This window comes from Chitinophagales bacterium (assembly GCA_013816805.1).
Taxonomy (GTDB): domain Bacteria; phylum Bacteroidota; class Bacteroidia; order Chitinophagales; family UBA10324; genus MGR-bin340.
This window is the reverse complement of sequence record JACDDS010000008.1, coordinates 57,672-115,342: the sequence shown is the minus strand read 5'-3', so window position 1 is coordinate 115,342 and position 57,671 is coordinate 57,672. Positions and strand designations below refer to the sequence as shown.

The window sequence follows — 57,671 nt, the reverse complement described above, 5'->3', positions numbered from 1 at the left end:
CGCTATATACAAATGCCGGTTGTGGCTTTATGATTATTGTTTTATTATCATCACTAAGCTGTGCCATCCAGGAGTGTTCGCCGCTTAAGGAACCGGTAATAGTTAGCAGCTTTTTACCATCAAGGCTTTTATCATCAATAAGGTCTCCATTTTTTAAAATAATATTCGTTTCAGGAAAATGATGACGGGATGAAGGTTCAGGGCTGATATAAGCAAATTGAGCGATTGCTGTTGGGGATAATAGCCATATTGATAAAAAAATGCTAGAAACTTTCATCATTGTTTTCAGGTTGATTGTGTAATGACTGCACTAAAATATACATTATCAGAAATCTTATATCTCTTAATCTATTGTTATTACATGGCTATAGATACTGATCCAAAAAAGATTACCAAAACTTTAATTCCGGGCGAATTATTATAGCTGCTGTTATTGCTGTAAGGATCGTAAACTACCTAACTGTCCCCTTCTCTTTTGTAACTTTGCTGCATAATTAAGCGGTAAAATTAACCGCATTCCAACTAAAACCAGGGGCAACAAGTTTTTGCTGCTCAACTGTTATACCGATTAATTAATGTGAATGAAAGATTATCCTGAATATAAATCATTAAATCTTCCGGCTATAGACCGGGAAATCCTTCAATTCTGGAAAGACAATAAGATTTTCGAAAAAAGTGTTTCCGGCAGCGAAGAAAAAATACCATTTGTATTTTATGAAGGGCCTCCTTCGGCGAATGGAAAACCGGGAATTCATCATGTTTTATCCAGAACAATTAAGGACCTTTTTTGCCGCTTCAAGACTATGAAAGGATTCCAGGTACAACGTAAAAGCGGTTGGGATACCCATGGATTGCCGGTAGAGCTAAGCGTGGAAAAATTATTAGGGATTCGAAAAGATGATATTGGTAAAACCATATCAGTAGAAGAGTACAACCGAACCTGCCGGGAAGAGGTGATGAAATATAAAGACATATGGGAGGATTTAACATTAAAAATGGGTTATTGGGTTGACCTTCAGCACCCTTATGTCACGTTTGAAACTAATTATATAGAAACATTATGGTGGTTATTGAAGAAATTTTACGATAAAGGATATGTGTACCATGGCTATACCATTCAACCCTATTCGCCTGCAGCCGGCACCGGTATAAGCTCACATGAGTTAAACCAGCCCGGAACGTATCGGCCAATAAAGGATACTTCTATAGTGGCTCAGTTCAAAATAATTCCCGCAGAAAAATCCAAATTTCTCTTTAAGGATTCGGGTGATGATCTCTTTTTTCTTGCCTGGACCACTACACCATGGACACTCCCCGGAAATTGCGCATTAGCCGTTGGAGAAAACATTACTTATTCAGGTATTAAAACTTTTAATCCCTACACTTTCAAGCCGGTTACCGTAATTCTTGCTAAAGATTTAAGAGGTAAATACTTTCCCGAAAAAAACACTAACCTGCCATTTGAACAATACAAGGAAGGCGATAAAGACATTCCATTCACAATTCTTTTTGATGTGGCAGGAAAGCAACTTGAAGGAGTTAAGTATGAGCAGTTAATGCCTTATGTGAAACCTTCAGGTAAAGTCTTTGAAGTAGTGCTGGGTGATTTTGTATCTACCGAGGAAGGTACTGGCATTGTTCACACAGCTTCGCTATTTGGTGCGGATGACTTTCGGGTATGTAAAGCCAATAATATTGCTTCTATCCTGGTAAAGGATGAGATGGGTAATGATGCCCCCGTGGTTGATAATAGAGGCCGGTTTGTAAAAGAGATAGTTGATTTCGCAGGTGAATTTGTCAAGGAACAGTACTTAACTGATGAAGAGAAGAAAATAGAAAAACAAAAACAGGGCGGTGACCGGTATTTGTCTGTAGATGAAAGGATTGCCATCAAATTAAAAAAAGAAAATAAAGCTTTTAAGATTGAAAGGTTTGAACACTCATACCCGCATTGCTGGCGTACAGATAAGCCTCTTCTATATTACCCTCTTAATTCGTGGTTCATTAAAACTACAGCCTCAAAAGAAAGGCTTATTGAATTAAATAAAACGATCAATTGGAAACCGGAAGCTACAGGCACCGGGCGTTTCGGCAATTGGCTTGAAAATCTTCAGGATTGGAACCTCTCAAGGTCCAGGTTTTGGGGAACGCCTTTGCCTATTTGGAAAACGGAAGATGGCAAAGAAGAAATCTGCATCGGTTCTTTGGAAGAGCTTGCAAAGGAAATTGAGAAATCAGTGGCTTCAGGACTGATGAAGGAAAATCCAATACGCGATCCGGAAACAGGATTATTAAAAACTGTTGATCTCCATAAGCCTTTCGTTGATGACATAATACTTCTCTCACCCCAGGCAAAACCAATGTATCGTGTTCCGGATCTTGCAGATGTTTGGTTTGATTCAGGTGCTATGCCCTATGCTCAATGGCATTATCCCTTCGAAAATGAACAAACGTTTAAAGAAAATTTCCCGGCAGATTTTATTGCAGAAGGAGTTGACCAAACCCGCGGATGGTTTTTTACGCTTCACGTAATTGCAGTGATGCTCTTTGATAGTGTTGCCTTTAAAAATATAGTAGCAAATGGGTTGGTGCTTGATAAGTACGGTAATAAAATGTCGAAAAGGATCGGAAATGTGGTAGAACCATTTGAAACCCTGGACAATTATGGCGCTGATTCAACCAGGTGGTATTTAATCACGAACTCGCAACCCTGGGACAATCTGAAATTCGACATGGAAGGGATTGATGAAGTTCGCAGGAAGCTCTTTGGAACACTTTATAATACTTACGCCTTTTTTTCTCTTTATGCTAACATCGATGGGTTTATATATCAGGAAAAGGTAGTACCAGTGCATGAAAGACCTGAAATTGACAGATGGATTATTTCTTTGCTTAATACCCTGATTAAGGACGTTAATGGCTACCTCGAAGATTATGAACCCACAAAAGCAACACGTGCCATTCAGGAATTTGTAGATGAAAATTTGAGTAACTGGTACGTACGGCTTTGCCGCCGGAGATTTTGGAAAGGTGAATATTTCGAAGACAAGGTATCCGCGTATCAGACTTTATATACTTGTTTAGAAACCCTTGCTCAGTTGATGGCGCCTGTTTCTCCCTTCTTTTCAGAATGGCTTTTTCAAAACCTAAACGAAGTTACCAAACAGAAAACTGAGCTTTCAGTACATCTTACTCAATATCCGGTACTTGATTCTTCACTGATTGATAAGCAGTTGGAAGAAAGGATGAAATGGGCACAGGATATTTCTTCTTTGGTACTATCGTTGCGAAAAAAGGTAAATATTAAAGTGAGGCAGCCATTGAGCCGCATTATGATACCTTATTCTGATGAAAGTTTTCGTGACCAGGTAATGAAAGTGCGGGACCTGATTCTTGCTGAAGTTAATGCAAAGGAACTTGACTTTGTAACGGATACTTCAGGACTGGTTACGAAGAAAGTAAAACCTAATTTTAAATTGCTCGGCTCCAGGCTCGGAAAAGGAATGAAAATCGTTAATGAGCAACTTACCAGCCTTCGTACGGAACAAATACAAAACCTGGAGTTGTTTGGCTCTATAGATCTTGATGCCGGGGAAGACAGGATAACGGTTAACATTAATGAGGTAGAAATAATTTCGGAAGATATTCCCGGCTGGCAGGTCGCTTCTTTTGGGAATGTGACAGTGGCTTTGGATACAAGCATTACAGATTCTTTAAAAGAGGAAGGGAACGCCCGTGAACTGATAAGCCAGCTTCAAAAACTTCGAAAAGAACGTGATTATGAAGTAACGGATCGCATTGAAGTATCCATTGAAAAGCAGGAAGAAATAAATGCAAGTGTAATAAATTTTAAAAACTATATTTGCAGCGAAATTTTAGCCGATAAGTTGGAATTGGTTGATAATGTGGAAGATGGAACGCCGGTTAAAGTGAACGATTTGCCGGTAAAAGTAATTATTAAACACAAAATATATCCTGATGAAAGCGAGTAGTAAAAGTGTACCCGCCAGGCCGGTAAAAAAAGCTGCTGCCGCCAGATCAGCAAAACCAGTTGAAAAAAAACAAAAGCCTAATGTTCAGAATAGCTTAAAAACCAATAAACGAACAGGAAAAAAAATTACACTCCCATCTGCTGCTAAAACGAAAAGGCCCGCATCTAAAAAGAATGGAGTCATAAAGAAATTAGTTTCCAGGGCAGTAGAAAAGCTTAAGCATGTGATCCGGCCAAATGAAAAGGCAGAAATTAAGGGAAAACTAAAAGCTACGCAGAGTTCCCCCAAGCTTTTGACTAGCGGAAGAATGGAAGATGTTAGAACCCGCTACAGCGATACAGAGCTTGTTGAATTTAAACAGCTTATTAAGGAAAAGCTGGAAGCTTCAAGAAAAGAACTCAAGTATTTACAAGACCAGATTAACCGTACCGGCGATAATGGAACGGATGATACAGAAAACAAATTCGCCTCCAGCGATGATGGATCGAGCAGCATGGAACGGGAGTATTTAAACCAGATGGCAGCGCGTCAGATACTGTATATAGATCATCTGGATAAGGCATTAATCCGTATTCAGAATAAAACATACGGTATTTGCCGAGTAACTGGTAAGCTCATAGAAAAAGACCGGTTAAAGGCAGTTCCCCATGCCACTCTCAGTATGGAAGCTAAAATGATGAAGTCGCACACTTGAAGAAATACCTGCTTCCTTTCTCGATTGTTATTTCCGTGCTTGCCCTTGATCAGGGTATTAAATTTTGGGTAAAGCTGCATTTCCTCTACACTCAAAGTCTGCAAATTTTCAGCTGGTTTTATATTTATTTTATTGAAAATGAAGGAATGGCTTTTGGGCTTAGCTGGGGGGGCGAGTATGGAAAATTATTGCTCACCTTGTTTCGAATACTCGCCGTAGTGGCTATTGGATACTATTTATTAAAATTGATAAAGCAAAAAGCTCATCCCGGATTTGTTAGCGCAATATCCCTTATTATGGCGGGTGCCATAGGCAATATACTCGACTCTGTTTTTTACGGGAAAATCTTTTCATTAAGTACCCCTTCTCAGTTAGCTTCATTATTACCTTCGGAAGGGGGTTATGCTAACTGGCTTCATGGAAGGGTAGTCGACATGCTTTATTTCCCAATTTATGAAGGGTATCTTCCTCATTGGCTTCCAATATGGGGAGGTCAGTATTTAATTTTTTTCAGACCCATCTTTAATGTAGCTGACGCCTCTATCTCTATTGGTGTTATACTGATCATGCTTTTTCAGAGAAAATTTTTTAAGGATCATAAGACTATTCAAGCTGCGCCGCTTCCGGCTGTTGAGTCTGTAGAAGTTGAGGGCAATCAATAATTAATAACAGGCTGCCGGTAGATTGTGATATTGGAGAAGAACACCTTAGAAACTATTTCTAAAGATTTTTTCCGCACAAGCGCTTAGAATAATTCTTTGCTGCATCATTCCTAAATCCTGGTTTCTTTGGGAATTTACATTTAACAGCGGATGGATATCAATATCCTCAAAACCTGCCTCTTTCAACAATTTTTTTAACGACCCTTTGAATACAAATTTTCTGAATAAAACTGATCGGCTATCACGCCTTTATCAGTATGATTGATAATTTCCCGGGAAATAATTTTTTTTCCGGTTGATGATAAGCAACGTTCGCGGCAAACAAAATATTTATTACCAATCCATTCCCATGAGCGCGGTTGAAATGAATGCTTGAGAAAATTCCATCCGCCACATCTATCAGTATTTTGCCGCCTGGTCTTAATATCCGCCATACAGATTGTAAAACTTTCAGATCATCATTACAAGACTCGAAGTAACCGAACTATTACCAAGCAACATTACGGCATCAAAGGAGTCGTCATTAAAAAAAGGTTCTCTTGCATCCCCTTCCCTGAACCTGATTGAAAAATCATTTTCCTTACTTATTTTCCTCGCCTTTGAAATTAAGTAATGGGATCTGTCAAGCCCTTCTACATTTCTATATCCATTTTCATACATCTTAAAAGTGTGCCTTCCCTGACCACAGCATAAATCGAGAATCCTTGCTTTTTTATCAATGTTTAATATGTGAAGAAATCTCTCTGTTTCATAGCTGGTTATCTGGTCATCTTCTACTACATCTCAATCGGTCATTAAATACAGGGAATTAAAAATAAACCGCCACCATTCCGGATGCTCATGAGATTCAAGATCTGATACGGGTCCCAAAGATTTTGAATAATGATTTTCTGGTCTCGAAGAAGTTTTAACGAGCTTCATAGATAAGGATTTTACTACAACATCGAATTGTAACTTTATTAAAAATATGAAACCGGCAATAAACTCACTGGTTTGTACAAATCATACTAACAATCATGTTGCCAAATACTTAGAATATTTTTTGGCTGGAGTTTTACACTACAAAGTACCGTGTTCCCCTTTTTTCTTATTGACAGATAGCCTGAATTTTCTTGCCAATACCTTTTTCCGCAATTCGTCCTGATCAGGCTTTTCTTTTTTTACAGATATATTTTTGTCTTTTATATACTGGCGTTGATATTCAGCAATTCTTTTTTTTGATGATTGCATGGTAAACAATTTTGTTCGAGTCAACTTAAACTAAAAAGGATTTAACTGTTAAGCTGAATTCTATGAGGCAGACAGGAAGCATTTTTCAAATAAAAGCGGCAAGCATAAATAAAAAACGCTCCTGGATTGGAGCGTTGTAAAAATCAATTGGGGATTAATAACTATAATGTTCTCTTCACTTCAGTCTCCTCATATCCCTCAATTATGTCTCCTGCTTTTATATCATTAAAGTTCTTAATAGCAATACCGCATTCCTGCCCGCTCGCTACTTCTTTTACATCGTCTTTAAAGCGTTTCAGAGAAGTTAATTCGCCGGAATATATAACAATACCATCGCGAACCAGGCGCACCCTGGTATTACGGGTAATCTTTCCTTCTGTCATAAAGCAACCGGCCACGGTACCCACTTTGGTAACTTTAAACACTTCCCGAACCTCTGCATTTCCCACTATTTTTTCTTCAATCTTGGGTTCAAGCATACCCTCCATGGCACTCTTTAATTCATCAATCGCATCATAGATGATTGAATAGAGCCGTATCTCAATGTTTTCTTTTTCAGCAATTCTTCGTGCACTTTGCGAAGGACGAACCTGGAATCCAATAATAATGGCATCCGAGGCAGAAGCAAGCAATACATCGGATTCTGTAATCTGACCTACTGCTTTGTGAACCACATTTACCTGAATTTCAGGAGTAGAAAGCTTCAGGAGTGAATCGGTTAAGGCCTCCACCGATCCATCAAAGTCTGCCTTTACAATAACATTCAGCTCTTTAAAGTTACCAAGTGCAAGGCGCCTGCCTATTTCATCAAGTGTAATATGCTTTTTCGTTCGGATGCCCTGTTCCCGTAGAATTTGCTGGCGCTTATAAGCAACCTGTTTTGCTTCCTGCTCTTCATCAAATTCTTTAAATTTTTCACCAGCCTGAGGTGCACCATCAAGTCCCAATACTAAAACGGGTGTTGACGGACCTGCAGAAAGAAGCTTTCCGCCTCTTTCATTAAACATGGCTTTTATTTTTCCAAAATGACTTCCTGCTACAATTACGTCTCCCTGTTCTAAGGTTCCTTCCTGTACCAATAAAGTAGCTACATAGCCACGCCCTTTATCAAGTGTTGCTTCAATAACAGTTCCTGATGAAACCTTGCGGGCATTTGCTTTTACATCCAGTAATTCAGCTTCAAGAAGAATTTTTTCAAGTAGTGAATCCACTCCGGTACCCTGCTTGGCAGAAATTTCCTGGGATTGGTATTTTCCTCCCCATTCTTCTACCAGTAAATTCATGCTTGCGAGCTGCTGCCTTATATTATCTGCATTTGCCCCTGGCCTATCCATTTTATTAAATGAAAATATCATCGGTACACCGGCGGCCTGGGCATGGCTAATCGCCTCTTTCGTTTGAGGCATTACGCTGTCATCAGCAGAAATTACAATTACTGCAATGTCCGTAAGCTTTGCTCCGCGGGCGCGCATGGCAGTAAAGGCTTCATGCCCCGGCGTATCAAGGAAAGTAATCCTTTTTTTATTTCCGACTTCTACTTCGTAGGCACCAATATGCTGCGTGATGCCACCCTTTTCGCCCGCTACTACATTTGACTGCCGTATGTAATCCAGTAAGGAAGTCTTACCATGATCCACATGACCCATAATGGTAACTATGGGTGCTCTGTGTTCCAGATCTTCAGGCTTATCTTCCTCCGCTTCCTCTTCAAATTCATCCTGTTCCTCTACAGAAATAAATTCAACATCGGCTCCGAATTCATGTGCAACCAGTTCTATAATTTCAGCGTCAAGCCTCTGGTTTATAGAAACAATAATACCCAGGTTGAGGCAATTCTTAATAACGTCAGTAACCGAAACATTCAATAAACTTGCTAATTCTGCTACAGATATAAATTCAGTAACCTGTATTACTGTCTTTCCTTCATCCATTGTTTGCTCTCCGGCCGCTTCTTCTCTTTTTATACGGCGGTACTTTGCTTTTGAGCTTTTTCCTTTTGTAGTGCCACTAAGCCGAGCCATAGTCTCCCTGATTTTCTCCTGAATTTCTTTTTGAGAGACTTCAGGAGCTACATCACGGTCAGGACGTTTTTTAAGATCACGGTTTTCCCTGATATCCCGTTGAAACGGTGGCCTGCGATCATCACGCTGTAGAGGCGGACGTTGATTTTTTTCTCTTTCCAGCTTCTGTTCAGGAGTCTCCGGACGGTCAATGGTGTAGATGCGCTTGCGTTTTCTTTTTTGATCTTTTCCGGCTTTAATAATGTCAGAATAATCAGCGCGCTTGCTTTTAATATTGGCAAGATCCAGCTTGCCTATTACCTTAGGACCATCCAACCTTTCATACGCTGTCTTCTTTACTTCTACTGCCGGAGTTTCGGATTTTTTATCAGCATCAGTTTCTTCTGTTATTTCAACTGCGGGCTCAACATTAGCAGCTGATTCTGCTGATACCGGAATTTCTGCCTCGGTCTGTTCCGGTACATTTGATTCTGAAGGTATTACTTCAGGTTCTTTTGCTTTTTCAACAGGCTCCTGTGCTACCGGCTTTTTCTTATCAGGCCGTGTTTTTGTTTCAAGCTTTTCAAGATCAATTACGCCTACTACTTTCGGTCCTTCTAGTATATCCGCTTTTGCCTCTTTCACCTCCGGCTCTTTAATGACAGGTTCTTTTACCGGTTCTTTTTCAAGTGGTGGTTCTTTAATTTCCGGAACAGGGGGTTTCTTTTCAATTACACGGGCTGGTGGAGGGGAGGGCGCAAGATTTTTTACAAAAATTTCATTCTCAGCTTCTATTTTCTTTTTGGGGGCAATAATTTCTTTTTCCTCACTTTTAAAGAGCTTGGAACCCAGGCTTATTTTATCAGCTTGTATTTTATCAGTTTTGTCCTGCTGAAATTCTTTAAGCAGGGCCTCATACATGTCCGGCGTAATCTTGGTAGTAGGCCGGTTATCGACCTTAAAACCTTTATGCTGCAAGTGTTCCACAAGGTGAGCAACCCCTACATTCAGTTCTTTAGCAACTGCAGCAATTCTTTTTTCTGTTAGTACTTCTGCCATCAATTTTTTCTTCGCTCGCTTCGAAGATTTTCATTGCAAAGATCGGATTAAAAAACCACTTTGCGGGTTTAACTACTGTATAAAAGCTTTAAATATTAAAATCCATTACTCATTAAATTATCTAATTATTTTCCTTCATTAAACTCTGATCTCAGAATTCTTAGTACTTCATTTATCGTTTCTTCTTCAAGATCGGTACGGCGCACCAGCTCTTCCTTACTAAGCTCCAGCACACTCTTTGCCGTATCGCAGCCTATTCCTTTAAGCGTATCTATGATCCAGTCGTCTATTTCATCGGTAAATTCATCCAGATCAATATCGTATTCCTCATTTGCCACATCGCGGAAAACATCGATATTATATCCTGTAATCCTGCTGGCAAGCTTAATATTTAATCCTCCTTTACCGATAGCCAGTGAAACCTGATCGGGTTTTAAAAACACGGATACCTTTTTTTCTGCTTCATCAATTTCCATTGAAGAAATTTTAGAAGGCGTAAGAGCGCGGGTAATAAAAAGCTGGTTATTGTTTGTGTAATTGATAATATCTATATTCTCGTTCCGAAGTTCGCGGACAATACCATGTATCCTTGATCCCTTCATACCCACGCATGCACCTACCGGGTCAATACGATCATCATATGATTCTACAGCCACTTTCGCACGCTCGCCCGGCTCACGGGCCATACGCTTAATGGTGATAAGGCCATCAAAAATTTCAGGCACTTCCTGTTCGAGGAGCTTCGCCAGAAATGAATTATCGGCCCGTGAAAGAAGCACCACAGGGCTGTTGTTTCTCATATCAACAGATTTTACTACGGCCCTTACATTATCTCCTTTTTTAAAAAAATCAGAAGGTATTTGTTCATTTTTTGAAAGGATCAACTCGTTACCTTCATCATCGAGCAACAGTGTTTCTTTCTTCCATACCTGGTAGACTTCCCCTGTAACAATTTCTCCTATACGATCCTGGTATTTTTTAAAGAGCTCATCTTTTTCTAATTCTGAAACCCTTGATGCCAGGGTTTGCTTTGCAGTAAGAATGGCCCTTCTGCCAAATGATTCAAAGGTAATTTCCTCAATAGCCTCTTCCCCAACACTAAAGTCGGGTTCTATGCGCTGCGCTTCAGAGAGGGCCACTTGCGTATTCGCATCTTCCACCGCGCCATCCTCAACAATGGTACGGCGGCGCCAGATTTCCAAATCTCCCTTTTCTGTATTTACAATAATATCGAAATTATCATCGGAACCATATTTTCTCCTAAGCAAGGTGCGAAATACATCTTCAAGCACCTTCATCATGGTAGGACGATCAATATTTTTGAAGTCTTTAAATTCGGAAAAGGAATCTACTAATCCCTGGCTGTTCATGAGGTTAGTTTTTAAAAGGTGATCACTAAACTGGTTGATTTAATACTCAAAAAAGGAATTTCAATCTGCTGAGGTTTACTATTTTTTATCTTTGACAGGTTTGTTTCTTCCAGTATAATTTTTTCTTCATCGGCATGTATAAGTATGCCCAATTTTTTTTCGCCAGAAACAAGAATGACGTCTACCTTTCTGCCAATGCTCTTTTTATATTGTCGGATTACTTTTAAAGGCTGATCTAATCCAGGTGATGATACTTCAAGTGCGTATTCCTCAGAAAATGCGAATTCTTTGTTTAGCTCTTTTTCCAAAGTCCTGCTGACATAAGCGCAATCAGCAATTGTGATATTGGGATCCCGGTCAATAAATACCTGAACTTCCTGAGCATATAATTTCAAATCTACCAGGTAACCATCTTTTTCTTCAAGAAGTGCCTTTACTAATTCTTTAATCCGTAGTTCCAAATTCATTTTTAACACATGAAAATAAAAGAGGGGACTGTTTGTCCCCTCTTAAATCAATCGCAATCAAAGGTACGTAAAGGAATCCGGAGAAACAAAAACCGGATAAGAGATCCAATTCAATTCTTCTTGCAGTTAATTTAAATTATAGATTTTCAATAATCATTGAAGACATACTGCCTAAAGTTTTTTCAATTCTATTATTACCCATCTACACTATTTTTCTCCATTTAGAAATTTGAATTATTTTTGCTAACAAATGTTAGTTAGTAATGCCAAAAGACCGTACAATTAAAAGGAAAGACCAGATAACTCAAATTGCGCAAAACAAATTCAGGGAGAAAGGATATCGTGCAGTTTCTATGCGGGAGTTAGCAGACCATGTGGGGATAGAAGCTGCGAGCTTTTACAACCATTTCGATTCCAAGGAAAGCATTCTGAAAGAAATATGTTTCCGGATGGCCGATGAATTTTTTAATGGAATTGAAGAAGCTATTAATAAAGAAAAGTTCCAGGATAAGCAGCTTATCAGGGCAATTACTTCACACATAAAGGTTATTACCTCCAACACAGATGCATCAGCGGTTTTTTTTCATGATTGGCGTTATCTGAGTGAACCCTTCCTTTCGGAATTTAAAGAGATGAGACGCAAATATGAAGCAATCTTCCGGAAGATTATCAGGGAAGGCATGAATAAGAATATCTTCGATAAGCAGGATGAAACATTTACCGTTCTTACGATCTTTTCATCCTTGAACTGGGTCTATGAATGGTACGATCCTAATGGCAAATTTACTCCCACGCAAATTGCTGAAAATCTTTCCAAACTAATTTTAAACGGAATGAAAAATACCCTTCAAACCAGTTAACCAATCGTAAATTCAAACCTATAATTATGTACGGCGGCGGTTACATTTTTTCAGATCCTACACAAAAAGAAATAGATGATCACAATGATGATCCTTTATTACTTGAAGCGTTCGAAGCAAAAATAAATGAAGGCGAAAAGGTTGAGCCACAGGATTGGATGCCTTATGAGTACAGGCGCCAGTTAATCCGGTTAATTGAACAACATGCCAACAGTGAAATAATGGGCGCATTGCCAGAGGGAGCATGGATTACACGTGCACCGGGTTTTAAAAGAAAATTAGCCTTAATAGCCAAAGTACAGGACGAAGTAGGTCATGCTCAGCTATTATATAATGCAGCTGAAACTTTGGGTAAATCACGGGAAGAAATGATTACAGATTTGTTAAACAGCAAGTCAAAATACTCAAATGTTTTCAACTATCCTGCAAAGACATGGGCGGATGTAACGGTAATAGGATTTTTAATTGATGCAGCCGCTATCATTAATCAGGTGGCAAATTCAAAAGGCTCTTATGGTCCCTATTGCCGCGCTTTGGAAAGAATTTGTTATGAAGAATCTTTCCATATAAAGCAGGGTTACGATGCTTTTGTAGCATTGGCACTTGGATCCTTTTCACAACAGGAGATGTTGCAGGAAGCTTTAAATCGCTGGTGGCAGCCAATTATGCACTTTTTCGGACCTTCCGACACGCTCTCTGTTCACGGGGAAAAACTGATGAAATGGAAAGTGAAAATGGCAAGTAATGACCATATGCGGCAGCAATTTTTAGATTCATATGTCCCTAAAATATGGGAGGTAGGTTTAACATTGCCGGATCCTTTACTCAAGAAAAATCTGGAAACCGGGATATGGGAATATACGGAACCAGACTGGGAAGAATTTTATAAAGTAATAAACGGTGACGGGCCCTGTAATGCAGAACGCATAGCAACCAGAAAGTTTGCAGAAGAGCATGGCAGCTGGGTGCGCCAGGCTCTGATGAATCCACGTCAGCAATTCTCAATTCCTTTAGCATAATAAGGCAACATTGCTTAATTGTTAAACAGATGAAAACCAAAACTCCGATAATCGATCCCCGCATTAAACGGCTTGATATCGAGCGATCGCTTTCTTATAACCACGTAAATCAAATGGAAGAGTGGGGCACTTACGAAGTTTTTCATCAAAAAAAGCGGGGAGAACAACATGTACATGCCGGAGTAGTGCATGCGCCTGATCCTGAAATGGCGCTTGTGTTTGCAAAAGAACAGTTCGGACGGCGATTGAAATGTGCAAATATCTGGGTGGTTAGAACTTCTGATGTCTATTCCCTTGGCTATGAAAATGAGGATATGTTTGAAACTACTTCGGAAAAAATGTATCGGGAAGCGGGAGGCTATAAATTAAGGGATAAAATAAATCAGTTTAAAAAAGACCATAAGCTTCAGAATGCAGGCTCTTAGAAACTTACTTTTAAAAACTGCTGACGATGCGTTAATTCTTGGTCATCGGAATAGTGAATGGACGGGATTGGGCCCGATACTGGAGGAAGATATTGCTTTTTCTTCTATGGCGCAGGATAAGATCGGTCATGCGCTTGCCCTGTATACCATCTTACATGATCAGCTTGGCGAACCGGAACCCGACCACCTTGCCTTCAGGAGACCTGAAAAAGAATTTTATTGCTGCCATATGGTGGAATTGCCAATAGGGGAATATGATTTCACAACCATCCGGCATTTTCTCTTCGACCATGCTGAGCTGCTTCGATATGATTTATTCAGCAATTCTGCATACGGGCCCCTGTCCGCATTGGCCCGGAAAATTAAAGGTGAGTTGAAATACCATGTACTGCACGCTGACTCATGGGTAATGCGGCTAAGCCGGGGAACAGATGAAAGTTACAATAGATTGCAGTCCGCCTTAAACAATACTTATTCCTTAGCGCTTGGCATGTTTGAAATCCCGGATAATGAGCAGGAACTGATTAACGATAAAATTTTTTCTGGAGAAAATAAATTAAAGTCTTTGTGGGAAGAAAAAGTTGGTGATCTGGCAAAAAAAGCAGGATTAGAAATTCCTGTTGTAGAAAATAAAATGGCTGGCTTTGGAGGCAGAAAGGGACATCATACTGAATTCCTCCATGGTATTCTGGAAGAAATGACACAAGTTTTTAAGCTGGAGGAAAAGGTGGAGTGGTAGTTGAAATGATTATATAAATTGTATCAGATGAATGATTTAATTGAAAAAGCTGCAGATATTAAAGAAGTCTGGAATGCACTGGCATCTGTAATGGATCCCGAAATTCCGGTTTTATCGGTTGTTGACCTTGGAATTATCAGCAAGATTGAAATAGAAAACCATTCGATCACCATAAAAATAACTCCTACGTTTGTTGCTTGCCCGGCAATAAAAATGATGCAACAGCAAATAAAAGAGACCGCTCATCAGGTAGGTTTTGAATCTGTAAATGTGATAGTCGATAATACAGTTTCCTGGAATTCAGACCGGATAACGGAGGAAGGAAAGGAGAAATTAGTACAATTCGGATTGGGAACTCCGCTTCTTCATAAGGGTGAGTTTTCTCTCGATGAAATTAACAAGTCGGTTTGCCCTTTTTGTGGAAGCAATGATACCACCATGAATTCTCTGTTTGGTTCTACATTATGCAGAAGCATGCATTTTTGTTTTGAGTGCAAGCAGTCTTTTGAGCGGTTTAAGCCTCTTTAGTACAAGTACAAACTATTCGGGTAATCGTGGATAGTTAATGAACCATTATTTTTGTCAGTTAATTTTACTGATGACGGGTCTTTTTTTCGGTTCCTTCAATCCAATACATACAGGGCATCTCATTATTGCAAATTACCTGCTTGAATATGCAGATCTTGAGGAGGTATGGTTTATTGTATCACCGCAAAATCCTTTAAAGCAGAGGAGTCAACTGGCAGATCCGGAGGCGCGGTTTAAAATGGCGCAGTTAGCTATAGAAGGAAATAAAAAATTTAAAGTCAGCAGGGTGGAATTCAATCTTCCCTTGCCTTCCTATACAATTAATACCCTTCAATACTTAAGAAAAAAATATCCCGTGAAAAATTTTTCTATAATCATGGGATCAGATAGCCTTCAATCTATTCGCAAATGGAAAGATTACCAGGAGATCCTGGAGAATTTTACATTGTTTATTTATAAGCGTTCTGCAATACCGGAAAAGAAATGGAGCGGTTATAAAAATATCAAATGGTTTGATGTTCCGCTTGTAAAGATTTCTTCCACCGCAATCAGGGAAATGATCACTTCTAAAAGGTCTGTTCGCTATTTGGTGCCGGATAAGGTGCTATCATACATTAATCAGCATCGGATGTATACAAAAACATAATTTTCAGCAATTTTTTCGGTAGGTTAAATCAAAAGGTTATCAATGGTGTGCTTTGGCGGAACGGCTTAATGGTAAAGAAAAATTAGCTTCTTGGTCGTTGCTTCGTTTCCTTTATATAAGGTATAATAATATTCATTTCCAGGAAGATGGTATTCTGCAGAGTTTAAAGAAAAATTATGAGTACCTGCTGAAAGATATTTCTCTGAAAAGAGACTAGCAACCTTCTTCCCAAATAAATCATAAAGCACCAGTGAATAGTTACCCGACTGTTTTATTTTCATCTTAATATTGGTAGCTGATGAAAACGGATTTGGATAATTTTGAAACAGCATGAATTGCCCGGTGCTTAATGAGGGCGCGGATCCTGCGAGCGTTGAAAAATCAATTTCAGCGGTCATTACAGAACTTATCGCATTATCCTGCCTCGTCCAAATGGGTGCAATCTTTCCATCATAAGCACTGAGGTTATTATAGTCGCCAAGAAAGACAGAATTGTCCGGGTAAAAAGGCAAGTCACTTATTTTATCGTTTACAAAAGTATTTCCTCCATCCGTGGAATAGGCCAGGTATACATCGGTGGACCAATCGCCGTAGTTACGCCGGTCATAAAAAATGATGTACACGTAACCTGTTTTCCGATCCACATCCAACCAGCTTAAAAACTGGTGGCGGTCGCTTACATCATCGTTTACCTTTTTTGGTGCAGACCACGTGTTTCCTCCGTCTGTGGAAGCAGCAAGCCACACATCCGTATTGTCTTCTCCATTTCTTTGATCGCTCCAGTTTACGTAAATGGTTCCGTGATTGGGGGAAGCGCTTAAATCACATCTTGTAACCGGCATGCCATTACAACGATAGTAACCCGGAATAGAATAGTCCCATCCGCCAGGCTGGGCGGCCACTACTATATTTTCGCTTAGCCAGGTGGCGCCGTCATCGGTTGAGCGGTTGAAGAGGAGCGAATCACTCTTAGACCACACCACGAAAATTTCTCCGTTACTGCCTATGCAGGGAACTGCACCTTCCGCGGTATTGTCACTATCGAGGCAATCACCTGCTTTCCGATTTATCCGGAGCGGCACTGACCAGGTAATACCTTCATCCTGTGTTTTAGAGAAAAGTATATTGGAGCTGTCGGTAGGATCTGCGCTGCCGTATTTATCGAATTGAGTCCAGGTTACATAAATCTCATTTGTTTTCGGATTCACACAAGACCACGCTTTATCCTGTGCTTTTGTTCCGTTCAACCCTGTAAAGGATTTGTTTGACCAGATGTTTCCGCCGTCCTCTGACCGCTCACAAATAATGCGGTCTATCCAATTGCCGTTTGCAAGAGGATTAGAAAGGTGGAAAAAATAAAACCGGCCTGCTGTATCCGTTATGATGCATGGATCACCCCATACGCCCCAATCGGAATATAGTTCTTGCTTCACCCAGGTTCTGCCAGCGTCAAATGAATTATAGGCAAAATTGATATTCGCACCCGCTACACGGTTATCCGTATTTTTTGGATTTATGAAGATGCTCGGTTCTTCCGGATTTCCTGAGTCATCAATTTTAATATTGGGAAATTGTGAGAAAACAGCGGACCAGGATATCTGGAACAATAAAATAAAGCATATTTTTTTCATACCGGAAAATTTACAAAAGCCTTACTATTTCTTTACTAAGTTAACAACCGTACTACAAATACCTTTCTTTAATTACATCAGCATGGTGCATCATATGCCCTGGAATCATCCAGGCGATAGCACGAACAGTTGAAGAATTTTTGTTTGCAATACCTGAATTCATAAATGTTTCTTCCTTAAGACTGGAAAAAAAATCGATGGTTGACTGCCGGACATGCTGTAATTCATTAAGCAGATCAGCAGGCTCTCTTTCGGAAGCATTACTATTTTCAGCATAATCATTTTCTTCAAAGCCCGGCAATGGCTGCTGTTCCCTGCGTGCAAAGCACAGCGCCCGGAATGCCATGATTCTTTCCGCATCAATTAAATGACCAACAATTTCTTTAATGCTCCACTTTCCCGGCCCATACCGAAAATTCCATTTTTCTTCGGAGAGAGACCGGAGCAGCTCCTGCAATACTTTCACGCTTTCACGGTGTGCTTCAAAGAGATCGTTCCAATTGGCTTTTGCAATGTAATTTCCAACATATTCAGGGTGCTCATGCGGTTGTGGCTTATTGATTTGTATAGAATGCATTTAGAATGTCTTTCATTTATGTTAGCCAAAAGTAGCGATCCTGGAAAATAGAAACGCAGCAGTTTCGACCTGCTGCGTTTTTCAGAGGATGAAAAATATTATTGGATTATCAATTTTTGAATGGAACGGTTTCCATTATTTTCTACATTCATAAAGTAAAGTCCCTTACTCAGATTGCTCAGGTTGATGGTACGCTGCCATAATTGTGATTTGTCTCTGTAAGTAGTTTTTAAAACCACCTTTCCTAAGGCATCAGTTATTTCCAGGTTGACAGGCTTATAGTTATCTGCATCAAAAGAAACATAAAATAATCCATTGCCCGGGTTTGGGTATGCTGTTAGTTTAAAGGCATCCGTATTAATATTATTGATCCCTGTAGCTACGAAGCTGCCGGCATATTTATAAATACCTCCTGAACTATCGCTTTGACTAATTCCTCCTGTATAACCTGTTACATTATCATAAAAAGAAACGGAATTGTATAAGATACCCTGATCAATAGTTATCCAGGTTAACCCTCCATCCATACTGTAGCTACTACCCGAAATTCCGGTATTAATATCAAAACCACACGATACTAAAGTAGATGTGGTTTTAGGAACATAAGCCATTCCCCCAAAGTAATTATAGATACCTGTATAATTTACCAGGTTCCAGGTAGTACCCCCATCATCGGTAGAAAGGAAACCAATAGTTGGTTGTATACCTCCTATATATACTTCAGTCCACCCATGCTTGTCGTCGGAGAAAACAACGTAATCCACCTGAAAACTGGGATACCCGGTATCCAGTATTGTCCAGGTATATCCACGATCTGCAGAATGAAGAATCCGGCCATTATTAGTTGTACACCATACGTTATTACCCAATACATAGATACCGCGGGTCAATCCATATTCGCCTCCAACGGCATCAGGAATATTTGCATCCGGCACTTTATTCCATGTGGCTCCACCGTCCGTGGAAGTATAAATTTCAAATACATTAGCAATAGGGTCTCCTAAAGCGAACCCGGAATCTGAACTCCAAAAATGAACCACATCAGGAAAGGAAGCGGAATTAGTGAAAATAATTCCCTGCCCCTGCTGCGCCCATGTAGCGCCACCATCCGTTGTTTTCCAGATACCTCCGCCGCCGCTGCTGTTATATAACATAGCCCATGCAGTGTTCGCATCAACAGCAGACAGACAAGACCAATTGTAAGAGGAGGATGCAGGCACTTGTCCTGTAACCCATGTTCGACCTGAGTCAATGGTTCGTGTATAACTCTGAACAGGTGTGGTGTTACTCGTAGTATCTTCTCCAGTGGCCCATGCATTGCTTCTGCTGGTGGTAACAATTTGATCGACAATTAATGTGTTCCTTAACCCGGAAGCTTGGGGAATCCACTGTGCTTTGCTGCTTAAAAAACCAAGCAGTAATAAAAAAGAAAAGAGTATTGTTTTTTTCATGGTTGTGAGTTTAGAATTAAAATCTAAAAAATTATTATTATAGAGTGGAAAGGTATTAAAATCAAAATAACGTTATGATTTTTATTGGTCAAAATAAATAAAGTATGTTATAAATAGAAACGCAGCAGACTTTGCGCAAGAAAACCAGAAGGCTGGGGTATCCACTGTGCCTTGCTGCTTAAAAAACCAAGCAGTAATAAAAAAGAAATTAGTAATAATTTTTTCATGTTTATGGGGTTAAGTTTTAGAAATAGGGAGTTAAGTTACAAAAATGAAGAAGATAAAAATATTGAAGAAAAAATATTCTAAAGTCAGTTATGATGGCAGACGTTTCCGCTTAAGAAATTGTGGCATTTTAAATTAATTTTGATCAATGAATTTTCCTTCTAGACTCATTGAAAATGCTGTTACAGAATTTGAAAAGCTGCCAGGCATAGGAAAGAAAACAGCTTTAAGGCTGGTGTTATTTTTACTCAGGCAGGATATTGAAAAAGCAGAACAGTTTGGGGAAGCAATTATCAGGATGCGTAAAGAAATTAAATTCTGCCTGATCTGCGGCAATATTTCCGACACAGAAATTTGCAGTATCTGTATTAATCCTAAGCGTAACCATTCCCTGATTTGCGTAGTGGAAAATATACGCGATGTATTAGCAATTGAAGCCACAAATCAATACAATGGCTTGTACCATGTGCTGGGTGGTGTTATCAGCCCTATGGAAGGAATTGGTCCTGAAGAATTAAACATAAAATCTTTGATGGATCGCTGTAATAAAGAAGAAACAAAAGAAGTAATAATGGCATTAAATCCCACTATTGAAGGCGATACCACTATTTTTTATATCTCGAAAAAACTTCAGGGAACGCCACTCAAAATTACCAGCATTGCACGCGGCATTGCTTTCGGAGGGGAGCTTGAATATGTAGATGATATTACGCTTGCCCGGTCTATAGCGACACGAATGCCTTATGAAAGTTACCTTGTCCGGAACGCCGATAGAGAACAATAGAGGAATAATAGATACCGCTAATAATGTTATAAAAAGTAAAACGTTAATTCCGGATACCGGGCCAAAGACTAATTGATTGCCAGCATTAATCCGTCTTTCTGTTATTATAGTAAACTATAATGTCAAGTTCTTCCTTGAGCAGGCTTTGCTATCTGTTAAAAAAGCGGCGAAAGATATTTCGTCTGAAATTTTAGTGGTAGATAACAGTTCTGTAGATGGATCGGTTGAAATGGTGCGTAAAAAATTTCCCGAAGTCTTTTTAATTGAGAATAAAGAAAATGCCGGCTTTGCCAAAGCCAATAACCAGGCCATTGAAAGGTCAAAAGGTGAATTTATCTTATTGCTGAACCCTGATACGGTGGTGGAAGAAGACACGTTCTTAAAGTGCCTCCATTTTATGGATGAGCACTCCGCCACGGGCGCGCTTGGTGTGAAGATGCTCGATGGAAAAGGAAATTTTTTACGTGAATCCAAACGATCTTTTCCTACACCCGAGGTCGCATTTTATAAAGCTTTTGGACTATCGGTGCTGTTTCCACGATCAAAACTATTTGCCCGTTATCATCTGGGTCATCTGCCGGAAAATAAAACCAGCGAGGTGGAAGTGCTTTCAGGAGCTTTCATGTTCATTCGCAAAGCTGCGCTTAATAAGGCAGGCCTGCTGGATGAAGATTTTTTTATGTATGGAGAAGATATTGACTTATCCTATCGTATAGTAAAAGCGGGCTACAAAAATTTTTATGTTGCAGATACCCGAATCATTCATTATAAAGGAGAAAGTACCCGGAAAGGTACTATGAATTATGTAAGGTTATTTTACCAGGCGATGATCATATTCGCACAAAAACACTTTTCTAGGCAGAAAGCTGGCGTATATATTTTCCTGCTGAAAGTTGCAATTTATCTCCGGGCGGTCATCTCGCTGATGTCTGGGTTGCTTAAGCAGCTGCTATTGCCTGCAATGGATATTGCTGTGATTTATTCAGGAATGATATTTTTAAAAGATTACTGGCAAAACAACATTAAGGCATCAGAGGGTGTAAAATATCCGCAGGAGTATATTTTCCTGGTAGTGCCGGCGTACATCGCTGTATGGTTAACATCCGTATACTTTAGTGGTGGCTACGAAAAAAATGCGAAGCCTGCCCGCATTATCCGGGGGTTATTTTTTGGTACTGTAATAATTGCCGCCATCTACGCCTTCCTGCCTGAAACATTGCGTTTTTCCCGTGCAATGATTTTACTTGGTTTCGTACTTGCTGTGTTCTCCATGATTCTTATCCGGCTGTTCCTTCATTTTTTTATATATCGCAATTTCCGGCTAGGTGAGGTAAGGGAGAAAAAAATGATAATTGTTGGAAGTGAAAAGGAATCACACCGTGTAATAACACTCCTGAACCAGGCAAAAGTAAAAAATGACCTTATTGGTTATGTATCTGACGGATCTGTTACAGACTATTCCGATAATTACCTGGGAACCATTTACCAATTACAGGAAATAGTAACGATCTATAAGATCGATGAAATCATCTTCTGCTCACGCGATGTTTCTTCCCGTCAAATTATAGAATGGATGACCTTGCTGGGTTCTGAAAAGGAATATAAAATTGTTCCTGAAGATTCCATGAGCATTATAGGGAGTAATTCAAAAGATGATCCGGGCGAGCTTTACACGATAGATGTTAAGCTTGCCATTTCTTCCTCTTTTAATAAAAGGAGCAAACGGCTGTTCGATATTGCCGGTACTTTTTTTTTACTGCTTACATTACCTGTTAGCATTTTTATAATAAAAAACACTTTTGGTCTTTTACTAAATATGCTATTGGTTCTTTCAGGAAGAAGGAGCTGGGTAGGATATGCGGATAACGAAATGCAGCATGAAAAACTGCCGCGAATAAAAAAGGGAATTATAACTCCAATAGATGAATTGAAGACTGCTGCTTTGAATGGTGCTTCTCTATCAAGAATTAATCTTCTGTATGCAAAAGATTACTCCCTTTGGAATGATGCCGAACTGTTTATTAAGTGTTATAAAAAGCTTGGAAGAGAGCTTTAATACTTAAAATGTGGTTGAGATAAGCGATAAACAACTAAATTAATTTTATAAATTCAGTTCTTCAAACATGCCTGTTGTTTTGTTCTTATGGACATTATTCCAGTCAAAGTTTCTTCCATTCATTGCAACATATACACCCGACTTAAGGGTTTGAACAAAAGCAATAGCGCTTCCTAAATTAAAAAACCCGTCAGAGCTTCCAAATTTATAAGGAATCATAGCACCTGTAAGCACAATGGTTTTGGGAATATTTGCCTCACCTAAAATTTTTGCGGTTACCTCCATCGTATCTGTGCCATGTGTGATTACAATATTGGTTTCTTCACATTTTTGACAATAGCGAACAATAATTTCACGGTCGGAATCAGTCATTTCAAGGCTATCAATCATCATCACGGTAATTATTTCCACATCCACCGAGCACCGCCCCAGGCGTATCATTTCATTAAGGTGTGTTTCCTTAAAATAAAGATTGCCATGAATCTCATCATACTCCTTATCAAAAGTGCCTCCGGTAACCAGAATGCGTATAGTCATATTTTTTATTAAAACAATTCAGACTTCAAAATACAATTCTACTGATTGATTGCTTTATAAGATATATAAAATTAAATCTGCATTATTAAGCAAATTCATGTCTGCAGTAAAATTTTATTTACAATTTCCATGATTTCAGCCGGCTTTTGTACAATCATAAAATGTTGCCCTCCCTCGATTAAATGATCCGGTTTTACGAAGCGTACAGGAAAAATATGGTCCTTATTTCCGTGAATCAAAACAGTATTTGGAATAGTATCCTGCTGCTCCCAGTTTAACACAGCTTTAACTCCCCACTTCAAAAAATTGGCAGTGCTTGAACGCAGCATCTGCTGATACAGCAATCGATCCTCTTTTGTCTTAGTTCCGAAAAGCGGACTTAATATAGCACATAGCCATTTAAAAAGAGAATCGGGTATAACACGGTAGAATGGAAATATTTTTGCAATCAGGTAATACCAGGGTTTTCCGTTCGATGATTTAATGCTGGAGATGAGAATGATTTTTTTTACATCAATTAATTTAGAAAGTTCCTGGGCTATAATTCCGCCAAGGGAAACTCCTATGAGCACTATTTCTTTATTACCGGAAATTTCATGAACTATTCTTTTGCAATATGCTGTAAGACTTTCGTTCTTTAAGGGTTCTGTGAATTCCAGCACTGTATAGTTGCAATTTTTAAACTGAAGGTTTTTAAACAGCCGCCTGTCCCCACCCAAGCCCGGAATTAATACCACCTCCATATAAATCATTATTTTTTGCGACAGTGCGAAGATAATTGCTCTATTGTGTATAAGGCAAATTAGCCAGCAGACATAAATTTAAGGGGCTGATTTCTTTACCTGCAACTTCAGGCGGCTATACCTATTTTTGCCCTTAATGTTAAAGCCCTTTGCATTTTTGCTATGTTCTGTAGCCATTATTTTTATTACGTCCTGCGCCAACCAGGTATCACCCACAGGAGGTGAAAAAGATGAGAGGCCGCCGCACGTTGTAAAATCTAACCCACGAAATCTAACCGTTAATTTTTCATCAGACAGGATCAACCTCACGTTCGACGAATACACTCAATTAGCGGACCCGGCTGCACAAATATTTTTTTCTCCTGCACTGGACGGCAAACCACAGTATCGCTTACATGGAAAAACATTTTCGATAACGCACTTAGGTATTCTCAACCCAAACACCACCTATTCCGTTTCCTTCGGTAATGCAATAAAAGACCTTACTGAAGGAAATATAATGCTCAATTACCAATATGTTTTTTCTACAGGGTCATATATAGACTCATTCAAAATCAAGGGCAACGTAAAGGATGTAAACGGCAAATCGAGCGAAAATTTACTTGTAATGCTGTACAGCGATCTCAGCGATTCTGCCGTAGCAAAGCATCGGCCCAACTATAATGCCCGTACCGATAAGGATGGAAATTTTGCCGTTGATCATGTAAAAACAGGAATTTACAAACTGGTTGCGCTTAATGATCTCAATTTTAATCTGCTTTATGATGGAGCAGGCGAAGCCATTGCTTTTTTTGATTCTTCAATTACAATCAGTGATACAACCGGTTTTTATAAGCTGACGATGTTTAAGCCTTACGGTGAAAAACAAAAAGTGATAAGCGCGGAATCTCATCAGCCAGGTAGAATACTATTCTCCTTTTTTCAGCCAACACAGGATATCCACGTAAGTAATATGTCAGATAAAAATGCAACAGGTTTTCTGGAATATAGCTTCGCAAGGGATACCGTTACTTACTGGTTAAACGACTTAATATCCGACAGCATCATGCTCGCAGTAAGTGATAAAAATTTCTCCGATACGGTAATGGTAAGAATGAAAAAGGCAAATACAAGCCTTCACGTTTCATTGCCTTTATTCTCAGTAAAAACAATCATAAACAACTTTCAACAGGTAGCCAGTCAACCCATCGTAATTCAGTTTTCTTCACCAATAGCGGCAATAAATGAAAATAAGAAAATTGAATTATTAAAAGATTCCTTAAAACAGACTGTAAACCGGCTTGAGATGGTAACCGATACTATTTCCAACAAAAGGTTTATAGCAATGCATGCCATAATGGAAGAGAAAAAAAAGTATACCTTAATTATTCCCGATTCTTTGTTCAGCGATGTGTACGGCCGTTTTAATGACAGTTCGCTTGTAAGCTTTTCTACTTTGGAAAAGTCGGAGCTGGGAAACCTGAATTTGAAAATAGCTGTAGCCGATTCTTCTAATTTATATTTTTATGAGTTTAGGAATAAAGCAGGGGATCTGTTAGGAAAGCATACATTAAAAACAGGAACAAATAACCTTGTCTTTACTTCTATGGCACCTGGCAATTATTATTTACGGGTTATTCAGGATGCCAACAGGAATAACCATTGGGATACCGGCGACTACTGGAAGCATTTGCAGCCCGAAGAAATAATAAATTACAACGGTGATATTTCGCTTCGTGCCAATTGGGATATAGATATACAAATGAATATTTCAGGGTTAAAATAATATCTGTCTTTTCTATTCAATTCTTCATATAGCGAAGTACTTCTTCAAAATTTTCTGACCATCCTTTCCAGGGTCCATCCTTACCGATAAGATCATTATGTGCAAGAAAAATGAAATAGCCGTTCACTTTCTTTACCTCTTCAATAATTTGCTTTGTTTGCTGCAGGGCTTGCTCCGGCGAAAGTCTGAGATAGTAATGCAGCGTTGCATCCATCACAGCAAAAGGATAAACGACAAGGGCGGTACTGGTTTCATGCGCTAAATCATAAAAATTAAAAGGTGAAGCAATCCCTGCGCGAAAACCAACCTGTGAAGGATATCCCATGGTGTAGTCTTCACGGATTCCATAATGGAGCAGGCGGCGATATGTTTCTGGCATGCTTAGCTTCAAAAAATGCTGCCTGTTGCGGAGAATTTTTTTTTCGGAAATCATTTCAAGACGGTGCATTTCCTCAGCCATCAGTTTTTCATTTTCATTGGAAGCATAGCTGAAATGAATTCCTATTTGATATTTTTCAGAAATGGTACGTATCAGAGTCCGAAAGCGTTTATTTTTCCAGGATAAATTGATATCGTATGGATTGCGATTACCAAGAAGAAAAAAATAAATCGGTTGTAATGAAAATTGAATTGAAAGGTTATCCTGGTAATCAAATGTATCAAATGCATCCTTTTTTTTACCTGTGAGAACCTGCGCCCGATAAGTAATATGATGAATATCGAATCGCATTAATGACCTTATAATTCCGGCTGCATTTCGAACGAATCCTTTTTGCTGAAATTCAAATGCCATATCAATATCATAAGTAAGCAGGCACTGGTATTCTTTCTCAGGAAAATTAAAATCAGGATAATGGCTTTGAATAAGTGCATGTAAAATTTCAGCATAATAATTTACTACCGGCACACTCAGGGAATTTACTCTGTACAAAATGCTTGCTTCTGCCGGAAAACGGTTATGCTTGTCGGCGTTGAACGGAAGGTATTCTTCATACCGGGATACCAGGAAAAAGGCGGCGCAAAAAGGATCAAACGAAAGATCGGAGGAATGACCATGACTAAAAAGAGTTTTGATTTCATTATAAGTTCCTACCGTTATGTTTTGAGTTTTAATATCTGTTTCAAAAAGTAATTTTTCACAGTAAATAAAAATTTCATCACCAACACGGCATAGACTATAATTTATTTTCATTCCCTTGTAGCTATTAAAATAATTCCTATCGCTGGTAATCCCGTAGTGAACCCCAAGGAGTTGCACGAAAATGAGATCAAAGATGTAGCGGAGGCGTGAAGAATTATGGATAGAATAAACAAGAATCATTTCCCGGAAAATAAAGGTTGGAATCCAAAATCAATAAAATGATTCTTTTCGGAAATATCTGGTCTTTAACAAGGGGCAGATCTTATACCGCTCATCATGGGTATCGTTCCAAATGGCCTCAAGAGTCTCGTAAACCTGCTTTATACCAATCCGGTCACACCATTCAAATGGGCCAAAAGGATAATTGGTGCCAAGCTTCATCGCTTTATCGATATCTTCCTTGGAAGCAGTTCCTTCCTGAAGGGTAAAGCAAGCCTCATTGATAATCATCATGATTACCCGGGGAGTTACCATACCAACCCGGTCTTCTACCCGCAGATAGCTCCATTTTAATTTCTCAGCTAATAAGGATAACACTTTTTCATCATCAGGATTTAAAAAAGAAACTTCCATTTTTGTTCGGTTCAAAAAGGTAGGAATGCTGTTTATACCGATTAAAGTAAATGGTATCTGGCTGCCATAATAATAACTTAATTGTGACAGGGAAATTTTAACTGCACTTGCAATCAGTATTTTTTTGTAATAGGAAAAATAGGTTTTTAACCGTTTAAGGTTCTCATCCGCATTTAAATCAAAAACGACATCATAATAATTCCAGTCAACATCAGTAAGCTTATTTTCATCGGGTGTATGCACAACTGCCTGACCATTGATTTTTTGCTTTAATTCCTCAAGCCTGTTCACTTCACCAATGGCTAGAATGTTCACGGACTATAAATTACTTTATTCAAATGTAACGGTTGCAGCCATTTTATCTTAACCGGCGGCTTATTTCTGGTTTAATAAAGAAACAAGTTATATTACCATTTCAACAATTAACGATGAAAAAACAGCTCATAAACACACCAGATGCTCCCCAGCCTATTGGTCCATATAGCCAGGCAATTATAACAGGTGATTTGATTTTTATTTCAGGGCAGATCGCCATTGATCCCACTGGTGAAAAAGAAATAATGACCGGAATTAAGGAGGAGGCAAAACAGGTTATGGAAAATTTAAAATCAATACTTTCTTCTGCGGGAGTTGATTTCAGCCATGTGGTAAAAACAACAATCTATCTTACCGATATGAACCATTTTGCTATAGTAAACGAAATTTACGGATCTTATTTTACCAGCGATTTTCCAGCCCGTGAAACCGTTGAGGTAGCGCGGTTACCTAAAGATTATAATGTAGAAATTTCAATGATAGCTCAGCTTTAAAATAATCAGTCAAAGTCTAAGATTTGTCACACAATTGAAAAACTAACCAAAATGGCAAGAATAGAAACGTAAAAGATGTTAATATTTTGACGGTTGGCATATACTTTGAAAATTAATAGAAAAAAGACAATATGAAAAAATTGGTAAATCTGTTTATAACCTTGTGCCTTATTTTTATTGCAACCGGTTTATTTGCCCAAACCTCAGGTAGCAGTAATTCCCAAATCAGCACTAATAATATTCCGCTTTCCACAATACCTTCCTGGACTGTATCACCAGTGGTTGATAATACCTGGGAAAGTGGTTCGGCAAATACTCAGTCAATTCAAAAATTTGAAGAGAGCCATCCGCGTTTTGAAAATTTAGCAGACAAGCATCCGCAATTTGCAGGTTATATGTATGATAATAAGGATAAAATAATGGATAAAGGTGTAAGTGGAAAGGATATCTGGCAACACCGTGACCAGGTGAAAGCCAGAGCTCAGAAAAAAGTTCACAGCCACGGGAAATAAGTGTAAGTAAAAGTGAGGTTAGAAAAAGTTGCTTTGATAAAGAAGCAACTTTTTTTTATTTTAGTTCTTCCAAAAACATTAACCTCCATTAAAATTTAGTATTTTTAATATGCACTCAACTAAATCGAATGTTTAAAAAGGTTATTCATGTAATTCTGTTTTCCATTCCTGTTTTATGTCTGATACAAAATGCGAATGGAACAAGCCTATTTGCTGCTGATAAGGCAGCCGTTAATTTTCCTTTATCCCAAGAAAATCTGAATATAAATTACACTGAACTTACCGAGAAACCGGTTATCGTTACTAAAATTCCAAAGTCAAAAAAATCAAGGCAGCATTTGCAAAAAAATAAGAAACAGGAAAAGCAAAATATTAGAAAAGAAATTGCTCCGCAGAATGATATGCAGCGGTAGTGTGGTAAAATAAATCTACCGGGACAGGGAAATTAAGTGTTCTGCTGAATTAAAAAATTTGTCAGACAGTCCTCCATAATTTATACGTTTTATTTTCTCTTCTTTTTTGAAAGTCCTGATTTCTTATTGCTTCGTGAATTCAGTTCCAGGAAAGGATCCCAGAATAGTTTCCTGAAATGTGTAACCTGGTTATTTTCAACTGATATTCCCTCTGCTTCCAGCAATTCCATCATCAGTGTAGGTGTTGAAAAATGGTGCTTGCCTGTAAGCAGCCCGTTACGGTTTACCACCCGGTGGGCAGGAACCTTAGGCAAAATGGCCTGGCCGCCATGCATTGCCCATCCAACCATCCGTGCACTCATGCCCGTGCCGATATAATCTGCGATAGCCCCGTAATTGGTAACACGACCTCTCGGGATCTTTCTTACCACCGCATAAACCCGTTCATAGAAATTATCTTCTTTCATACTATTTAAAGCTGAATCTGATGTATTTTATTGTTTTACCTTTAGAAATATGCTTTTGTTCATAGAAAGTTTGTATGGACAGCATTTTATCAGTTTCATATAGTGGAAGGATGTTGTCCGAGCAAAAAATAATACGACAATCATTTTTTTCGAGTGTTTCCAGTGTGAACGTATACAACATCATATCATCGGTTTTTAAATGAATGATTCCACCTGGTTTAAGTATTTTACGGTACCTGTCAAGAAAACGTGCCGCGGTAAGCCTCTTTCGTGCATTACGGTTTTCAGGATAAGGATCAGGAAAAGGAATCCAGATTTCATGTACTTCTTCGCTGGTAAAATATTCAGTAAGATGATCAATATAAGCACGAAGAAAAACAACATTTATTCTGTTTTCTTCCAGCGCTGTTTTCGCGCCGCGCCATATACGGCTGCCTTTTATATCTATGCCAATAAAATTCCGGGTAATAAACTGACGTGCAAGTGATATAGAATATTCTCCTTTACCACACCCCAGTTCCAGGGTAATGTTGTTATTGTTTTTAAAAACTGATTCCTGCCACATACCCTTTAAATCTTTCCGATGCTGGAATACATTGGAGAAGTGCGCCAGCTCTGAAAGATGTAATAATTTTTTCTTAGCCACTGCGAAGTAACTTTATTTACCAGATAAGATTATTGATGAATCTTTATTACTGTTCAACGTATAAATAGAAGGATTGGCAGAGCCCTTACCCATATGTGCAGAAAATACATACTTTCTGCTTAAACTTAGCTACATTTATAAATGTAATCCTTCACTGTTAATTTTTTTCTAATGAGACAAATTTATTTTACCATACTATTTGCTATTGTAAATATTTCTGTAAAGGCCGGTTCTATAGATTTATTTGCTTCACCCTTTTCATTTTCGGGTTTCGTAGAAAACCAGGGTCAAATCCGCGATCAGTATGGTATTACTAATAGTGATGTAAAATATTTATATTCTAACGGCTTGTTTAATCTTCAACTGAGAAGTAATGGTTTTAGTTATGAAATTTTTAAAGAAGATCGAATAGCAATGCCTCATCCCGAAGCAGGCATCTCTGATAAAGACCATGATATTTATAAACCTGCGCAACGGTCTGTACTTTCATCGAACCGAATAGATGTGATATTTGAGCATGCTAATCCGTCACCCATAATTATTGCGGAGGAGAATTCCGATACCTACTTTAATTATTTTATTTCACCTGCTTACAATAATGGGATCAGGCAAGTACAGGCTTTTAACAGGATCAGCTATAAAGATATTTACCCGGGAATTGACCTTGTATTTACGGCGAATTCAAATTTTGAACTGGAATATTTTTTTGTAGTGCATCCAAAAGCCAAGGCATCACTCATTAAGATGCAATACAAGGGTGCATCTGCAATAGCGCTTGACAAAAATAACAACCTGTCTGCTAAATCTCTAACAGGCTTTATAAGGGAAACCAATCTGTTTTGCTATTTAGGCGAAAGCAAAAAACACGTCTTTGCAAAACGGAGAATACACAATAGAGAGCTAAGTTTTGAGGTACCTTCTTTTATAGATAACACGCTTATTATTGATCCGAATATTATATGGGGTTCTTATTATGGAGGAAACGGAAACGAGGGAATAAATACTGAAATAACAGTTGATCATGGTGGTAAGCCGATAATTGCCGGCACTACTTCGAGCACTAGTTTAATTGCAAGCACGGGTGCTTACCAGAATAATTTTCAGGGTGTGCTTGATATTTGTGTAGCCAAATTTAAAACGGATGGGAACCTGGGCTGGGCCACTTATTTCGGAGGCAGTGAACAGGATATCGGTTACAGTATTACCTCTGATACCAGTAATAATATTTATGTGGCAGGAAACACCACGAGTGATGGCCTGGCCACGGATGGTGCATACATGACCCACCGTGCCGGTCAGGGTGATGGCATTTTGATAAAATTTAATGGTTCAGGTATGTTGTTGTGGAGCACCTATTATGGAGGTTCCAGTCCTGATCAAGGAAGAAAGGTATGTGTAGATAATTATGGACACGTTTTCATGGCAGGCTATTGTAACAGCGACGAGGGAATTGCCACTCCGGGTACCTATCAGGAAACTTATGGTGGTTCCGGCGATGCTTACGTTGCAATGTTTACCACTAAGGGTGTGCTTCGTTGGGGAACTTACTTCAGTGGTGCAGGTCAGGACAGGGCTCACGCTGTTACCGCTGATGGCAAAGGAGCAGTATACATAGAAGGAACCTGTGAAAGTTCGTCAGGTATCGCTACGAACGGGGCGCATCAGACAACTTTCGGAGGTGCCACTGATGCATTTCTCGCCAAATTTGATACCTCTAACGGGCATCTGTTCTGGGCCACTTATTACGGAGGTGAGGCAGAAGATCATGGAAGAGGTGTAGTATGTGATGCCGAAGGAAATGTATATATCACGGGCTTCACCGGCAGTAAGAATAATATTGCTACTGCGGGTGCCTATCAGCAACTGCTGAACCTGGACGGAACGCCGGGAGGCTTTGATGCATTGCTTGCAAAATTCAGCACTGACGGGAAACGCATTTGGGGATCATACTATGGTGGTGAAGGAAATGACACGTTTTACGGAATGGCTATTGACAGTAATTCAAATATTTATATTGCCGGTTCCACCCGCAGTGCAGAAGGCATTGCCACGCCGAATGCTATTCAACCTGCTATTGATGATGCTTATAATTCTGATGCAGCGCTTGCTAAGTTTGATAAAAATGGAAACTTATTGATGGGAACCTATTGGGGAGAAGAGAGTAGCGATGGATTTTATGATATCAGTACAGACACGGAAGGGTTCGTGTTTGCTGACGGCCATACGTGTGGTGCTCTTCCGGTTACACCCGGGGTTTATCAGCTTCAAAATAATGGTGAATGCGATTATGCGGTATATAAAATTTACTGTGGTGATAATTGTTATGATGTTAATGAGCCAAATGAGACCCGCTCTTCGGCAGCATTAATCACCGCTACTACAGCTACCGATAGCTGGGGTTACAGTGCTAATATTGCTTCTTCAGAAGATCATGACTGGTTTAAGGTGAAAATAAAATCAGACTATACCAACCTTAAAATAACCCTGGCGGATATAACGCGTACCTATACCATAAAACTTTATAATGATCAGGGAATAATTATCGACAGCTCACAGTTCAATGGACTGAATCCGCAACAGGTAATTTTTAACAATGATCAAACCGGAACCGTCTTCATTCAAATTGCTCACGATAACCAGCAGTTTGATCCGGATAATTGCTACCGGCTGCTCGTAAACAAAAGCAGCACACCTTTTACTTTTCAGAAGGAAAAATATAACCAATGGTGTTCAAATTGTAATATCATTGATTTTACAATTACACCCAATCCTGCTGGCAAATATTTAAATATCTTTTTTACCTCCCAAAGTCCACCACGGGGAGCTATTACTTTATATGACATGGTGAACAAACCCGTATTTACCAAGCAGGTACGGGTGGAAGAAGGGCAGGCAATGTATCAAATTATATTGCCATCATTACCGGCGGGTTATTATATATGTGAATGGAAAGAAGATGAAACGGTGATTAGAAAGAAGGTAATGATTAACCAATAATGGGGTTAATTCTGCCGGGAATTTATGATTGCTTCAACGGCAATATTACGTGGAATGAAGAACCTTCTTTCTCACGCGATTCAGCATAAATTTTTCCACCATGGTTGCTTACAATCTTCCGGCATAACGCCAGCCCTATACCGGTTCCCGGATAATTTTTATTTTCATTCAGGCGCTGAAAAATGATAAAGATCTGATCAGCGTAAGCTGAATGAAAGCCAATGCCATTGTCTCTTACCACTATTTCACAATATTCCGTTTGATGATTTAATGAGCCCGGATTGATCAATTCTTTGCTGTCAAAATTTTGTGCACTAATAAAAATTTCCGGAGGCCTTTCAGCATAAACGAACTTAAGTGCATTGCTCAGCAGGTTATGAAAAAGCTGCACCATTTGAACGGGTATTGCCTCGATAACGGGAAGCCGCTCGCAGTTTATCTTTGCATTTTTATTCCCGATAGTAACATCAAAATCCTTCAATACATTTTCAAGGGTTTTATTTAAATCAACGGGCTCATAACCTGTATTGATGGCGGATGCCCTTGAAAAATTAAGCAGGTCGTCGATCAGCTTGGTCATGCGATCGGCACTGGTAGCTATCTTATCAATATATCCCTTGGCGTCCGGCGGCAACACTTCATAAAAACGCTCTTGCAGGCGGTCGCTGAAGGTGAGAATTTTTCGTAAAGGTTCCTGCAGGTCGTGGCTGGCCACGTAGGCAAACTGCTCGAGCTCGTTATTGGAGCGCTCAAGATTGACATTAGCTTCCTGAAGCTCGTAGGTTCGTTGTTGCACCCTGCGCTCCAGTTCTCCAAAAAACATTTTTTGCTCATGGATGTCCGTATTGGTGCCTACCCAGGAGGTAATGTTACCTTTCGCATTTTTAATTGCCGTTGCACGCAACAGGTGCCAACGGTACATTCCATCGCTGGCCCGCTTATAGCGAACCTCCAATTCAATGGGTTCACCGCTTTTTAAATGTTGCCTCCATTTTGACAAAAACTTTTTAGAATCCTCCGCATGGATGCTATCGTGATCAAATGATATGACTTCGTTTTCATTCTGTCCTGTATACAGACTGTATCCTTTATTTACAAAATGTAAATTCCCTTTCTCATCCGTTATCCAGGCCATTTGCGGCAATCCATCCAGAGCTGCACGAAGCTTTTCTGTGGATTCAAGAAGTAACTCATTCAATGATTGCTCGTCATGAATATCTGTGTTGGTTCCTACCCAGGCAGTAATCTTTCCACCATTGTCCTTTAACGGAACCGCCCGTACCAGGTGCCAGCGGTACATTCCATCCTCTTTCCGTTTATACCTTACCTTAAAATCATACGGGGTGCCTTCTTTAAAATGCTTGTCTCTCAGCTTGTATGCTGCTTCAACATCATCAGGATGAATCAAATCCGATCTGCTCTGGGATTGCACCTGCATTAAGGTGAGGCCGGTAAAGGCCGTATACCCTTTATTTACGAATATCAATTTTCCATTTGTATCTGCCATCCAGGCCATATGCGGCAGTGATCCCAAAATTTCCTCCACCCTGTCTGCAGCCTCTTTTAAAGAATACTCTGCATCTTTCTGATCCTGTATATCCAGAACACTGCCTACGTACCCTACATAAGTATTATTTACCGAATAAGTTGGCTTTGCATGAACCTTTACCCAGCGGTATTCACCATCATGGTGGCGAAGCCGGTATTCCGCCTCAAAAGGTTGCTGCTTTTCCATGCTGGCATTATAGATTTCAAGATATTGCCCTACATCATCTTTATGAATATTTTCCATCCAGCCGTCACCTATTTCTTCTTCCATTTTACGCCCTGTAAACTCTAGCCAGGTTCGGTTCAGAAATGTTCGTTTTTTATCCGGCTGCGATACCCATATCATTACCGGTGCATTGTTCGCCATATTGCGGAACCATTCTTCCCGTTCTGCAATGATCTGCTGTGCCGTTTCATGTTCGGTGATGTCTTCTATCGCAATCAATATGTATTCCTGTCGATGAATTTTTTGCACGATTTTCCGCACATTTAGAACCATTATCTTTTCGCCGATCCGGGAGAAAACGTGTTTTATTCTGTAACCCTGAATATGGCTGTTTCGGGGAAGTAATCCCTCCAGAAGCTCATGCAAATCTGGTATGTTCCACTCACCATTTTGAAGATCATACAATACTACTTCCTCTGTTTCGGCCTCCTTTACCTGAAATGTCTTGTAAAATGCACGGTTTGCATTTCTAATTCGGAAATGGCTATCGAGCACAAGCACGGATTCTCTGATGGTTGCAATAACAGCTTCGGAATAATCGTAGGACTCTGCCAGTTGATCGTTCCGCACCTGTAATTCATGGTTCATGGTCAACAGCTCCTCATTGGTACTTTCAATTTCTTCTTTACTGGTTTCCATCTCTTCATTAATACTTTGCAGCTCTTCATTACTGGATACCACTTCCTCACTGGCGGACTGCAGCTCCTCATTGCTTACTTCGAGCGTTTCTACTATGGAAGCCATATCTTGTTTAAAGGCATCTATTACAGTGCGCAACTGTTGCACTAGTTTATCTTTTGCGAAAGAAGCGTCAATTGCGGTGGGAATGGATGGTCCAGTTTCGTCAAACACCACGAGCAATATTTCTCCTTCATCGGATGAGGTAATGGGGATTGCCTCTATAGAAACCTGGTGGGTGCTTCCATTGTGATTGATTTCGAGTCCGGATTTCTTTGCTGGCTGCTTTGAATTATGAACTTTATGAATAAGGTTTCGTAAATCGAAAGCATTCCAATCATTTTGGAATTGGGAAACCAGCTCGTTGAAAGCATTGAGACCACCGGCAGAGGCTCCTATTACAATAATGCCGGAAGGCTCAAGGCGGGATATCTCTTCAAATGACGAAGCCGGTTCATTTTTTTTCATTTAATAATTTTGATGGACTATTATTTTTCACGAAAAATTGCGTTTTTATATCCGTTAAAAATGGAGAATTCAACTATTTTGTAAACTTTGTAAAATTAATTTAAAAGCTTATCTTACTTCTACTTAACTTTGCATCCCTTTAAAAAAACCCGATAGTAGGCTTCTTGTAACACCAATAGCTGACTAATCTAATGAACAATTCCAAACTGATTCTTATTGTAGATGATGATTCCGACGACCAGGAACTATTTACAGAAGCAGTAGATGAAGTGAATCCTGAAATAAAGTGCATCAGTGCGGTAAACGGTCAGGATGCATTGGAATTTTTGAGAGAACAGGATGGTAAGCTACCTGATTTTATTTTTTTAGATCTTAATATGCCCCGCCTTAATGGAAAGCAATGCCTTGCCGAAATTAAACGATCAAAGCGCTTCAGAAATATTCCTGTTATCATTTACACTACTTCCAAGTTAGACGAAGATGTAAAAGAAACTAAAAAGCTGGGTGCAGCTTATTTCCTTACCAAGCCGAGTAAGTTTAGCGATCTGAAGAATGCCATCAGTTTTTTAGTGAACGAAAAAGCTGATAGCAAAAAATTGAAGCTGGAATTCCTTCAACCTTTATAAAGATTTTCTTATTGTTGTTTCCGAAGTATAATTCATCTGTACTTTGCCTCCCCCCTGCAGCTTTACTTTATAGAGCATATGTGCGCAAGCAAAGGGAGCGGCAGAAAGTGCTCAAGCGTAAACCTTTAAATGCCACAGCTTCCTGCATCCAACTCTATGGGCTGAACGGAGTGAAGCCTGCGGGAAAGGAAAAGCAAAGGAAGCTGCAGAACCTGCTTAAGTATAAACCTGTAAATACCGCAGCTTCCTCCATCCAACGCTATAGGCTGAACGGAGTGAAGCTGCGGGGAAAAGAAAAGAATGTGTTTTTGATGTCTGGAAAAAACCCCGGAACTCCCTCAGGATTCAAGGCGCGGCAAAAATGTGGGGAGCATTATAGAATTGCAAAAGAAAAAATCGGGAAAACGGACAAAATTCAAAAAGAAAGAAATGTCTTCATCGGAATTGATGGCGGAAATGGATAGCGGAAATGGTTAAATGAGTGCAAATAAATGATGTTTACTGATAGAGACTGCCGCCAGAAAGTATCCTTAAGCTAAATGGTAATACCCCAGCTGGTCGGGATTATAATCCCGATCTAAGAGTTTCTGGATTTGTAATCCATCCTTATTGTAATTTCTTCTATTCTCCCTGCAATAATAAGAGGATAAATTTGATTAAATGTTTCTTATATGGATTATAAAATCCATGGTTAAAGGGTCTGGATTGCAAATCCCGACCAGCATTAAACCTGATAAAAATTTTCTTAGTTTTAGACATTGAAATATTATAATTCATTTCTCAATATTTTTTGATGAAAAATTTTTTACTCATTGCTATTTGTCTTTTGATTTTCAAGAAATCTTTTTCACAGGCAAATGTGTATCATCCGTTTCCTCTTGATGGCGGAGAGTGGCGAGCAGATTATTTTGATGAGCAATGTTTTGGTATATGCGAGAAGCGAAATTATTATACCAGAGGTGATACCACTATTGGTAATGCAACCTATAAAAAGCTTTATGCGGATATAGTGCCCGAAGTGGGAAATGCATTTTACGGGGAATATTTTGGGGCGCTCAGAGAAGATACAGTTAACAGGAAAATATACTACTTCTGTTCCTGTAGTCCGGAAGAAACAATATTATTTGACTTTGATTTAGATTCTGGAGAGGTTTTACCGCAAACATGGCTGCATGACGTAGCAGATACAATGCTAGTCTCAAGCATTGATTCTATTTTAATTGATAATAGCTACCATAAGAAATTTAATTTAACAAATACAACTGGTTATCCAGTGGCATTGATTGAGGGAGTAGGTTGGTCTGGAGGTCTTATTCTCGAAAAAATATATTCTCTTATCGGCTGGGAAGTCATCTACAATTTGAAATGTATGAAGGTAAATGGAGAAATCCAGTATTTAGATACTTCATATGTTTATCCTTCCTGTGATTTGCCGTTGGCTATCGAAAATATAAATATAGCAAGTGTTACTTCGTTGATTTATCCCAATCCGGTACCGATGGGATCGACAATTTATTTAAATTTAACATATCCTCAACAATATAAAGTCAAGGTTCTCGATATTACTGGAAGGAGTGTTAGACCAGTGATATTTTCCGCGAATTCCATTTATCTACCTCCTGATACCTTTCAAAAAGGGATTTATTTGTTTGAAATATCCAAAGACAAGAAACAACAGCCATTTTTTGTTAAATTAATAATACTATAACAGTAAATTTCTGTTCTATGAAAAATGTTTACTCTTTAATTTTTATCATCGCATTCTATAGTGAGGTACTGTCACAACCCTGGACTCCTTTGGGACCCATAGGATCACCTTTAAATTCTATTTCCTCAGGTGCAAATGCCCACGCTAATGGAACAGGTCAATTAAAATCTTTTGCTATTTACGATAACAATAAATTCTACGTCAGCTCACGGTTTGGTGGACTATTTAAAACTATAAATGGTGGAGTTACATGGAGTTCCACGGCTGCCGATTTGCTGCCTCTTAGCGCAATTTCAGACATTGCTATTGATCCGGGTAATTCTGATGTAGTGTATCTGGCGACAGGTGATGGGAACAAATTGATGACTGACCTACAAGATCCAGATTTAAACTACTTAGGATACGATCCATGGCAACCTTCAGTTGGAATATACAAACTGAACACGTTAACAGGTGCATACCAAGCCGTAGGCCCTACAATTGCATATTGCGATAAAAAACTTATTTCACGAATAATTATTAGTCCATCTGATGTGAATGTCCAATATGCTGCCATGTCGGATGGATTATACCGGACGGGAGATGCATGGACAACCTGGACGAAGGTATTGCCAGTAAGTGGTAATCAATTCTGTTCATCTGTGGAATTTAAACCGGGTAATCCTTCTACGGTTTATGCTGCATTTGCTGATCCCTCAGCTAATTCAAATTATGCTAATATTTATATAAATACTAATAATGGCACGGGTTCATGGCCTAGCATGGCAGATGCTGTTCTCAACTTTCCATTATCGTCAACTGTAAAATTAATTCGTCTCGGCGTATCGTTTGTAAATAGCCCGCAGCATTCAGGATATCTGTATGCAATAATGAATGCCAGTCAACCTTATTTATATTGGTATGATGGAACTCAATGGAATATTCAATATCCTAAAACAGGAGGAAGAATTCCAATTGCTGTAAATCCCACCGATGATAATAAAATTGCTACTGCAGATGTATATTTTTACACAGCAGTAAATCATGGAACTGCAAGTAGTGATTGGTCAGTTCTTGGCAGTCCAAATTCTAATTATCATGCGGATATATGGGGCTTAAAATATTTTCCGAATAGTTCAACAATTCTTATGGCAACAGATGGCGGAGTGTTTAAATATGATGGAACTTCTTTCACAGAGTTGAATATGGGAATAAATGCAAGCACCATCTATAGATTCGGCACTTCCGCCACTAATAAAAGCAAAATAATAATTGGAGATCAGGACACAGGAACTAATTTATGGGATGGCACAAACTGGACCTATATAACGCATTACGCGCTCGTTGGACAAGATGCCTTCGGAAGCCTTATAGATTACGCTGAAGAGAATAATCTTTACGCAGCACCCAATAGTTTGGTTTACCAAAAATCAATTAATGGTGGAATCTCATGGTCAAGCATTGGGATAACAAGTGGTTCAGCGAGATATGACAACCCTCCGATTATCCAGGATCCAAATTCATCCAGTACATATCTGGTCGGGAGGTCAGACTTGTGGAAAACCACCGATCAATGGATTACTAACACACAGAATTCTGATTTTCCTTCATGTTTTTCCACAGGTGGACAACCAATTACTGCCATAGCAATTGCTCCTTCTAACAGTCAGGTTATTGTAGCTGCCACCGATTTCGCCTCAGGAACAGTAAACTCAAGGTTGTTTATGACATCTAATAGCGGGGGCATATCCTGTTCAAGCTGGATGGATATTACCCCAACATTAAATGATCCCGGAATTCAACAACAGAAATACAGAATAACTTCTATTGTAATAAATCCAAATAATCCCAATGAAATGTGGATTGGTTATGAAGAATATGATCCTAATACCTCCCATAAAATAATGCATCGATATTACAACGATGACATAGCACAATATGTATGGGGCGATTTCAGCACGGGTATCAATTCCTGCTATAACATTTATTCTTTGGTATATCGTTCGGGAAGCAATAATGAATTATATGTGGGAACGGATGTAGGAGTTTTCTATCGCAATAATTCAATGAGTCAATGGACACAATTTAATCTTGATCCAGTCAATAAACTCCCTAATGTCGAAGTTCGTGATCTTGAAATTCTTTACTGCACTAATAAGCTTCGTGCTGCTACATTCGGCAGGGGAGTTTGGGAAGCTGATCTTCCAGCATTATACACCCCCAATGCAACGGCAACTCTTTCCTCAAATACCACATGGGATAAAAGCCGCACCCTGCCCACCAATGTAGTAGTGGCAGCAGGTTTAACTCTTACCGTAAATAATGCGGCAGAAATCAATATGGCCAAGGACCGGTATATAAAAATAATGCCCGGCGCCAAAATGGTTATAGATAATGCCACTATTACTAATTCCTGTGGTACCATGTGGAGCGGCATCCAAGTATTGGGAGACCCTGCCAAAGCTCAATCCATAAACAGCTCCACTCAGATGCCAAATTACCAGGGGATGCTGGTGATGAAAAACAATGCGAAGATCGAGAATGCATATATCGCCGTGCTTGCAGATGAAGCTTTTTATTCGGCTCCAGATTATGCCTATCCCAATGGTTTAGGTACCAAGGGCGGAGGCATCCTTCAGATTAACCAAAGCAGCTTCGTTAACAACCGCAACGGGATAACTTTTTTTAAGTATCCTTCCAGTGCCCCTGTAATTAACGAAGCAGTGGATGTGAGCTACATCGAGAATTCTGCCTTTTCCTGCACGGGCGTGAATGCGCCTTACACCGGCCAGTTTACAAACGAGTTCATCAGCATGTGGGATGTCCACGGCATCTATATTTAGGAAATACCATTACAGGTCCTGGAAGCCTGAACCCCGATATTCTTACACGTGGCATCGGCATCTCCAGCTCAGACGCCGATTATATCTTGGAGCCTTACTGCGATCCCAGTCAAAGTCCCTGCACCCCGGTGGTCAACCAGTTCACTAACCTCTACCGGGGCGTCTATGCGCTTGTTTCCGATGGCACACAGCTAACCCATACTCTTACCCTGGACCAGAACAATTTCTCGGGCACCTACCGCGGCATCTATATGTCGGCATATACAAACAACCCGGTGATCACCAGCAATACTTTCAATTTAGACCTGCTTCCCTCCGGACAGATTTATGGCTTATATATGTCTGCCTGTACGGGCTACACCGTTCAAGAGAATGATTTTACCGGTCCAGCAAATGGGCCTCCATTGCTTGCTAACAGCTATGGAATTATTGTAAATAACTCAGGCCAGTATGCGAATCTTATTTACAGGAATGATTTCACAGGATTACAATATGGCGCTGCATCAATGGGTGAAAATGCTGGAAACATTGTAAACTATATAACAAACGGATTAGTATTTAAATGCAATGATTTTATTACTTCCAAATACAATATTGCTGTTTTTAGTCCTTCCTCACCCGCAATTATAGGTAGCATACAGAGGTCACAAGGGTCCTGCTCCGGTTCTAATGGCCCGGCGGGTAATAGATTTTATGATAGTGCTCCTGTCATCTGGCAGCTATACCATGACGGGTTATCTTCAGCTGCCATTACCTATTATCACCATTCGAACGGAGCCTATGTGCCTGTTGCATCCAAGGTAAAATCACCGTGGGTGCTGAACAATTGCAATATCCATAGTGATGGCAATACGTGTCCAAAGCTGATCACGAAAGGAAATGGCTTCGGCTACCGGTCGGCTATTTCTCCTTCCGAAGAAATGATTGCTGCCATTAATGCTTATGAACACCAGGAAGATTCACTTAACGCAATGATTGACGGAGGCAATACGCAGAAACTGGTAAGCGAGGTAAACGATCCGAAGGTATCTTCTTCAAAGCTCACCAAAGACTTGCTGGCGGCGAGCCCCTATTTGTCCGATTCCGTTTTAATGTCATCCATTCTCCGCAACCCGCCCATGAACGATAATGAGCTGCAGCAGCTAGTCTTAAGCAATTCACCATTGGATGACACTACTTTTTCGCTGCTTAAAACTACGAATGCAAAGCTTGCTGACAATGGCGCGATAAAAGATGCACAGGAAGCTGAAGCTTCCGCCATGGACTTGCTGCAGGCACAAATCGGTGATCTTTTCACCTGGCGAAATTATGAGCTTTACCAGTTAGTTAATTACTACGTAGCCAATAATGAAAGCGACAGTGCAAGAGAGTTCCTGCTTTCTAAAAATGAAAATACGATGGCGCTGCCTTTTGTATTCCAAAATGGAGATTTTAAGACAGCAGATAATATCATTGCTTCCATGCCTGAAACAAATAGCGATGAAAAAAACCTAAAGGATTATTATTCCATCATGCTTACCCGGGCAGAAAGCGGAAATAGCATGGATAGCTTAACTGATGATCAGTGGAATGAGGTTCAAAAAATGGCAAACAAAAATTCAATAGCAGGGTATCTCGCTCTCAACCTGCTCGATCATGTAAAAGGAGAAACCTACGAAGAAGATTTTCCGCCAATCATTGAGGAAGGCACAGATACCGCAATGCAAAGAACTTCAAAAGGGTATAGCCAAGAAAAAATTACTGTTGATCTAATTCCAAATCCGGCCCAAAACCAGGTTATTATCACCATCGGTAATATGGGAACGTCCGAATCAATATGGATGGAAATATTCGATGTAATGGGTAATAAGTTCGCTGCTATACCATTTGGAGCTGCTCAGCTTTCTTATACGGTTAATACTTCTATGTATCCACCGGGAATCTATCTGCTGAATTTTAAGTCAGACAATCAAATCGTTACTCAGAAAAAGCTGATTGTTCTGAAAAAATGACAAGCAGAGCCGGAAAGAATTCACTGGACTTATTTTAACCCGAATTTTTTCATATAGGTGGCATACAATTGTTTTTGGGAATTATCAAGGTTAATCTGTCTTCCCTGTATAAAAGCAAATTGAACGGCATTTGTTTTCATATCCAGCAGATCGCCACTGGAAATTACAAGGTTGGCATCTTTTCCGGCTTCCACGGTACCAGTTACATCGTCAATACCAAGGATCTTTGCAGTATTGGAGGTGATGGATTTAAGCGCATCTTCTTTAGTAATTCCATATGCCACCGTAGTACCGCACATGAAAGGAAGGTTACGCTGCTGCCATGAGCCGCTAACACTCAGGCAATACAGCACACCGGCCTTTTGAAGCAGTGCCGCTTTACTGTAAGGAATATGAACTTCCACATCTTCTCCCTGTGGCAAAGCGTGGACATCGCCGAGGATTACAGGTACATTATTTTCCTTAAGAATATCTGTGCACATATAAGTATCCCGGCCTCCGACGACTACCATTTTCAGCCGGAAGTCCTTGGCAAAACTTACGGCGTTCATAATTTCCTTTACGTACTCACAGTGAATAAATATTTTCTTATTACCGGCCAATATATTTTTAACTGCTTCAAAATTGATATTGCGCTCAGCGTGCATTGCATTTTCATTGTATGCTCTGGCCTGTATAAAATAAGAACGGATCTCATTCACCTGTTTTTCATAATCTTCATTTACACTTACTGTAGCTGCTCCATCATTAAATTGAAAATTGAAAAAAGAAGGCCAGTTCAGATGGATGCCATCATCTTCTTTGTATACAGCATCCTGCCAGTTCCACGCATCCAGCTGCATTATAGAGGAAGCACCGGAAACAGTTCCGCCCTGGGGAACAGCCTGCACCAGTAAAACTCCGTTAGACCTCACCGTAGGAATAATCTTAGAATCAGTGTTGTAGGCAATCAGGCTGCGCACTCCGGGATTAAATATTCCTGTTTCTCCATAATCGTTAGTAGCCCGCACTAAATCTATTTCCGCAAGTCCTAAATAAGTATTTGGAGCAATGATGCCAGGATAAATTTGTGCTCCTGCAGCATTAATAACTTTCATCTTCCCATTCACCTTTGGTGCATTAGCTGCCTCTCCGGCGTAGGTAATTTTTCCTTGATCAAAAATAACCGCGCCATTTGCAATTACCTGTCCGTTCCCAACATGGATAGTTCCGATTAACATTACGGCAGAATCCTGGGTGGCAGCCGGCGCAATTCGCTGCGGGTATGAAGCAGATACAATTATTAAAAGAAGAAAAAGAAATAAAATAAGTTTTTTCATGGTATTTATTGCTGGGATTAGATATTGATCTTTACTGCTTAAAAAAGGTGATGAATCTTTATTTTCCTACCATGTCTCCCGTTGTCAATGTCTCGCAATGCCATTCCTGATTGAATTGCACTTTTGGTTTCTGTGTTGGTTCACCACTGGCCTTTGCTTTTGCCATTTTATTAATTAACCGGGTGCGTTCCTGTTGCAGCCACTGCTCATGTTGTTTATTCAGCTCGGTACTGTAAAAGCAAATCCCATCAACCAAAGTCATTTCACAGGTCGCATAAATAGAAAGGGGATTATCGCTCCACAGCACTACATCAGCATCCTTACCAACCTTAATACTTCCCACCTTATCATCTACGTGAAGCATTTTAGCAGGATTAAGCGTGCATAGTTTCCACGCCTCTTCTTCACTCAACGACCCGTACTCAACAGCTTTTGCCGCCTGCTGGTTTAATCGCCGCGCCTGCTCTGCATCATCCGAATTGACTGCGGTCACTACGCCTTCCTTGGTTAATATCGCTGAGTTGTAGGGAATGGCATCATATACTTCGTATTTATAGGACCACCAGTCAGAAAAAGTGGATGCATAAACTCCATGCTGTTTCATGTAATCAGCCACTTTATATCCTTCCAGGATATGCGTAAAGGTGTTCATCTTAAAATGCATGGAATCGGCAACATGCAGCAGCATATTAATTTCTGACTGCACATAGGAATGGCAGGTAATAAATCTTTTGCCGTCCAGAATTTCAACCAGTGCATCGAGCTCTAAATCTCTTCGGGGTGCGACTGCCCCGGCTTTTTGCTTTGCAGACATTGAATTATATTCATTCCATTCATTTTTATAATCCCGTGCCCGTATAAAAGCATCATACATTGTTTGCTCCACGCCCATCCTGGTTTGAGGAAAACGTGAAGTATACAGATCTCCCCAGTTTGCCTGTTTCACATTCTCCCCAAGAGCAAACTTTATGAAGCCCGGCCAGTTTTGAAATTTCATTTCTTCAGGACCATATCCCCAGCGTAATTTTATCAACTGTGTTTGGCCGCCAATCGGATTTGCAGATCCGTGTAATAAATGGGAAGCTGTAACTCCGCCCGCCAATTGACGGTAAATATTTATGTCTGTTGGATCGATAACGTCACCGATGCGAACCTCTGAAGTAACAGACTGGGTACCCTCATTAACTCCTTCTGCAATAGCAATGTGAGAATGTTCATCAATGATACCAGCCGTAAGGTATTTACCGGTGGCATCAATAATGTGTGCATTGGAAGAACCTGAAATATCTTTTCCTATCTTCTCAATTTTTCCATTTTTAATTAATACGTCGGTATTGGTTAAAAAGCCGTTGGATTCATTGGTCCATACGGTTGCATTTTTGAACAGAAATATTTCCTGCTTCGGCAAGGAAGTGTTTCCATAGCCAATGAATGGATACATTATATGCCCTTCAATTTCATGTTTTTTTATTTTAGAAGAATCCTTCTTTTCCGCATAGTCAGCATTATATTGTGCGCTCCATTTTATCCAGTTACCATCTACATCCTGGCCGGTGCCTTCCATATTTCTCTCTTTCAAGTAACCGCTTAACCTGTACATGCCGGTGCTCGTATCTTTTGGATAATGGAATGATAAGGAGATCAGCTCATCTCTTTTGCTGATTGTGACTTTCAATTTTATTGAATCGCTTATTTTTATAGAAGCATCGGGCTGTCCTGCTGATCCATCAATATTTAAACTGAGGTTTGAGACCGATCCAGCCGTTAAAGTATAGCTGCCTCTTATATCTTTAAAATCAAAACTATTGATTACATACTGCGAGCCTTTCACCCAGTTCTGGTAGATCACATTTTTACTGCTGAAGACACTGTCAGAGCAGATAATAAAATTCGCCACCTTCCCTGGTTCCAGGCTTCCTACCTCCTTATAAATGTTGAGCAAATTTGCAGGTGTATAGGTCAAAGCCTTCAAAGCAGCCTTTGGACTGAGCCCATAGCTAATGGCTGTTCTTACATCTTTCAGAAAATCTTTTTTTTCTTTTAAATCAGCGGTAGAAATTGCAATAGAAATTCCGGCTTTATCGAGTGCAGCCGGATTGCCCGGGGCCATCTCCCAATTCAGCATATCCGCTAGTGAAATTTGCTGAACGTCGTAAGGATCTTCCACATCATAAGCTAATGGAAAATTAACGGGTATGATTAAGGCATTACCTGCTGCTTTCAGTTCATCCATACGTTGATATTCATCCCCATGCCCCTTAATGATGTACCTGATATTAAACTCAGTGCCGATCTTATTTGCGCGCAAAGCAGAGTAAACATTATTTACTTCAAAAACCTGCGGAAGCGATAACTCATTATTTAAAGCATCAAGAGATATATTGGTTTCTGAGCTGCCATTCATTTTCTTATACCATTGTGCATCATAATACGCCTGCCGTACCAGTGCAATGCTGCCCATTAATGAGGAAGGATAATCCTGCGTACTGGATCCTTTATTAAAAGAGTAGTATAATGCCGATTGTTTCTTTAAAATCATACCGTTTTCGCGCTCTTCACCCAATAAAACAACCGCTCCGGTGCCACGAATGATTCCATCTTTCTGATGGGTAGAAACAGCACCAAAACCGGACTCACGCAATTGCTTTGCTGCATCATTATTATGCGTAAATAATTCATCAGCATGTACTTCAGGTTTAATGGCCTGGTTCCAGCTGTATGCCCCGTTTTTATTTGTCAAATATTGGGGGCCCTGCGGACCATTTTGCTGCTTGCCTTTAATTTCAGGTATCCCATAATCAGAATATATATCTAAAAAGGAAGGATAAATAAATTTGCCGGTCATATCTATTATAGCTGCGTCTTTAGGCAGTGTTACATTTTTTCCGGCAGCGATAATTTTTCCATTTCTGATAAGCAAGGTGGCGTCACTCACCATTGTCTGATAATCTACTGCGATAGTCGCGCGCACGAATGCAAAATATTTTTCGCGCTCATCTTTTACACCATTCCGTGGAAATGTTTGCTGTGAAAAGCTAGAGCGCGAAAGTGCTAACAGGAAAATAAAATGAAAAAGATGCTTCATATTTTTATTCAGGAAGTAAAGTAAGAGTCCTCAAAATTACGGTTCCAGCAATTCGACGAGGTGCAAGTTTCAGCAGATAAAATTATCTTTCCAAATGTAAAGGCTATTTCTTATAATGGTAATGGTATGGGATATATTTATGGTTGGTATTTAAATTCTTCACCAAATATCCAGCATTCACACTTATTGTTAAATTTTTTTATGATTAGTTTATGTCCACACCATAGCTTATAATCTTTATGGATCAGTTAATTTTTATTACTTTGTTTTAAAAAGAAAGTAACCAAAAGAATCGCGATTTCAAAATCCCTCCGGGCTGAAATCGCAGGCGCTCACCGGCGTTAATTTAGTTCCAATGCTTACATCAAGTTTGGACTCTTAGCAGGCTTCTGAAATATTTTGGCCTGTGGTGACCTCGTCAATTTATGAAGTACCAGCACTAGCATTATTTAAACATTAGAAAGTGATTCAGATCCCAAATGTTTTAAGAATCAACCGCACTCCAAAAATCATTAGCCCTACTGCTACAAAACGATTAAGCGCGCGGATTCTTTTTTCATTCATCAAGTGCTTGAACCTGGCAGCGAGAAAGGTTTTCAGCATATCCAATGAAAAATTGAATCCCAATGCGGCAACAAAAAAAACTGTACGGTCAGCATCATTATAATCCTGGTTAATCGACACAATGCTGACTGCACTGATCCAGTAAACCAGTACAAACGGATTCAGCATATTGATAAAAAACCCTTTAAAGATATATAAGAGATTGCCCATTTTTGAGCTCGCAATAGGTATCAGTTTCGATGAAGGTTTTTTGAACCAATGATAGATTCCAAAAAACACCAATAGAACTCCTCCGATAAGGCCAATGATATTTTTTATATGCTGGTTTTCAGTAACCGAGCTTACACTTAAGGAAGCAATCGTAATCATAAACGCATCACTTAATAACACACCTATAGCTATGCTTATAGCCCACTGCACACCACGGCTGATGCTGGTTTCAATAATAGTGAAAAAAATAGGTCCAAATGAAAGTGCGGTAATCATGCCGAGAAGCATGCCCTTGTAAACTAGCTCAAAAGTTTCGTGCATACCTCACTGAAATATATTGATAAGGATAAAAATATAAAAGTATCAATCTGCCTGCATCAAAACTTTTTTATTATGGACATTACCTGTTGTGAATAGTTACCACCAAACAGATTAACATGTACCAGTAATGGATAGAGGTTGTAAACATCCTTCCGTTTCTCAAATCCCTGTTCAAGTGGTGCATACTGTTGATAGCTTTCATAAAATTTGTTTGAAAATCCGCCAAAAAGTTTTGACATAGCCAAATCAGTTTCACGATGGCCGAAATACACGGCAGGATCTATAAGCTTCACATATCCATCCTTTCCCGTCATAAAATTACCAGACCACAGATCACCATGAATCAGAGACGGTTTTTCTATTGGAAATATTTCAGAAAGCCTTGGATAGAGTCTTTCGAAATATGGTGTTGCATCTTTTTCAATACTTTTTTGATCTATTGCCATTCTTAATTGCGGCTCTATCCTCCGGGTTATAAAAAAAGAGTTCCAGTCAGGTAACGGATCATTGTTTTGTAGTAATGATCCGATATAGTTGTTATGGTCTAATCCGAAAAATTCACCGGTGGATTGATGAATTACAGAAAGTTTTTTTGCGAAATCGTCCCAAAAATCATAGGCAGGCTTAGCAGTTTCAATGCACTCCAGAACTAAAAGCTGTATCTGATCATTTTTTTCATCGATGCCTATACTATCGGGGGCAATACCTGTAACGGCATGATTCAACAACTCTAATCCCTTCTTCTCAGTTTCAAACATTTTGGGATACGCTCCGCTATTCAGCTTAAGAAAAAATTTACCGTATGAGGTTGTAACTACATAACATTGATTGATGCAGCCACCGCTAACCGGGAAAAAGCTTTTAATGAAAACGTTTTCTGCTAATTTTTGTGTAAGAATCCTTTCACATATGGTTTGCCAAACCAGCGCCATAAGATTTACTTATTTGTAATAATTTCGTTTAATGTACTTCTCAGGATATACCTCATTTTGTTAATATGTGCAACTATAAAACAGTCAGCCATTTTATGAAAGATAGTACTTTAGCAGCCTGATAAAAGAAAAAGCAGAATCTATCGTTTTATCGAATTCACCTGTATCAGTGCCCGAATCTGCGCGCATGAATTTATTGTTGCTTAAAAACTATTTCCGGGTAATACCTTTTCTTTCCATAGCAGCTATAATTACGGGTATGCTCTTGTCGCGGTCGCTCATTAGCATAGGTATGATTTCAATGGCGGCTTATGCAGTTATTGTAACTGATGTAAGAAAAAACTTCCGCATATTTAGTTCTGACAAAATATTGGTTGCGCTTACTTTTATTTTCTTTATTTACGTAATCAGCGGTATTAATTCTTCTAATTCAGTTTATTGGATTGACCGTGTAAGAATGAAGCTTCCCTTTTTATTCATGCCTTTTTCCTTTTCTGTTTTAAAGAATAATTTTTCGAAACGGCTGTATAATTTATTTCTCTATCTTTTTTTCATGCTGGTAAGTATAACTTCCATTGTTGCAATGGTTCAATACCTTAAACAGTATGATGAGGTAAACAACATGTATGCGCACGGCTCGGTTTTGCAAACACCATTTAATCATTTGCGTTATTCATTAATGGTGGCCTTCAGTATTTTTATCGGGATCTATCTATACATTCAAAAGTTTCAACTTTTTTACTCATTTGAAAAATGGGTTATCGCTTTATTTACGCTTTTTTTGATTTTTTTCCTTCACATTCTCGCTGTCAGAAGCGGGTTGATTGGGTTTTACATTGGAGCATTATATGGAATTGGAACTTCATTGTTTATCAAGCGGAAATATAAAGCGACGCTGTTATCCTTTGCGGCTATTATAAGCTTTCCGGTAATTTCTTATCTGACTTTTCCTACTATGCAGGGGCGGCTCAGCTATGTGATCTACGATCTGCACCAGCTTTTTCAAGATAACCATGCCGCCCATTTGTCAGATGCCAGCCGAATTCTTTCATTGCAAAAAGGATGGGAACTGACAAAAGAAAATATACTAACAGGTGTAGGTATCGGCGACCTTAACGATGCTATGCGATATAAGTTGGATCTGGCCCCCCAGCATCCGGATTATCTGTTACCGCTTAACCAGTTTTTAGTGTTTGCAGCAGGAACAGGAATAATTGGTGCATTGATATTTACTATTATTATCCTGATGCCGTTTTTTAAACGGATAAACAGGCAGCATTCGCTCACCATGATCTTTTTATTAATCTCTGTTTTCTCACTCATAACCGACTGTGCACTGGAAGAGCAAATCGGTACTGCTTTTTTTCTTACGTTCCTGTTATTATTTTACCTGTACAATCAAAACAGAGACGATGCCATCGCTATCGGCAGTAATTATAACCTTTAATGAGGAAAAAAATATTGCCCGATGTCTTCGTTCTTTGCAGGGTGTAGCAGATGATTTGGTAGTAATAGATGCATTTTCCACCGATCAGACAAAAGCAATAAGCGAAACCCTTGGAGCAAGAGTAATTGAACATAGATGGGAAGGTTATGCGGCTTCGAGAAATTTTGGTAGTGATCAGGCGCACAATGACTGGATTGTTTACATCGATGCTGATGAAGAATTAACAGATGAATTAAAGCAATCAATCCTCAGTATAAAAACAAACCCTTTTACATTATTTTACAGGTGTAAAATTCTGATTAATTACTGCGGTAAGTGGATCAGGCATTCAGGCTGGTATCCGGGTATAAAGATCCGAATGTTCGATCGCAGAACCGCCCGGTGGAAAGGGAATGTTCATGAAAAAATAGAAATCAATGATGAAAATGCAAGAATAGAATTGCTTTATGGAAATGTACTTCATTATGCATATTCATCCATTGAAGAACATAAAAAAAAGAATGAAAGATATTCAGCTCTAATGGCTATTGAATTGTTTAATCAGGGAAAAAAAATTTCTTCTTTCTCCATTAAACTTCGTCAGTGGTTTACCTTCATCCGGTCTTATATTTTAAAGCTTGGTTTTTTAGACGGTTATTATGGATATAAAATTTCTCAGTTATCGGGTGAATATACCCGAATGAAATATGAAAAGCTCTTAGCACTATACGCTGATAAAACTTCTGTGCATACCTGATCCACTTATATATACCATTTATTTCAGGTAGATTCGATTAAGACATTATTAATTTTTGAACTGAAGATTGAATTCTTTTTCCAAGCAGTTCATAAATCAGGACACTGAAAACCAAAACGTATTCTGTAGCTGTAAACCATAGGTTTTCATGGTAGGGCTGTGATTGGTAAGCATTATAAGAAAATGCGATGAGCAGCGACCAAAACATTATATAACGATATTCTGTAAAAACCGAAAATGCTATCAGGGTGGTAACGTACCAGGGGTGAACTATAGTTGCCATAAATAAATAAATTGTCAAAGCCCACTGCATGCTCAGGATATGATTTTTTGTGGTTAACTTTTTTTCTAATGCAGCAATTGCTATGATTAAAACAAAGGTTATCAATCCCAATAAAGGACCAGCATTTTTAATGATATCGTAGCCTTTAAATTTCAAGCCAAGCCCTCTTATAACATAGTACAAGCTTGCGTTAAATTCAAACTTTTTGAAATAAAGAGAAAGGCTGCTGCCGAATTGATCAATCAAATTCTGATTAATAAAGGGAAGGAAAAGTATCAGCACAGTAAAGCCTGTGATTAAAAAATAAATAATGCTTTGCTTCCTATTCAGCCGCCGTATAAAAAAGGGAAGAAACATCAGCGGGATCAGCTTAACAGAGATGGCACATCCCATAGCTAATGCCGACAAATCCATAGCTGACCTTATTAAAAGCCAGATGGAAAGCAGCAGGAAAAAAATCATGATGGCTTCGAAATGCAAATTCCCGCTTAGCTCTATAATTACAAGTGGATTTAAAGCATACAGTATTACGTTACCTTCAGGAAGGTTAAAATATTTTAATAACTTCCTGATAAGGAAAATAGATCCTATATCCGATGCAATGCAGGCCGCATGCATGAGAAAAAGCGACTCAATCATATTATTTGAAAACAGTCTTACTGCTGTTCCAAAGACAAACTGGCAAACGGGCGGATACACCGTGTAATAAGGCTGAGAATTCATTTTAGCATAGATGTTCCATAGATAAGCATTTTGAAACTCTGCATTGAGCATGGCTGAAGAAGGGATAATGGTAAATGGATTTCTTCCATTTGCCAGCATTGATCCATCCCAGATAAAACGATAAAAATCATCGGAAAGCACAGGCACTGAAAAGAGAAAAAGCAAACGGAACAAAATACCCGCACCCATAACAATTGAAAGAGAAGGAAACCATTTTTCCGATGATGACTTTAATTGTAAAGAGGTGTACTGTTTGCATAAAAAGATATATCCGGTAAAAAGAAATAAATACACGCTGAGATATTGAATAAAATTCTGTCTCAACAGGAAGTATCCTGTATATACATAACCAGCAACCGTTAAAATAAGTATTGCTGTAATAGTTGCACGCCGCTTCATTTTGCAGCTACTGATATGGACCGTGAATGAGCGAGCGAATAATAAAATACGATGCCAAAACCAAAAGTGAGTAGAATATGAAAAGGCAGCAATCCATAATCTTTAAGATATACTCCGATTGCAATTCCAGCTGTAAAATAAAGTGCAAGCAACCCTTCTAATATGGTCATCCACGTTATGGAATTCTCTAAGTATTGATTCGATTTCCAGGAATCTTTAGACGCCAGCGTATTAAATTTAGGGGTTCGGTTGAAAGCCGTTTTCTTTCCCATGAATCCTTCTATCACCGCAATTGCGTTATGGAGTGCCAATCCCATGGAGATGGACAGGAATAGAGGAAATATTGCCAAAAACTGAAAAAGGTTGCGTGGAAACCTTTTTTCCTGCTGCGCTAACGAAGTGAAATAATATAAAGATAGAATTACAACACTGATCAGGAAAAAGGATGCATAATAAAAGGTGCCTGAAAGATTGAGGAAATATTTTTTAATGAATAGCATTGGAATGCTTAGCAATGCAGTAGAGAGAATGAAAATAAATACAGTGGAATTCAATAAATGGAAAACAGCGTGAACCTTGGTTGAAAGTTTCAGGTCGTGCCGCTTTAGTACAGAAGGCAAATATTTTTTAGCGCATTCAGCACCTCCTTTATTCCACCGGAATTGCTGAATTTTAAGTGCATTCATAGCAAGCGGTAGTTCGGCAGGTGTACCGATTTTCTCGATGTACATAAATTTCCAACCGGCTAATTGAGCCCGGTAACTAAGATCGAGATCTTCTGTAAGCGTGTCTGACTTCCATCCTCCGCTGTTTGTTATACATTCCTTTCTCCAGATGCCGGCAGTACCATTAAAATTTATAAAATGCCCGCCAATATTTCTTCCATTTTGCTCTACCGTAAAATGAGCATCGAGGCCAAATGCCTGGAGCTTCGTAAGCAGTGAATAATTTTTATTAAGATGTTCCCAGCGCGTTTGTATAGCACCAATCTGAGGATCTTTAAAATGAGGTACTGTTTGCAAAAGGAAATCTGGCTTTGGTAAAAAATCAGAATCAAAGACAGCTATAAATTCACCTTTAGTTAACTTAAGTCCATTAGATAAAGCACCGGCTTTATATCCATTCCGGTTCATACGCCGCACCTGCATTATATTAAAGCCACGATCTTTTAATTGCTCCATTTTTTTTTCGATGATCTGAACCGTGTCATCCGTACTGTCGTCAAGCACCTGGATTTCCAGCCTGTCTTTTGGATATTCAATCAGTGAAACGGCATCCAGTAACCGCTCTACCACATACCGTTCATTATATATGGGAAGCTGAATGGTGACTAATGGAAAATCAGTTATTGAATTAGGAGGAGCAATATTTTTTTTTCGGAGTGAACGCTTATTTCTTAAGTAGGTAATGGCAAGATTAAGCTGAACGAGGCTGTAGCAAAATATGAAGAGCAATGAGAAAATGTAAATAATAATAACGATTGCAACTAAACTATTTATAAGCATCGTTAAAGGTATTTAAAGATCGTAAGAATGATTTTATAGCCTGCAAGCAAAGTACCTTTCACAGTACCTGATATTTTCGATTTGCCGATTCTCCGCCGGTAACTTACCGGAACTTCCACGCAATTCAACTTTTGCTTTGCCGCCTTTAGCTGCATTTCGACGGTCCAGCCATAATTGGTGTCTTCCATCTTTAATGAAAGCAGCGATTCCCAGCGTATAGCGCGAAAGGGTCCCAAATCTGTAAATCTGACACCATAAAACAGCTGTAGCATTCGGGTCGCCAGCCAGTTGCCAAAAATCTGAGGTATAGTCATCGCTTTATTTTCTACAATTCCCAATGCCCGTGAGCCAATCACTAATTGCGCATCGCCATTTATAATAGGGCTGATTAATTGCTCCATTTCATCTGCACGATCGGAGTAATCTGCATCCATAAAGACAACAATATCAGGTGGTAATTTTTTTCCCTGAAGAAAGGTTATACCCTTTAAACAAGCGGCTCCATAACCTTGTCGTTTTTCCTGTATAACAGTAGCACCTGCATTTGTTGCATTTATACTTGTCAGGTCTCTGGAATTGTTATCAATCACAACAATTTCTCTCACAAGCTGCTTATTAATGTCACCAATTACTTTAGCTATCGACAACTCTTCATTATAAGCAGGTATAAGTACATCAATTAAAAATTTGTGCATCAAGAGATGGGCAAAGATAAGTTAGCTGAAAGTATTACAGATGTAAATAAGTACACAGTGCAACTATCCTCACTTCAGAAAGACTAAGATGTTTTAATCTCTATTGTGAATATCAAACAAAGTTGAATAGGAAGTCTTTGAGTGCTGAGAGATCAGAACAATTTCTTACACACCGGCAAAAGAATATTCATGAAGGGATATAGGGCCCTTTTTCGGAGAGCTGGATCGGACCATTTTCCATTCGGCCATGCATCGGACCATTCTCAAGGTTTAATACACCACGGGGGCAAACTGTAGAGCACATACCGCAACCGACACAGGATGCGCGAACAATATTCTGACCCCTTTGGGCATACCATCTCACATCGATACCCATTTCGCAATAGGTGGAGCAGTTTCCGCAGGAGATGCATTGACCGCCATTGGTAGTAATTCTGAAGCGTGAAAAATATTTTTGCAAAATGCCAAGGTATGCTGCCATCGGGCAGCCGAACCTGCACCAGACGCGGGTTCCCATAATTGGATAAAAACCAACACCTATAACCCCCGAAAAAATGGCACCTATGAAAAATCCATAAGACTTGGCAAGACCCGTTGAAAGCGATCCAAAAACAGTTCCGCCGGAAAATGAATTAATCCAAAGTAACGCTGTAATCAATACAATAAGAACTAAAACTGAGTAAACGGTCCGCCGTTCAATCTTCCAGGCGCGTAGTGATTTATCAGAGAGCTGCCTAAAAGAATCACCGGCGGTATTGGCCAGCCCGCCACAACCGCAAACCCACGAGCAATACCAGCGCTTCCCAAAAAAATAGGTAAGAATGGGAGTTGCAATAAGGGACATTACAGCGGTCCAGAAAACCATAAATACGCCCAGGCCTCCCGGCTGTGAAAGAAGGCTATGAATATCATTTGGAAAAAGGTAATTGTATTTCAACGGCCAGAAATAGCTAAAATAAAACTCCGGCTGATTAAGAAACTGAAGTAATGCCGGGATTAGGTAAGCAAATCCCAACTGGAAAAATATGATTGATGAGGTACGAATAATTTGATATGGAGAGTGGCGGTATTTTAAAATCGCCCGCAATCCCATAATCACAATGGAGATAGTATAGAAAGTTCCATATAAAAACCACTGATCGGCTGGTTTAGAACGCAGAAGCTGGCTGAGCGGATCGCACATACGGATCCAGTTTTCAAGATAACCAGGAAACCAATACAGGACAATATAAAATACCGTGATTATGATGCCTAATAAATACGCTGCATTTTTCCGGCTGCTGATGGGCTTAAACCAGATACCGTTATTTTTTACTCCCGGTGGCTGAGACAAGAAAGTGTTAATGATAAAAATGAGAGTACCCACTGTTACCAATCCAAAGGAGACGATGAAAAATAACCACGGCTGCGAATTTTCTCTAACACCTAAAGCAATAAGAGCAGCAAACAATCCTGCAGCAAGAATGGCTAATCCTGCTTTTTGAATGGTGCCGAGTTGTGCTCCATCAGGATTGGAAAGTGCAATGGTTTGATCTGTGGGTCTCATGGTTTTGGCTGAAAAAGGAATTTAACTATAACTAATCGGTTGTCTTATTAATGGTGTTTCGTAAACCCTATAACAATAAGGTTTGAATACTGATCTATAAATAATGTGCAAATTGATTTCTTACCTCACGTTCATAACGTCTGAAAAACTCCGGATCAAAATTAGCTTCCTGAAGATGTTTCAGCACGTAATCGAGAGTTTTGCCTTCTGCAATCCATGATTCACAAATATTTTGACGATAGCGGATGCCAAATAAATTAAATCCCTTTACGATATTCCCGTCTTTTTGATATACAATCCGAATACTCTTTTTCCCATTTGCATGTTCCCAATAAAGTGAATCAAGATCTTCAGGTATTTTAGCAGGAACAGTACCGTAGGTTTGGTATTCGATGTTAAAAAATTTTGCTGAATTAAACCAGATGCCACGATCATAAGCGGTCCGTTTCCCGCAAAGAATTTGGCCTAATATTTCTCCATGTTTTCTTCCAGTGTACCATAGTTGCTCGACATTCAACTGGCCCGGTTTTGGAGTTCTGAATTCTGCACAATCTCCTGCTGCATACACATCGGTAATATTGGTTTCAAAATATTCATTCACCAGAATCCCCCGGTTTAATTCGATAGAGGAATCTTTAAGCCAATCAATTGCCGGGGAAACACCCGCAGTAAGTCCAACAAAATCACATGGAATTCTTTCTCCCTTATCCGTTATTACTGCGGAAACCTTACCGTTATTTTCTGCTAAAATTTCTTTGAGCTGGGTTTGAAGATGAAGTTCGATGCCATGTAATGATATTTCACGGTTAACCAGTTGGGCC

At 39.4% G+C, this 57,671-nt stretch carries 50 protein-coding genes (2 of these 50 cut by a window edge); 23 read left to right on the top strand and 27 right to left on the bottom strand.

Annotated elements, in window-relative coordinates; all coding sequences use genetic code 11:
* A protein-coding gene (locus H0W62_08515; protein ID MBA3648579.1) for an aryl-sulfate sulfotransferase crosses the window boundary here: on the bottom strand, window positions 1–280 show its start. The gene continues 1,859 nt to the left of window position 1, outside the view; the window shows 280 of its 2,139 coding nt (coding positions 1–280); the start codon lies at window positions 278–280; its stop codon lies off the left edge, out of view.
* A 301-nt stretch (window positions 281–581) separates the two neighbouring features.
* Here H0W62_08515 and H0W62_08510 point away from each other — a divergent pair, with 301 nt between their 5' ends.
* The 3 genes from H0W62_08510 to H0W62_08500 all read left to right on the top strand — a co-directional run bounded on the left by H0W62_08510 (window position 582) and on the right by H0W62_08500 (window position 5,348).
* On the top strand, window positions 582–3,992 hold the full coding sequence (locus H0W62_08510) for an isoleucine--tRNA ligase (protein MBA3648578.1): 3,411 nt from the start codon (window positions 582–584) through the stop codon (window positions 3,990–3,992).
* Between the two features lie 307 nt (window positions 3,993–4,299).
* On the top strand, window positions 4,300–4,686 hold the full coding sequence (locus tag H0W62_08505) for a TraR/DksA family transcriptional regulator (protein MBA3648577.1): 387 nt from the start codon (window positions 4,300–4,302) through the stop codon (window positions 4,684–4,686).
* A complete protein-coding gene (locus tag H0W62_08500) occupies window positions 4,683–5,348 on the top strand; it encodes a lipoprotein signal peptidase (protein MBA3648576.1) in 666 nt (221 codons plus the stop codon). The genes H0W62_08505 and H0W62_08500 overlap by 4 nt, the downstream gene beginning before the upstream one ends.
* A gap of 194 nt (window positions 5,349–5,542) precedes the next feature.
* On the opposite strand, the gene H0W62_08495 is transcribed toward H0W62_08500, so the two are convergent.
* The 7 genes from H0W62_08495 to H0W62_08465 all read right to left on the bottom strand — a co-directional run bounded on the left by H0W62_08495 (window position 5,543) and on the right by H0W62_08465 (window position 11,474).
* A complete protein-coding gene (locus H0W62_08495) occupies window positions 5,543–5,782 on the bottom strand; it encodes a hypothetical protein (GenBank protein ID MBA3648575.1) in 240 nt (79 codons plus the stop codon).
* A gap of 16 nt (window positions 5,783–5,798) precedes the next feature.
* The gene (locus H0W62_08490) at window positions 5,799–6,110 is read right to left on the bottom strand and encodes a class I SAM-dependent methyltransferase (GenBank protein MBA3648574.1); all 312 of its coding nucleotides are present in this window, start codon (window positions 6,108–6,110) and stop codon (window positions 5,799–5,801) included.
* A gap of 21 nt (window positions 6,111–6,131) precedes the next feature.
* Window positions 6,132–6,269 (bottom strand): hypothetical protein, encoded by a 138-nt coding sequence (locus tag H0W62_08485; GenBank protein MBA3648573.1) that lies wholly within the window; start codon window positions 6,267–6,269, stop codon window positions 6,132–6,134.
* Window positions 6,270–6,407: 138 nt separating this feature from the next.
* Window positions 6,408–6,578: a hypothetical protein gene (locus tag H0W62_08480; protein MBA3648572.1), complete on the bottom strand. Its 171-nt coding sequence runs from the start codon at window positions 6,576–6,578 to the stop codon at window positions 6,408–6,410.
* Window positions 6,579–6,739: 161 nt separating this feature from the next.
* Window positions 6,740–9,637: a translation initiation factor IF-2 gene (gene infB / locus H0W62_08475; protein MBA3648571.1), complete on the bottom strand. Its 2,898-nt coding sequence runs from the start codon at window positions 9,635–9,637 to the stop codon at window positions 6,740–6,742.
* 125 nt (window positions 9,638–9,762) lie between these two features.
* Window positions 9,763–11,007, bottom strand: coding sequence for a transcription termination/antitermination protein NusA (gene nusA, locus H0W62_08470; GenBank protein MBA3648570.1), 1,245 nt, complete (start codon window positions 11,005–11,007; stop codon window positions 9,763–9,765).
* A gap of 11 nt (window positions 11,008–11,018) precedes the next feature.
* Window positions 11,019–11,474, bottom strand: coding sequence for a ribosome assembly cofactor RimP (locus H0W62_08465; protein MBA3648569.1), 456 nt, complete (start codon window positions 11,472–11,474; stop codon window positions 11,019–11,021).
* Between the two features lie 281 nt (window positions 11,475–11,755).
* Here H0W62_08465 and H0W62_08460 point away from each other — a divergent pair, with 281 nt between their 5' ends.
* The 6 genes from H0W62_08460 to H0W62_08435 all read left to right on the top strand — a co-directional run bounded on the left by H0W62_08460 (window position 11,756) and on the right by H0W62_08435 (window position 15,691).
* Complete coding sequence (locus H0W62_08460; protein MBA3648568.1) at window positions 11,756–12,334, top strand: TetR/AcrR family transcriptional regulator; 579 nt, start codon at window positions 11,756–11,758, stop codon at window positions 12,332–12,334.
* 26 nt (window positions 12,335–12,360) lie between these two features.
* Entirely contained in the window at window positions 12,361–13,353 is a 993-nt protein-coding gene (gene paaA, locus H0W62_08455) for a 1,2-phenylacetyl-CoA epoxidase subunit A (protein MBA3648567.1), read from the top strand.
* A gap of 29 nt (window positions 13,354–13,382) precedes the next feature.
* Complete coding sequence (gene paaB, locus H0W62_08450; protein ID MBA3648566.1) at window positions 13,383–13,778, top strand: 1,2-phenylacetyl-CoA epoxidase subunit B; 396 nt, start codon at window positions 13,383–13,385, stop codon at window positions 13,776–13,778.
* The gene (gene paaC / locus H0W62_08445) at window positions 13,765–14,517 is read left to right on the top strand and encodes a phenylacetate-CoA oxygenase subunit PaaC (GenBank protein MBA3648565.1); all 753 of its coding nucleotides are present in this window, start codon (window positions 13,765–13,767) and stop codon (window positions 14,515–14,517) included. Before paaB ends, paaC begins: the two co-directional genes overlap by 14 nt.
* A 27-nt stretch (window positions 14,518–14,544) precedes the next feature.
* Complete coding sequence (paaJ, locus tag H0W62_08440) at window positions 14,545–15,045, top strand: phenylacetate-CoA oxygenase subunit PaaJ (GenBank protein ID MBA3648564.1); 501 nt, start codon at window positions 14,545–14,547, stop codon at window positions 15,043–15,045.
* A gap of 67 nt (window positions 15,046–15,112) precedes the next feature.
* The gene (locus tag H0W62_08435; protein MBA3648563.1) at window positions 15,113–15,691 is read left to right on the top strand and encodes a nicotinate-nucleotide adenylyltransferase; all 579 of its coding nucleotides are present in this window, start codon (window positions 15,113–15,115) and stop codon (window positions 15,689–15,691) included.
* 65 nt (window positions 15,692–15,756) lie between these two features.
* On the opposite strand, the gene H0W62_08430 is transcribed toward H0W62_08435, so the two are convergent.
* The 3 genes from H0W62_08430 to H0W62_08420 all read right to left on the bottom strand — a co-directional run bounded on the left by H0W62_08430 (window position 15,757) and on the right by H0W62_08420 (window position 19,350).
* A complete protein-coding gene (locus tag H0W62_08430; GenBank protein MBA3648562.1) occupies window positions 15,757–17,322 on the bottom strand; it encodes a T9SS type A sorting domain-containing protein in 1,566 nt (521 codons plus the stop codon).
* Window positions 17,323–17,374: 52 nt separating this feature from the next.
* Window positions 17,375–17,899, bottom strand: a complete 525-nt coding sequence (locus tag H0W62_08425; protein MBA3648561.1) for a DinB family protein — start codon at window positions 17,897–17,899, stop codon at window positions 17,375–17,377.
* Window positions 17,900–17,997: 98 nt separating this feature from the next.
* On the bottom strand, window positions 17,998–19,350 hold the full coding sequence (locus H0W62_08420; protein MBA3648560.1) for a T9SS type A sorting domain-containing protein: 1,353 nt from the start codon (window positions 19,348–19,350) through the stop codon (window positions 17,998–18,000).
* A 373-nt stretch (window positions 19,351–19,723) separates the two neighbouring features.
* Between H0W62_08420 and recR the strand changes: the two genes are divergently transcribed.
* Entirely contained in the window at window positions 19,724–20,359 is a 636-nt protein-coding gene (gene recR / locus H0W62_08415; GenBank protein ID MBA3648559.1) for a recombination protein RecR, read from the top strand.
* Window positions 20,360–20,447: 88 nt separating this feature from the next.
* Complete coding sequence (locus H0W62_08410) at window positions 20,448–22,415, top strand: glycosyltransferase (GenBank protein MBA3648558.1); 1,968 nt, start codon at window positions 20,448–20,450, stop codon at window positions 22,413–22,415.
* A gap of 45 nt (window positions 22,416–22,460) precedes the next feature.
* Here H0W62_08410 and H0W62_08405 read toward each other — a convergent pair whose 3' ends face one another.
* Both H0W62_08405 and H0W62_08400 read right to left on the bottom strand, forming a co-directional pair.
* Window positions 22,461–22,952, bottom strand: a complete 492-nt coding sequence (locus H0W62_08405) for an asparaginase (GenBank protein MBA3648557.1) — start codon at window positions 22,950–22,952, stop codon at window positions 22,461–22,463.
* Between the two features lie 95 nt (window positions 22,953–23,047).
* The gene (locus H0W62_08400) at window positions 23,048–23,695 is read right to left on the bottom strand and encodes an alpha/beta hydrolase (protein MBA3648556.1); all 648 of its coding nucleotides are present in this window, start codon (window positions 23,693–23,695) and stop codon (window positions 23,048–23,050) included.
* A 136-nt stretch (window positions 23,696–23,831) separates the two neighbouring features.
* Between H0W62_08400 and H0W62_08395 the strand changes: the two genes are divergently transcribed.
* Window positions 23,832–25,460, top strand: coding sequence for an Ig-like domain-containing protein (locus tag H0W62_08395; GenBank protein MBA3648555.1), 1,629 nt, complete (start codon window positions 23,832–23,834; stop codon window positions 25,458–25,460).
* A gap of 16 nt (window positions 25,461–25,476) precedes the next feature.
* On the opposite strand, the gene H0W62_08390 is transcribed toward H0W62_08395, so the two are convergent.
* Window positions 25,477–26,781, bottom strand: a complete 1,305-nt coding sequence (locus H0W62_08390; protein MBA3648554.1) for a hypothetical protein — start codon at window positions 26,779–26,781, stop codon at window positions 25,477–25,479.
* 30 nt (window positions 26,782–26,811) lie between these two features.
* A complete protein-coding gene (locus H0W62_08385) occupies window positions 26,812–27,174 on the bottom strand; it encodes a hypothetical protein (protein MBA3648553.1) in 363 nt (120 codons plus the stop codon).
* A 428-nt stretch (window positions 27,175–27,602) separates the two neighbouring features.
* On the opposite strand from H0W62_08385, the gene H0W62_08380 reads away from it, so the two are divergent.
* The 3 genes from H0W62_08380 to H0W62_08370 all read left to right on the top strand — a co-directional run bounded on the left by H0W62_08380 (window position 27,603) and on the right by H0W62_08370 (window position 28,908).
* Window positions 27,603–27,983, top strand: coding sequence for a RidA family protein (locus tag H0W62_08380; protein MBA3648552.1), 381 nt, complete (start codon window positions 27,603–27,605; stop codon window positions 27,981–27,983).
* A gap of 131 nt (window positions 27,984–28,114) precedes the next feature.
* On the top strand, window positions 28,115–28,495 hold the full coding sequence (locus tag H0W62_08375) for a hypothetical protein (protein ID MBA3648551.1): 381 nt from the start codon (window positions 28,115–28,117) through the stop codon (window positions 28,493–28,495).
* 128 nt (window positions 28,496–28,623) lie between these two features.
* Window positions 28,624–28,908, top strand: coding sequence for a hypothetical protein (locus H0W62_08370; GenBank protein MBA3648550.1), 285 nt, complete (start codon window positions 28,624–28,626; stop codon window positions 28,906–28,908).
* 89 nt (window positions 28,909–28,997) lie between these two features.
* Here H0W62_08370 and H0W62_08365 read toward each other — a convergent pair whose 3' ends face one another.
* Window positions 28,998–29,375, bottom strand: a complete 378-nt coding sequence (locus tag H0W62_08365; GenBank protein ID MBA3648549.1) for an MGMT family protein — start codon at window positions 29,373–29,375, stop codon at window positions 28,998–29,000.
* A 1-nt stretch (window position 29,376) separates the two neighbouring features.
* Window positions 29,377–30,021, bottom strand: coding sequence for a tRNA (guanosine(46)-N7)-methyltransferase TrmB (trmB, locus tag H0W62_08360; protein ID MBA3648548.1), 645 nt, complete (start codon window positions 30,019–30,021; stop codon window positions 29,377–29,379).
* A 171-nt stretch (window positions 30,022–30,192) separates the two neighbouring features.
* Between trmB and H0W62_08355 the strand changes: the two genes are divergently transcribed.
* Entirely contained in the window at window positions 30,193–33,018 is a 2,826-nt protein-coding gene (locus tag H0W62_08355) for an SBBP repeat-containing protein (protein ID MBA3648547.1), read from the top strand.
* A 22-nt stretch (window positions 33,019–33,040) separates the two neighbouring features.
* Here the strand turns inward: H0W62_08355 and H0W62_08350 are convergent, their stop codons facing one another.
* A complete protein-coding gene (locus H0W62_08350; GenBank protein ID MBA3648546.1) occupies window positions 33,041–35,938 on the bottom strand; it encodes a PAS domain S-box protein in 2,898 nt (965 codons plus the stop codon).
* Window positions 35,939–36,129: 191 nt separating this feature from the next.
* On the opposite strand from H0W62_08350, the gene H0W62_08345 reads away from it, so the two are divergent.
* The 5 genes from H0W62_08345 (at window position 36,130) to H0W62_08325 (ending at window position 43,085) form a co-directional block, all read left to right on the top strand.
* The gene (locus H0W62_08345; protein ID MBA3648545.1) at window positions 36,130–36,564 is read left to right on the top strand and encodes a response regulator; all 435 of its coding nucleotides are present in this window, start codon (window positions 36,130–36,132) and stop codon (window positions 36,562–36,564) included.
* A gap of 80 nt (window positions 36,565–36,644) precedes the next feature.
* Entirely contained in the window at window positions 36,645–37,028 is a 384-nt protein-coding gene (locus H0W62_08340) for a hypothetical protein (GenBank protein ID MBA3648544.1), read from the top strand.
* Between the two features lie 329 nt (window positions 37,029–37,357).
* Window positions 37,358–38,272, top strand: coding sequence for a T9SS type A sorting domain-containing protein (locus H0W62_08335; GenBank protein ID MBA3648543.1), 915 nt, complete (start codon window positions 37,358–37,360; stop codon window positions 38,270–38,272).
* A gap of 17 nt (window positions 38,273–38,289) precedes the next feature.
* Complete coding sequence (locus H0W62_08330) at window positions 38,290–41,094, top strand: hypothetical protein (GenBank protein MBA3648542.1); 2,805 nt, start codon at window positions 38,290–38,292, stop codon at window positions 41,092–41,094.
* A complete protein-coding gene (locus H0W62_08325; GenBank protein MBA3648541.1) occupies window positions 41,067–43,085 on the top strand; it encodes a T9SS type A sorting domain-containing protein in 2,019 nt (672 codons plus the stop codon). Before H0W62_08330 ends, H0W62_08325 begins: the two co-directional genes overlap by 28 nt.
* A gap of 29 nt (window positions 43,086–43,114) precedes the next feature.
* On the opposite strand, the gene H0W62_08320 is transcribed toward H0W62_08325, so the two are convergent.
* The 4 genes from H0W62_08320 to H0W62_08305 form a co-directional block, all read right to left on the bottom strand.
* Entirely contained in the window at window positions 43,115–44,404 is a 1,290-nt protein-coding gene (locus tag H0W62_08320; protein ID MBA3648540.1) for an amidohydrolase family protein, read from the bottom strand.
* 58 nt (window positions 44,405–44,462) lie between these two features.
* Entirely contained in the window at window positions 44,463–47,489 is a 3,027-nt protein-coding gene (locus H0W62_08315) for an amidohydrolase family protein (protein ID MBA3648539.1), read from the bottom strand.
* 468 nt (window positions 47,490–47,957) lie between these two features.
* A complete protein-coding gene (locus H0W62_08310; GenBank protein MBA3648538.1) occupies window positions 47,958–48,584 on the bottom strand; it encodes a LysE family transporter in 627 nt (208 codons plus the stop codon).
* 56 nt (window positions 48,585–48,640) lie between these two features.
* Window positions 48,641–49,516, bottom strand: a complete 876-nt coding sequence (locus tag H0W62_08305) for a fructosamine kinase family protein (GenBank protein ID MBA3648537.1) — start codon at window positions 49,514–49,516, stop codon at window positions 48,641–48,643.
* Window positions 49,517–49,703: 187 nt separating this feature from the next.
* On the opposite strand from H0W62_08305, the gene H0W62_08300 reads away from it, so the two are divergent.
* Together H0W62_08300 and H0W62_08295 are read left to right on the top strand one after the other, a co-directional pair.
* Window positions 49,704–50,963, top strand: coding sequence for an O-antigen ligase family protein (locus H0W62_08300; protein MBA3648536.1), 1,260 nt, complete (start codon window positions 49,704–49,706; stop codon window positions 50,961–50,963).
* Entirely contained in the window at window positions 50,929–51,699 is a 771-nt protein-coding gene (locus H0W62_08295; protein ID MBA3648535.1) for a glycosyltransferase family 2 protein, read from the top strand. Before H0W62_08300 ends, H0W62_08295 begins: the two co-directional genes overlap by 35 nt.
* A gap of 37 nt (window positions 51,700–51,736) precedes the next feature.
* Here H0W62_08295 and H0W62_08290 read toward each other — a convergent pair whose 3' ends face one another.
* From H0W62_08290 to H0W62_08270, 5 genes are all read right to left on the bottom strand, one after another.
* Window positions 51,737–53,104, bottom strand: coding sequence for a hypothetical protein (locus H0W62_08290; GenBank protein MBA3648534.1), 1,368 nt, complete (start codon window positions 53,102–53,104; stop codon window positions 51,737–51,739).
* Window positions 53,101–54,609, bottom strand: a complete 1,509-nt coding sequence (locus H0W62_08285; GenBank protein MBA3648533.1) for a glycosyltransferase — start codon at window positions 54,607–54,609, stop codon at window positions 53,101–53,103. The genes H0W62_08290 and H0W62_08285 overlap by 4 nt, the downstream gene beginning before the upstream one ends.
* Before the next feature lie 2 nt (window positions 54,610–54,611).
* On the bottom strand, window positions 54,612–55,304 hold the full coding sequence (locus tag H0W62_08280) for a glycosyltransferase family 2 protein (GenBank protein ID MBA3648532.1): 693 nt from the start codon (window positions 55,302–55,304) through the stop codon (window positions 54,612–54,614).
* Window positions 55,305–55,491: 187 nt separating this feature from the next.
* A complete protein-coding gene (locus H0W62_08275; GenBank protein ID MBA3648531.1) occupies window positions 55,492–56,850 on the bottom strand; it encodes a 4Fe-4S binding protein in 1,359 nt (452 codons plus the stop codon).
* A gap of 94 nt (window positions 56,851–56,944) precedes the next feature.
* A protein-coding gene (locus H0W62_08270; GenBank protein MBA3648530.1) for an NAD(P)/FAD-dependent oxidoreductase crosses the window boundary here: on the bottom strand, window positions 56,945–57,671 show its 3' portion. It continues 548 nt past the right edge of the window; 727 of the gene's 1,275 nt are visible here — the last part of the coding sequence; the start codon falls outside the window, past its right edge; its stop codon occupies window positions 56,945–56,947.

Excerpts from the sequence above, each read along its gene's own strand:
- H0W62_08510 (MBA3648578.1), top strand. The coding sequence starts at position 582 with ATGAAAGATTATCCTGAATATAAATCATTAAATCTTCCGGCTATAGAC.
- H0W62_08505 (MBA3648577.1), top strand. The coding sequence starts at position 4,300 with ATGGAAGATGTTAGAACCCGCTACAGCGATACAGAGCTTGTTGAATTT.
- H0W62_08495 (MBA3648575.1), bottom strand. The coding sequence starts at position 5,782 with ATGGCGGATATTAAGACCAGGCGGCAAAATACTGATAGATGTGGCGGA.
- H0W62_08485 (MBA3648573.1), bottom strand. The coding sequence starts at position 6,269 with ATGAAGCTCGTTAAAACTTCTTCGAGACCAGAAAATCATTATTCAAAA.
- H0W62_08480 (MBA3648572.1), bottom strand. The coding sequence starts at position 6,578 with ATGCAATCATCAAAAAAAAGAATTGCTGAATATCAACGCCAGTATATA.
- infB (MBA3648571.1), bottom strand. The coding sequence starts at position 9,637 with ATGGCAGAAGTACTAACAGAAAAAAGAATTGCTGCAGTTGCTAAAGAA.
- nusA (MBA3648570.1), bottom strand. The coding sequence starts at position 11,007 with ATGAACAGCCAGGGATTAGTAGATTCCTTTTCCGAATTTAAAGACTTC.
- H0W62_08465 (MBA3648569.1), bottom strand. The coding sequence starts at position 11,474 with ATGAATTTGGAACTACGGATTAAAGAATTAGTAAAGGCACTTCTTGAA.
- paaA (MBA3648567.1), top strand. The coding sequence starts at position 12,361 with ATGTACGGCGGCGGTTACATTTTTTCAGATCCTACACAAAAAGAAATA.
- paaB (MBA3648566.1), top strand. The coding sequence starts at position 13,383 with ATGAAAACCAAAACTCCGATAATCGATCCCCGCATTAAACGGCTTGAT.
- paaC (MBA3648565.1), top strand. The coding sequence starts at position 13,765 with ATGCAGGCTCTTAGAAACTTACTTTTAAAAACTGCTGACGATGCGTTA.
- paaJ (MBA3648564.1), top strand. The coding sequence starts at position 14,545 with ATGAATGATTTAATTGAAAAAGCTGCAGATATTAAAGAAGTCTGGAAT.
- H0W62_08430 (MBA3648562.1), bottom strand. The coding sequence starts at position 17,322 with ATGAAAAAAATATGCTTTATTTTATTGTTCCAGATATCCTGGTCCGCT.
- H0W62_08425 (MBA3648561.1), bottom strand. The coding sequence starts at position 17,899 with ATGCATTCTATACAAATCAATAAGCCACAACCGCATGAGCACCCTGAA.
- H0W62_08420 (MBA3648560.1), bottom strand. The coding sequence starts at position 19,350 with ATGAAAAAAACAATACTCTTTTCTTTTTTATTACTGCTTGGTTTTTTA.
- recR (MBA3648559.1), top strand. The coding sequence starts at position 19,724 with ATGAATTTTCCTTCTAGACTCATTGAAAATGCTGTTACAGAATTTGAA.
- H0W62_08405 (MBA3648557.1), bottom strand. The coding sequence starts at position 22,952 with ATGACTATACGCATTCTGGTTACCGGAGGCACTTTTGATAAGGAGTAT.
- H0W62_08400 (MBA3648556.1), bottom strand. The coding sequence starts at position 23,695 with ATGGAGGTGGTATTAATTCCGGGCTTGGGTGGGGACAGGCGGCTGTTT.
- H0W62_08395 (MBA3648555.1), top strand. The coding sequence starts at position 23,832 with ATGTTAAAGCCCTTTGCATTTTTGCTATGTTCTGTAGCCATTATTTTT.
- H0W62_08390 (MBA3648554.1), bottom strand. The coding sequence starts at position 26,781 with ATGATTCTTGTTTATTCTATCCATAATTCTTCACGCCTCCGCTACATC.
- H0W62_08385 (MBA3648553.1), bottom strand. The coding sequence starts at position 27,174 with ATGGAAGTTTCTTTTTTAAATCCTGATGATGAAAAAGTGTTATCCTTA.
- H0W62_08380 (MBA3648552.1), top strand. The coding sequence starts at position 27,603 with ATGAAAAAACAGCTCATAAACACACCAGATGCTCCCCAGCCTATTGGT.
- H0W62_08375 (MBA3648551.1), top strand. The coding sequence starts at position 28,115 with ATGAAAAAATTGGTAAATCTGTTTATAACCTTGTGCCTTATTTTTATT.
- H0W62_08370 (MBA3648550.1), top strand. The coding sequence starts at position 28,624 with ATGTTTAAAAAGGTTATTCATGTAATTCTGTTTTCCATTCCTGTTTTA.
- H0W62_08365 (MBA3648549.1), bottom strand. The coding sequence starts at position 29,375 with ATGAAAGAAGATAATTTCTATGAACGGGTTTATGCGGTGGTAAGAAAG.
- H0W62_08355 (MBA3648547.1), top strand. The coding sequence starts at position 30,193 with ATGAGACAAATTTATTTTACCATACTATTTGCTATTGTAAATATTTCT.
- H0W62_08350 (MBA3648546.1), bottom strand. The coding sequence starts at position 35,938 with ATGAAAAAAAATGAACCGGCTTCGTCATTTGAAGAGATATCCCGCCTT.
- H0W62_08345 (MBA3648545.1), top strand. The coding sequence starts at position 36,130 with ATGAACAATTCCAAACTGATTCTTATTGTAGATGATGATTCCGACGAC.
- H0W62_08335 (MBA3648543.1), top strand. The coding sequence starts at position 37,358 with ATGAAAAATTTTTTACTCATTGCTATTTGTCTTTTGATTTTCAAGAAA.
- H0W62_08330 (MBA3648542.1), top strand. The coding sequence starts at position 38,290 with ATGAAAAATGTTTACTCTTTAATTTTTATCATCGCATTCTATAGTGAG.
- H0W62_08320 (MBA3648540.1), bottom strand. The coding sequence starts at position 44,404 with ATGAAAAAACTTATTTTATTTCTTTTTCTTCTTTTAATAATTGTATCT.
- H0W62_08315 (MBA3648539.1), bottom strand. The coding sequence starts at position 47,489 with ATGAAGCATCTTTTTCATTTTATTTTCCTGTTAGCACTTTCGCGCTCT.
- H0W62_08310 (MBA3648538.1), bottom strand. The coding sequence starts at position 48,584 with ATGCACGAAACTTTTGAGCTAGTTTACAAGGGCATGCTTCTCGGCATG.
- H0W62_08305 (MBA3648537.1), bottom strand. The coding sequence starts at position 49,516 with ATGGCGCTGGTTTGGCAAACCATATGTGAAAGGATTCTTACACAAAAA.
- H0W62_08300 (MBA3648536.1), top strand. The coding sequence starts at position 49,704 with ATGAATTTATTGTTGCTTAAAAACTATTTCCGGGTAATACCTTTTCTT.
- H0W62_08295 (MBA3648535.1), top strand. The coding sequence starts at position 50,929 with ATGCCATCGCTATCGGCAGTAATTATAACCTTTAATGAGGAAAAAAAT.
- H0W62_08290 (MBA3648534.1), bottom strand. The coding sequence starts at position 53,104 with ATGAAGCGGCGTGCAACTATTACAGCAATACTTATTTTAACGGTTGCT.
- H0W62_08285 (MBA3648533.1), bottom strand. The coding sequence starts at position 54,609 with ATGCTTATAAATAGTTTAGTTGCAATCGTTATTATTATTTACATTTTC.
- H0W62_08280 (MBA3648532.1), bottom strand. The coding sequence starts at position 55,304 with ATGCACAAATTTTTAATTGATGTACTTATACCTGCTTATAATGAAGAG.
- H0W62_08275 (MBA3648531.1), bottom strand. The coding sequence starts at position 56,850 with ATGAGACCCACAGATCAAACCATTGCACTTTCCAATCCTGATGGAGCA.